Consider the following 55,816-nt stretch of genomic DNA (forward strand, 5'->3'; position numbering starts at 1 on the left):
CATCACCACCGCCATCACGCCGGCCAAAGCGGTTGAAGTCATGGCGCAGATGAACGTGGTGGAGATGATGATGGCGCTGCAAAAGATGCGCGCCCGCCGAACGCCCTCCAACCAGTGCCATGTCACCAACCTGAAGGATAATCCGGTGCAGATTGCCGCCGACGCCGCCGAGGCCGGGATCCGCGGCTTCTCCGAGCAGGAGACCACGGTCGGTATTGCGCGCTATGCCCCGTTCAACGCCCTGGCGCTGCTGGTCGGCTCGCAGTGCGGCCGCCCCGGCGTGTTGACGCAATGCTCGGTGGAAGAGGCCACCGAGCTGGAGCTGGGCATGCGTGGCTTAACCAGTTACGCCGAGACGGTGTCAGTCTACGGCACCGAGGCGGTATTTACCGACGGCGATGACACCCCATGGTCAAAGGCGTTCCTCGCCTCGGCCTACGCCTCCCGGGGGCTGAAAATGCGCTACACCTCCGGCACCGGCTCCGAAGCGCTGATGGGCTATTCGGAGAGCAAGTCGATGCTCTACCTCGAATCGCGTTGCATCTTCATTACCAAAGGCGCCGGGGTGCAGGGTCTACAGAACGGGGCGGTGAGCTGCATCGGCATGACCGGCGCCGTGCCCTCGGGCATTCGGGCGGTGCTGGCGGAAAATCTGATCGCCTCCATGCTCGACCTCGAAGTGGCCTCGGCCAACGACCAGACCTTCTCCCACTCGGATATCCGCCGCACCGCGCGCACCCTGATGCAGATGCTGCCGGGCACCGACTTTATTTTCTCCGGCTACAGCGCGGTGCCGAACTACGACAACATGTTCGCCGGCTCGAACTTCGATGCGGAAGATTTTGATGATTACAACATCCTGCAGCGCGACCTGATGGTTGACGGTGGACTGCGTCCAGTGACCGAGGCGGAAACCATCGCCATTCGCCAGAAAGCGGCGCGGGCGATCCAGGCGGTCTTTCGCGAGCTGGGGCTGCCGCCGATCGCCGACGAGGAGGTGGAGGCCGCCACCTACGCGCACGGCAGCAACGAGATGCCGCCGCGTAACGTGGTGGAGGACCTGAGCGCGGTGGAAGAGATGATGAAGCGCAATATTACCGGCCTCGATATTGTCGGCGCGCTGAGCCGCAGCGGCTTTGAGGATATCGCCAGCAATATTCTCAATATGCTGCGCCAGCGGGTCACCGGCGATTACCTGCAGACCTCGGCCATTCTCGATCGACAGTTCGAGGTGGTGAGCGCGGTCAACGACATCAATGACTATCAGGGGCCGGGCACCGGCTATCGCATCTCCGCCGAACGCTGGGCGGAGATCAAAAATATTCCGGGCGTGGTCCAGCCCGACACCATTGAATAAGGCGGTATTCCTGTGCAACAGACAACCCAAATTCAGCCCTCTTTTACCCTGAAAACCCGCGAGGGCGGGGCGGCTTCTGCCGATGAACGCGCCGATGAAGTGGTGATCGGCGTCGGCCCCGCCTTCGATAAACACCAGCATCACACCCTGATCGATATGCCCCATGGCGCGATCCTTAAAGAGCTGATTGCCGGGGTGGAGGAAGAGGGACTTCACGCCCGAGTGGTGCGCATTTTGCGCACGTCCGACGTCTCCTTTATGGCCTGGGATGCGGCGAACCTGAGCGGCTCGGGGATCGGCATCGGTATCCAGTCGAAGGGCACCACGGTCATCCATCAGCGCGATCTGCTGCCGCTCAGCAACCTGGAGCTGTTCTCCCAGGCGCCGCTGCTGACGCTGGAGACCTACCGGCAGATTGGCAAAAACGCCGCGCGCTATGCGCGCAACGAGTCACCTTCGCCGGTGCCGGTGGTGAACGACCAGATGGTGCGGCCGAAATTTATGGCCAAAGCCGCCCTGTTTCATATCAAAGAGACCAAACATGTGGTGCAGGACGCCGAGCCCGTCACCCTGCACGTCGACTTAGTAAGGGAGTGACCATGAGCGAGAAAACCATGCGCGTGCAGGATTATCCGTTAGCCACCCGCTGCCCGGAGCATATCCTGACGCCCACCGGCAAACCATTGACCGACATCACCCTCGAGAAAGTGCTCTCTGGCGAGGTGGGCCCGCAGGATGTGCGGATCTCCCGGCAAACCCTTGAGTACCAGGCGCAGATTGCCGAGCAGATGCAGCGCCATGCGGTGGCGCGCAATTTTCGCCGCGCGGCGGAGCTTATCGCCATCCCTGACGAGCGCATTCTGGCTATCTATAACGCGCTGCGCCCGTTCCGCTCCTCGCAGGCGGAGCTGCTGGCGATCGCCGACGAGCTTGAGCACACCTGGCATGCGACGGTGAATGCCGCCTTTGTCCGGGAGGCGGCGGAAGTGTATCAGCAGCGGCATAAGCTGCGTAAAGGAAGCTAAGCGGAGGTCAGCATGCCGTTAATAGCCGGGATTGATATCGGCAACGCCACCACCGAGGTGGCGCTGGCGTCCGACGACCCGCAGGCGAGGACGTTTGTTGCCAGCGGGATCGTCGCGACGACGGGCATGAAAGGGACGCGGGACAATATCGCCGGGACCCTCGCCGCGCTGGAGCAGGCTCTGGCGAAAACGCCATGGTCAATGCGCGATGTGTCTCGCATCTATCTTAACGAAGCCGCGCCGGTCATTGGCGATGTGGCGATGGAGACCATCACCGAGACCATTATCACCGAGTCAACCATGATCGGTCATAACCCGCAGACCCCGGGCGGGGTGGGCGTCGGCGTGGGGACAACCATCGCCCTCGGCCGGCTGGCGACGCTGCCGGCGGCGCAGTATGCCGAGGGGTGGATCGCGCTGATTGACGACGCCGTCGATTTCCTTGACGCCGTGTGGTGGCTCAATGAGGCGATCGACCGCGGGATCAACGTGGTGGCGGCGATCCTCAAAAAGGACGACGGCGTGCTGGTGAACAACCGCCTGCGCAAAACCCTGCCGGTGGTGGATGAAGTGACGCTCCTGGAGCACGTGCCCGAGGGGGTGATGGCGGCGGTGGAGGTGGCCGCGCCGGGTCAGGTGGTGCGGATCCTGTCGAATCCCTACGGCATCGCCACCTTCTTTGGGCTGAGCCCGGAGGAGACCCAGGCCATCGTCCCCATCGCCCGCGCGCTGATTGGCAACCGCTCAGCGGTGGTGCTCAAGACCCCCCAGGGCGACGTGCAGTCGCGGGTGATCCCGGCGGGCAAGATCTACATCAGCGGCGAAAAGCGCCGTGGAGAAGCCGATGTCGCCGAGGGCGCGGAGGCGATCATGCAGGCGATAAGCGCCTGCGCTCCGGTACGCGACATCCGCGGCGAACCGGGCACCCACGCCGGCGGCATGCTCGAGCGGGTGCGCAAGGTGATGGCGTCCCTGACCGGCCATGAGATGAGCGCGATCCACATCCAGGATCTGCTGGCGGTGGATACATTTGTTCCGCGCAAGGTGCAGGGCGGGATGGCTGGGGAGTGCGCTATGGAGAATGCCGTCGGGATAGCGGCGATGGTGAAATCGGATCGTCTGCAGATGCAGGTTATCGCCCGTGAGCTGAGCGCCCGACTCCAGACTGAGGTGGTCGTGGGCGGCGTGGAAGCCAACATGGCCATCGCCGGGGCGTTAACCACGCCGGGCTGTGCGGCGCCGCTGGCGATCCTCGACCTCGGCGCTGGTTCGACGGATGCGGCGATCGTCAGCGCGGAGGGGCAGATCGCCGCGGTGCATCTCGCCGGGGCGGGAAATATGGTCAGCCTGCTGATTAAAACCGAGCTGGGTCTCGAGGATCTTTCGCAGGCGGAAGCGATAAAAAAATACCCGCTGGCCAAAGTGGAAAGCCTGTTCAGTATCCGCCACGAGAATGGCGCAGTGGAGTTCTTCCGGGAAGCCCTCAGCCCGGCGGTGTTCGCCAAAGTGGTGTACATCAAGGAGGGCGAACTGGTGCCGATCGATAACGCCAGCCCGCTGGAAAAAATTCGTCTTGTGCGCCGCCAGGCGAAGGAGAAAGTGTTTGTTACCAACTGCCTGCGCGCGCTGCGCCAGGTCTCCCCCGGCGGTTCCATTCGCGATATCGCCTTTGTGGTGCTGGTGGGCGGCTCATCGCTGGATTTTGAGATCCCGCAGCTGATCACCGACGCCCTGTCGCACTACGGCGTGGTCGCCGGGCAGGGCAACATTCGGGGAACAGAAGGGCCGCGCAATGCGGTCGCCACCGGGCTGGTGCTGGCCGGTCATGCCGATTAAGCCGGCGCTCGCGCCAGCCTCTCTCTATAACGTGCTATTTCAGGATGCCAATGATGAACCAGACTTCTAGCTTAACCGGGCAGTGCGTGGCCGAGTTTCTTGGCACCGGACTGCTCATTTTCTTCGGCGCGGGCTGTGTCGCTGCGCTGCGGGTCGCCGGAGCCAGCTTTGGCCAGTGGGAAATCAGTATTATCTGGGGCCTCGGCGTCGCCATGGCCATCTATCTGACGGCCGGCGTCTCCGGCGCGCACCTTAATCCGGCCGTCACTATTGCCCTGTGGCTGTTCGCCTGTTTTGAACGCCGTAAAGTACTGCCGTTTATTGTCGCCCAGACGGCCGGGGCATTCTGCGCCGCCGCCCTGGTGTACGGGCTCTATCGTCAGCTGTTTCTCGATCTTGAACAGAGCCAGCATATCGTTCGCGGTACCGTCGCCAGCCTTAACCTGGCCGGGGTCTTTTCCACCTACCCGCATCCGCATATCACCTTTTGGCAGGCGTTTGCCGTAGAGACCACCATCACGGCGATCCTGATGGCGATGATCATGGCTCTGACCGACGACGGCAATGGCATCCCGCGCGGGCCGCTGGCGCCGTTGCTGATTGGCTTGCTGATCGCCGTGATCGGCGCGTCGATGGGGCCGCTAACCGGCTTTGCGCTGAATCCGGCGCGTGATTTTGGCCCTAAACTGTTTACCAGTCTGGCCGGCTGGGGCGCGATGGCCTTTACTGGCGGGCAGTCGATACCCTACTTTTGGGTGCCGCTGCTGGCGCCGGTGGTGGGGGCGATTATGGGAGCGTTTTTATACCGCAAGCTTATCGGCCACCATCTGCCGTGCGAATGCGGTAGCGATGAGTGAAACGGGGCCCGCCGTATCACGGCGGGCAACGAGGTTAACTTTCCCCGGCGAGTCGCCGGGGATCAGGGTTATTTCTTGATGACCGCATTGAGCTCGCCGAGTTTGGCGGCGGGGTTCTTGTGGCACTGCTGCAACATTTTCGGCACCGAGACGGTCTCGACTTCATGCCAGTCGACGTAGTCGCCGCCGCTGAAGTCGGTGTTGCGGTTCACCACCCAGAAGGCCACCGGGGTCATGCTTTTTGGGTTCAGATCCATAAACTCCTGACAGGTCATATTCTGCGGTGTGGTTTCCAGAATCGCGAACGCCGGGCTGGTCATCAGACAGAATGTGGTGGCCGCTACGGTCAGTACGAGTGCTTTAGGCAAATTCATTTTCTTCTCCAGTGACAAAATAGGGCTTAAGCCTGGGCGTGCTTCATTTTATTGCGCAGGACCAGCAAGCCGATGGCGCTAAATATCATTTCAACGCCGATAAAGGCGGTAATAAATATCCAGCTTTGCTGCGGATTCATGGCCAGCCACAGGCAGGCGATAAGTAAATCCAACAGGCCGATAAAAATATTCCAGCCGGCGCCGCTTTGTTTTCGGGTTTGACATCCGTTGACGATGCGGGAAATACCGCCGAGAACAAATAAAAAGCCGAATAAGAGAGCCAGGCTGCTCATGCCGTTAAGAGGATTAACGACAAAGCTCAGGCCGAGCACGATCCAGGCGATGGCGAAGATCAGCGCCACCAGGCGTGATTTCCAGTGCTGCTGGCGGAAGACGATCAGGCTGTACAGTGAGTAGAAGCCGCAGATCATCAACAACATGCCGGTCACCGTGGCGAGATACCAGCCGGCGACCAACGGCCAGGCCAGGCAACAGGCCCCGCCGATAAACAGCAGCGCGGCCATCAAGCCGGCATGCCGTTTATATCGAATGAAGACGCGTGGGTTAAACGCATTTAAGGTGTAATGGCTAAACATAAACATAATTGCTCCGCAGATCCCGGTTGCCGGCCTGACGCTGAATAAAATGCGTCATGCTTTATTCAGCGGGCCAAAAGAAAGGTCTGAGGAAAATAGTAGGCCGCGCTATCGGCAGGCGTAAATAAGAGCGCTGAGGTGACTTTATACGCCTTGTCTGACAGCTGTCAGACAAGGCCCGCAATATTCCTTCCGGGCTCTGATTCTCAATGCCCATGATATTTTTTAAGCTGGCTGCGTTTGGTGATGCTTACCGATTTTAATCAGGAGTTAACGATGAAAAAAGTCATTCTGGCGAGCCTGCTGGCAACCATGATGGGTACCTCTCCGGTGTGGGCAGCAGATAGCGCGACGGCAGCGCCAGCCGCGGCAGCCACAGCGCAGGTGCAGAAAGAAGCCGCCGATGTGCTGCAGGTGGCAGTGCAGGGCGCGAACGCGATGCGCGATGTCCAGTTCGCCCGTCTGGCGCTGTTCCATGGCCAGCCGGATAGCGCTAAAAAACTGACTGACGACGCCGCCGCGCTGCTGGCCGCCGATGACGCCAGCTGGGCGAAGTTTGTGAAAACCGATGCTAAAGCCAAAATGATCGCCGATCGCTATGTGGTCATTAACGCCTCTATCGCTCTGTCTGAAGACTATGTAGCCACGCCGGAAAAAGAGAGTGCCATTAAATCCGCCAACGAAAAACTGGCGAAAGGCGATCAGAAAGGGGCTATCGATACCCTCCGTCTGGCCGGTATTGGCGTAATTGAGAACCAGTATCTGATGCCGCTCAACCAGACCCGTAAGGCGGTGGCGCAGGCGCAAGACCTGCTGAAAGCTGGAAAATATTACGAAGCGAATCTGGTGCTGAAAGGCGCAGAAGAGGGCATCGTGGTGGACAGCGAGATGCTGGTGGCAGGCAACTGATACCTGTTCCACCCTGAGAGAGCGCAGAGGAAGAAACTGACAAGGATGTCCCCTTAACGGTCGGGCAGGCGGACTGCCCGACCGGAACGGCTAGCGGCCGATCAGGGCGTCGATTTCGCCATCGATCTCGCGCATGACGCCGGTGATGCGCTGTACCACCTCCAGACAGCTTGCCGGCGTTAGCGAGTCAGGCCGCTTCGCCTCAAAAGGGGCGCACAGCGCTTGCAGCGCAGTAATCCCCAGAATTTGCGCTGAACCGTGCAGACGGTGCAGCGCTCGCAGAAAGATCTGCGGCTCATGCCGGGCGATTGCCTGTCCGGCAGCCTGTAAATCCGCGGCCGACGCATCGCGGAACGTCTCCAGCATCTCAGTCATCAGCGCCTGGTCTCCCCCGGTATTTTCGGTCAGCACGCTGAGCCGCAGGTGTCGGGCGACGTTTGGCGATGCGTGGCCCACCGCTAAACGGCTCAGCTCGTGGCTCAGCGTCTGGACCGACACCGGCTTAAACAGACACATATTCATGCCGCTGGCCAGACAGGCCTCCCGCGACTGCGGCAGCGCGCTGGCGGTCACCCCCCAAATCATCAGGTCCGGGTAGCGCCGACGTAGCGACGCCGCCAGCGCCAGGCCATCTTTCTTCGGCATATTGAGGTCCGTGATCAGCAGATCGTAATGTTTGCCAGCGAGCTTATTCTCCGCCTCTTCACCGTCGCAGGCTTCATCGACGCTATAGCCGATAGTGCTGAGCTGGCGCTTGAGCAGCAGCCGGTTGGTGGGATGGTCGTCGGCTATCAATATCGACAGCCCGGGCAAGGCCTGCTGCCTGGCCGGCAACGCCTTCGGCGCGCGAACGGCGCAGCGACTCACCTTGACTGGCAGGATGATGGTGAAGGTGGTCCCCACGCCAGGATGGCTAACCATCTCCAGTCGGCCCTGCATGAGTGCGACCAGCTCCTGGCAAATGACCAGACCCAGGCCGGAACCGGTCTGTTTGCGCCCCTGGCGCGCCTGGGCATAACGGTGAAAGAGAGTGGTCTGCTCTTCTTCGCCGATCCCGCAGCCGCTGTCGCTAATGATGAGGGTCAGCTCCCCCTGCGTCTCATCCGCTTGCGTCAGCTGGCAGTCGACCTGAATCGCGCCCTCGGTGGTAAACTTCAGCGCATTGCCGATGAGATTATTGAGGATTTGCCGCAGCGCCTGCGGGTCGATCCACAGCATGGTCCCCTCCTGTAGCGCGTTATGGTCGTGGAGCGCGATCCCCTTTTGCTGCGCCAGCGCGCCGAAGGTGTGACACTGCTGCGACACGACCTGTGCGACATCGCTCCACTGCGGGGTGATCTGGTATTTCCCCGACTCAATCTTGTCGATATCGAGAATATTACCGATCAGCCCCAGCAGGGTTTGCGCCGTCGACCCCGCCAGCTCGATCGCCTCTTTACGCTGACCGACGTTCAGCTCCGGTTTCGCCAGCAGTTCCAGAAAGCCGACGATGGCGCTCACCGGCGTGCGCAGCTCGTGGCTCATGCTGGCCAGAAAGCGACTCTTGGCTTTTGTCGCCTGAATCGCTTTGTCTTTTTCCCGCTCCAGCGCGCAGGAGAGGGCCTCCTTCTGCGCCAGCTCCTCCTCCAGCCGCTGCTGAGAGTCTTTACGTTTGCGCACTTCCCGGCACAGGGAGAGTCCCCACCCGAGGCTGATGGCGATCAGCACCAGCGCGAAGGCGATCAGCTGGTAAAACTGGCGGCTGTACTGGCTCCAGTTCTCTATTTGCTGGCTGGAAATTTTCGACCACTTCTCGGTCATCTGCAGAATATCCCGCGGCGGAATGGCCTGCAGCGCTTTGCTGAGGATGGCGGCCAGCACCGGCTCATCGCGCGGGATCGCCAGCCGAATGGCGGCGACCGGGAGTCCGTCGATGCGGGCGTAGTGCAGACCCTGTGGATAATAGTGGTCGATCATATAGCGGGCGGAAAGCTCCGACGCTACCGCGGCATCCACCTCGCCTTCCTCCACCATCTTCATCGCGACGCCAACGTTATCCGTCTCCACCCAGTCAACCTGTGGAAAGCGCGCTTTCAGGTCGTGGGCGGCGATTGGCCCCACTGGCAGGGCGATCCGCGCCGGGCGGGCCAGCAGATGTGGGTCGGGGGCGCTGCCGCGGGCGACCAGCACAAAAGCCACGTTAATCAGCGGGTCGCTGAGGGTGACGTAGGCCTGCGGCTGTGGGGTCAGGGTCGCGGCGGGCATGATCGCCCAGTCCTCTTTTTCCATCCGCTTTGCCAGATCCTGACGGTTGCGCACCAGGATGGGGTCAAACTGCAGCCCGGTCTGTAGCGAGAAAATATTCAGCATATCGGCCATAATGCCGCGTAGCTCGTCCTCGTCATCCACCAGAGTAAAAGGCGGAAAATAGGGGTTGACCAGCAGGCGGACGCGACGATGCTTCTGTAGCCAGCGCTGCTCTTCGGCGCTAAAGGACAGCGGCGTATTGAGAAATGACAGATCGCCGCGGTTGAGCCAGTTTTGCATGATCCGCATCGCGGTATCGCTGTCGATAGCGTGGATAAAACGGTCAAGGAGCTGGTGCAGCGCCGGTCGATCCTCGCGGGTGACAAAGCGGTTGTGCTGCTCCTGCTGACGAAAATAGTGCGCGATGACCAGCGATTGCGAGAAATATTTCGAGATGCAGTGGCCGGTGGTGATGTTATTGCCGATGAAATACTGATTCTCGCCGCTGACCACCGAGGCGAGAGCCTGATAGTCGCTATCGTAAAGGGTGATTTTGGCGTTGGGAAACGCCTGCTGAATGATATCGAAAAAGGCGCAATCGCGGGTGCAGGCCAGCGTGACGCGGCGGTCGGTGGTCAGCGGCGGCAGGGGGGATTTTAGCGAGGTGACCAGCGTCGGCCAGGTTTTGATCAGCGGTGCGGTGTGCGTCAGTCCCGGGGCGAGCGCATCCCGGTGCGCCACCTGAGTGAGCAGGGTATCCACCTGGCGGTCGGCCAGGGCGGCCAGCGCCTGCTGCTCGGTGTCATATTGGCGGATAACCACCTTCAACCCGAGGCTGTGCGCCATTAGCGCCAGATAGTCGGCGTTAATTCCCTGATAGCTCTCCTCGTCGCTGTCGTAGACGATAGGCGTCATCTCAGGCAGCCAGGTGCCGACGGTCAGCGTCGGCCGGGCGGCCAGCCAGACCTTTTCCGTATCGTTAAGCGGAATGTCGATTGCCGCAATGTGGGCATGGCTTTTCAGCTCCAGTTGCTTCATGGCAAACGCGGCGGGGGAGTGGCTTAGCGCCAGTCCGACAATCAGGGATAAAATAAGACGAACAACCATGGCATCACCCTATTTTATTGCGTTGCGCAAAGTCATAAAGCTCAAGCAGGGAGCTGCAGCCTAATTTATCCATCAGACGGACCTTATAGGTGCTGACCGTCTTATTGCTGATATTCATTTTGCTGCCGATGGTGGTGTAGTCGACGCCGCTGAGGATATAGCGGAAGACTTTCATCTCCTGCGTTGACAGCGTATCCAGCCGGTCCTGATCGGTGATGCCGTGGGTGCAGAAGCGCTCCAGTGAAAAGGGGAAATAGCTGTAGCCATTATTGGCCGCCTCGATCGCGGCGAGGATATTATTCATTCCCTCTTTTTTACTCACAAAACCATTGGCCCCGCAGTCGGCGCTGCGTTTGCCGTAGAACCGTTCATTTTTGGCGGAAATGACGATAATTTTTCCCTGGTAGCGGCGTTTGCGCAGCTGCTCAAGAACGTCGATGCCGCTGAGCTCCGGAATATCGACGTCAACGATCAGCAGGTCAGGCTGCATCGTTTCGGCGGCCTGCACCGCATGAGCGCCGCTGTCGAGCTCTGCCGCGACGGTAATACCGTTGGTATCGAGTAGGTTGCGAATGGCGATACGTGCCAATGGATGATCGTCAATGATTATCGCATTCATGGGGGCGTAAATCCTGATATGAAAAAGAAGGGCGATGTCTGGTGCAGGTGCGGCGGGGGTTATTTTTATCGATGCCGTAATAAGGCGCAATTGTAACACAAATCGTTTTCGCCCGGGGAAGATATTCTGGGCGAACCCTCGCTGAATATATTTGCATATCTGGATGACAGCTGTAGGAACAGGCGTTCGCTTACTTCAGCGCTGTCTGGTATTAAAAAAAATGCAAACGATTAATCTGCTCTTTTTAAGGTGAGTTGCCGGGAATATCGTCCGGTGACAACTGGCAGGTAAAATAATAACAATGGCAAAAGTGAAGCTCGCCCTTTGGCAAAAATGGGTTTGGAAACGTCTAATGGCAGGAATAATACTCGTGGCAATGAGTAGCGCCGCGGTGGGTAAGGACGCCTCGCCCGCTGAGGCGCGGACGCGCGATATGATGCGCTGTCAGGATTATCTGCAGCTGGATCCGCGCACCTGGACGCCGATGGTGATCTGGCTGATGAACGATCCTTTTTCCCTGCAGCCGCCGGAGTGGACCGACTTCCATGAAGCCGAGCTGGTGCTGACGCCGATCCTCACCGAAATCTGCCGTCAGGAGCCAGATGCCTGGCTGACTTCGCTGCGTGAACGGCTCAATTCCTACCAGCAGGTGCGGTCGCTCAATTAAGCGACCGCGATAAAGCGGCAGAAAAAGTGACTAAATGTGCAGTTAGCAGCCCATTCCTGCGCCGGGGATCGGCAGCGGTCCGCTTTTTGCGACAGGGCGTCGCAGGCCTTGCTCGCTGGCGTCGGGTTGGCGCCGGCGCAGATGGCATCCAGAGGCGCTGTCATCTGCGCGCTTTCACATTTATTTCCCGGCGGCAGAAAAATTCAGCGTTAATCCAACGCCGACCTCGTTAATTTTGATAAAACGCGCCAGGCTAACCTTCGCCGCAAGATCGGTACAATGGCATGGATAGACAGAGCCCGGGGACAATGCTTTAAGGTAATCCCCTGTCTGTGTGAGGCGATCTTCATCAGCATTTTGCAAATGGAACCCGCCAATGACCGAAACAACGTGATGTTCTCCGGTAACCTGTTTCGCATATTCAATAATGTTAGCTATTCCCGCGTGAGAACAGCCTGTGACTACCACCAGTCCATCTTCTGTCTTTATTGCCAGCGCAGAATCATCCATAACGTAATCATCAGTGATTTCGCCTGTCTCATCCACCGTTTGGCCTACCGGTGTCAGCATCTCGAATTTATTGTCCCTTGGTATTTGACCAAGGAAGATGATGTTTTCAGTGAGTGGATAAGGTTTTTGGCTGCAAACTTTGTTGAAGAAGAGATCATTTTTATCGAATCTGTAGTTTATCCCTATAGATTTTTCATCAAAATACTTTGGGCTTAATGCATCTGGATGGCAGATTAAGTTTATCTTTTTCTCGGGAGTGAAGTTGAGTCGATCATAATATTGGGTTAAATGATTGAGGCCCCAGGTATGATCGTTATGGCCATGGGATAACACGATACTATCGATACTGGTCAAATCTATTTTCAACGTTTGCGCATTTTGCAGGAAAATATCTGAATATCCCGTATCGAAAAGGATTTTTTGACTATCATACTCAATCAGATAAGACACACCAGGTTCACCGATAAGGTACCTGTCAATGAATGTATTATTATCAACCAGAACCGTTAATTGCATCAATAAATCCTCGATGTGGCGCCAACAATATAAAAAACGACATCTTTCTATTCTGGACTGGTGTTATGCCACACTCATTGCGGATAAGCAATTCACCAACATTTGTCATGCATGCCAGGGTTGACCAGATGTCGCCGGGAAAAAGGATGAGCTTAACTAAAAAATTTGCATAGTGCCGTTTCTCGCTTGCGTTAGCCATGTATGCAATCGCGGCCATGCTCATCGCAAGGGAGACGGTAGTTATGCAATCGCTGTTTTTTATCCCTGACAACACAACCGGTCTATGGGGATACCGATATCGCGCCACGCCCTGATGGTCGACCAATCGAACGCTACCGTAAAGTCGGGCCGTTCGACATGAACGATCCTGAGGGCTGCAGGGATAGGAATGCGCAGTTGCCCACATCGCTGACCTGACTTGAGAAACGTCGGATCCAGTAGTGTTGCTAATATTGATATATCTTATTTCTATTTGTTATTAATGAATCATTGACAGCGTTTAGCTGAACTGATTCAGCTAATGGCTCGCAGGATAATATTTTGTAAAAATTATGTGATTAAAATTTAAAGGTTTGTAGTCAGCGCTAAAGATAGAAAGATCGTCTGGATTTTATCCGCTACCTTGAAGGGATTAATAAATCTGCGTTATAAATTAACCGCACTATTTAGAATGAAATGGAAATATCTGAATGAACAATTCAGAGAAATAGTGAAATAAATCTTATTATACTGGTAGCTTCAGGACAGGGTATGTTTATGAAGAATGGAATTATTCTATCAATCGCCGACCGTATCAAAGACGCGCTTCCCATACCAACAGACGAATTCAGGAAAAGGCTTGAAGAGGACTGTTATGTAATATGGAAATTGCCACACTTTGATGCACAAGAAATCACTCAAACCCCCGTTGTTCCCTCTTATGCTGATTATGTCGAGTCAAAAAATGCAGCGTTACATGGCGCTTATCTTTCTGCACATTTTCAGGCCGGCCTATGGCCCGTCGTCTATCAGGGCGAAAATAACGGACATCTTATAAGGCATGTCTGCCCGATGCTTCAGGCAGAAGAGAAAATAAGTTCTCAGGGGGCTAAGTATGACTTTTACCCGCATGTCGATAATCCCGATCTGTACATTACCGGCGAGACGCCGTCTAACAGACTTGGCGGCTGTCCTGACACTCTGAGTTTGTTGTGTCTCAGGAAAGAGGAAGGTGTTCACACCAGTCTGTTAAAACTGGATCAGATTCTGAAGAGGCTTTCTGATAAGGATATCGCTATTCTTGCCAGCCCCGCCTTCAGGATTAAACGGCCAGCCAGCTTTACAGAGGGATCCAGTATTGAGAAGGTGCCGATTATTGTGAGCGACAACGGTGTCTGGTATTCACGATTTGACTGGCACAATACACAAGGTATGACTCTCGAAGCCGAAGCCGCGCTGGAAAAAATGCGATTTATCACCCTGGAACATGACCTGTGGTTCAATGTTCCGCTGGAGCCAGGCTATGCAGTGACTTTTTTAAACCAAAGAACAATGCATACCAGAAATGCTTTTGAACCTCGTTTTGATGGCACGGACAGGTGGTTATTGCGGGTTTTTGCTATGAAACACAGACCAACTGATACGCAGCTTGTCGATTCTTCACTTTGTCTCCACCACCTGCGCACACTATAACGGAACAAAAAATGTCAGATTTAGTTAATCACTCAATGTTCATTGAGGGAAGCGTTATTGCTCATTACCTTGTTCTCGGGGTGATCCTGCTGGTTATTGCATCATTTATCGCGGGCTATATTGATGCGATTGCGGGCGGTGCTGGACTCGTGTTAATTCCAGCCTTTATCCTGACAGGGCTACCACCTCAGCTTGCGCTGGGACAGGAAAAACTGGTCAGTACTATAGGCACCATCGCTGCCATTAAGAACTTTGTTAAAAATAAGTCTGTTATCTGGCGCGTTATCCCTGCGGGATTAATTTCTGCCCTGGCGGGAGCCTATGTGGGCGCGAAGGTGATATTACTTTTGCCTGTGGAGACCTTATCGATCGTCATTGTGGTGCTATTACCCGTTGGTTTACTCGCAGCAACGATTAAGGGAAAAATTAAAGAGTCCGCAGACGACTCTGCCAGGACTAACTTTCTGGCAATCTTTGTAGTGTGTTTTATCGTGGGTTTTTATGATGGTTTTTTTGGCCCTGGGACCGGTAGCCTTTTCATCATTGCCTTAACGGTTATTAATAAGTTTGGACTGCTGCAGGCATCCGCGACCAGCAAAATCTTTAATTTTGCATCCAATATAGGGGCGTTTGTTGCCTTTGCGATTGCCGGTAAGATGGCCTATTTAATCGGCATTCCGATGATTATTGCCAGCCTGGCTGGTAATCACATTGGCAGTCTGCATGCCATTAAAACCAATGGTGAAATTATCCGTAAAGTTCTCTTTGTCACCGTGGGTGCGATGATGGTGACGCTTTCAGTAAAATATTTTACAGGAGTATGAAATGGCAATGGGCAATGAAAATATCGTCGTGCGGCTGGCGCAAGACTCTGACATTCCAGAGGTGAAACAACTGCTGGAGCGCTATCACGCAAAAAATCTTGCGGGAGAGCAACGGGCGAATGGATTTGTCACCACCGATATGACGGAGCAGCAGTTAAATGAACTGCGTTCAGCCGAAAGTGGTGTGGTGATTGCGGTTGATAGTACATACGACAAGGTCATTGGCCTGTTGCTTGGTGGATCGTGGGAATTTCTCAGCCCCTGGCCCATGTTTAAATACATGGCAAGTATTCTCAATGAATATCACTACCAGGGAAAGAATCTGGATGCGGTTAGCTCATACCAGTATGGCCCCATCTGTGTCGCAGAAGAGTATCGTGGCCAGGGCGTAGGCGAGATGCTGCTTGAGTATCAACGCAAGGTGTTTGCACCGCGTTATCCCGTCATCGTTACCTTTGTCAATGTGCTGAACCCGCGCTCGTATGCATTTCATACCCGCAACCAGTTTGAGGACGTCGGTTTCTTTCACTTCAATGGCAATAAGTACCACATGATGGCGTTACCGACCTCCTGAGAGGTGGGCTGATACATTGCGGCAGACCCGGCGGGCGTCTTCGGCGCCTGCCGGCATAAGCGAAGGTCCGGGTTTGGCCGGTGGCTAACCGATCTTTGCTCTTTTCAGGGGCGTCTGGAAAAGGAAAAGGGCCTACGTTTTCACGTAAGCCCTTGATATCTGGTGGCCCCTGTTGGGTTTGAACCAACGACCAAGCGATTATGAGTTCCTACCTGAACAACCGAAAATCAATGGTTTGCGTTATTTATCATTGACATAGATTGCCATCATTTGCCAATGATTACCCATTATCAGCCATTTCTACCGCCACTTTATCGCCACTAAAATGCGCTATGTTTGTGAATGCAGTTACATACATATGGGTTAAAAAATAGTAAATTGGACATATCTTTTTTTCCACCCGAGGACATAAAGTGAACGAAAATAGCCATGATAAAAATGTTACTGAAGATGAGTACGCTGAATTTTGGAAGCATTTTAATGCGAGATATGACGATCCACTCGTGAAAGATGTAAAGAAAACATATCGATGGTTTGTTGAGGTTATGGGGGAAGAAAAATGGTTTGAGCGAAGAGATAATGTTCTGCGGTATTTTCGTACCCTCACTGAAAGGTTATATAGCAGTCAAACAGATGTTTCTTTACATGAAAAAGATTCGCGTATGGCCTTTTATGATGATTGGATCGCTTGGTATTTGTACCTTGCAGAATCACTTGCCGATCGCCCAACAGTTGATGAACCTGCACAATCCTCTAGAATTTTGCCGTTCTTTGCCACCATCGGAGAATTTAGCGAAGAGTTAAAGCGTACAAAAGGTATTGAAAATAAACTTAAAGATTTACTTATTAAACCTGAGAATCAACCAGACTCTGTCTTATTTGAATTAGTAGTTGCTGCCTGTTATATAAAAAATGGTTGGGAAGTAGAGTTTATACCTGAGTCAGGTGCAGGTAAAACACCAGACCTTCTGGTGAAGAAAGGAAATGATAAACTATATGTAGAATGTAAAAGGCTTGCAAAGGTAACTCAATATTCAGAAAATGAACGTATGGAATGGGTTAAAAGATGGCAGAAAGCTCTACCTTACATAATTTCTTACCCATATCCTGTTTTTTTTAATGTAAAGTTCAAATGTGAGGTCAATAGCACCAATCCTGATATTTTTTTGAATATTGTTAGGCAATTATACGCCTCAAGAGATTTGATGCAATGCGGTGTTGTATCTTGTGAAAATGATGAAATATCAGTAGTTGCAAATTTAATTGATATGGACCGAGTAAATGAACACTTTGCCAAATGGATAGTAAAGTATCCTTCGCCACAACTTAACTATCTTTTAGATGATAACTATGAACCCCATGGTAGTTATACGATGGCATTACAGGCTAAACTTTGCACTTATAGCGAAGATGAATATAGTACAATTAATGTTTTTGCCGATGAGATAAGGAGACCTTTCTGTGCTAAATGGGAATGTATAGCAGATGAATCGATTTCCAAAAAAGCTAAAGATGTTAAGGGGTTACTTGTGAAAGCTGTAAAGCAAGCCCCAAGTGATGGTAAAACAGTTATCCATATTGGATATGAAACATTACATGGCCCTCATGTCGAGGTGCTTCGTGATAAAAAAATTACTAATATGTTAGCTAATTTTGATTGCGAGGGTAAGGATATTGGGATTATATATTGCCACTCGTTCCAACCAAGGCTATTTTCAGATAACAATTGGGATTTTGCCGAAACTGTTAGGTATTATACAAGAGGTGTTAGCAAAAAGTATCTTTTGAAGAGAATGATGCTTTTGGAAAGAGAGGGTATTGTTGAGTCCAACGATACCCATTGGGAGCAAGATCTACGAGAAATGAATAATAAATAAGCCTAACTAAATGTATTTAATGGATTAAGCTTAACAGCGTCTTCTAAGTGGTCTGGAGCAAAATGTGCATACCGCATTGTCATTTTGATATCGGTATGCCCCAAAACGCGTTGTAAAACTAAAATATTACCACCATTCATCATAAAGTGACTGGCGAAGGTGTGGCGCAAAACGTGGGTAAGCTGCCCTGCCGGTAGTTCGATGCCTGTTCTTTCCAGAGCTGAGCGGAATGCGCCATAACAATCACTAAACAACCGGCCTTTTTTATCATCAGGCAGAGATTCATAGAGTTCTTTGCTGATTGGGACGGTGCGGTTTTTTCTGCCTTTCGTGTTGGTGTATGTGATTTTGTATTTCGCGAGTTGGCTTTTTCTCAGACTCTCGGCCTCTGACCACCGTGCGCCAGTGGCGAGACAAATTCTTACCACTGTTTCTAAATCAGGGTGGTCGTGCCGTTTACACTCTCCAAGTAGTTGCGAAATTTGGTCGTGAGTTAGTCAGGCCATTTCCATTTCTTCAAAGCGGAATGGGCGCATATTTTTCAGTGGGTTTTCACCTTTCCATTCTCCGAGGCGGTTTAGCTCATTGAACACTGCCCGGAAGTAGGCCAGCTCAAGATTAAGCGTGCGAGGCGATACCTCTTTCACTCTGTTTGAACGGGCATGCTCACCTTTCAACCGTTTTTCTCGGTAGCGGGAAAACATCTGTGCATCGAAATCGCGTGCGAGTGGCTCGCCCATACACTCAAAAGCATGGTGCATGGCTAACTGACGTTTCAAGCCATCTTTCAGTGTAATGCCATGAGCGCTATACCATGAGTCAACCAGCTCTTTTAACGTGCGCCTGTCTTCCTTTTCTTCCTGCCACGGGTTTTGAACGGTGTACTGTTCAAACGCCAGAGCCTCGCCTTTAGTAGCGAATTTCTTTCTGATGCGTTTGCCTTTTGCACCGTTTGGGTAGAGCTCACAAATCCAACCGCCAGTTGGATTTTTACGCACGGTCATTAGTTAACCTCGCTGTATACACCCATCACGCGACCTAATGCTTTAATGTCATCAAATCCACATTCGAAGGGAACCTTGCCCCCTGCTACATGTAGTCTTCTGCCTGGCAATTTTGTTAATTCTCGAATGCTAATAGCACCTTCAATATCGACGAGCCATTCTCCATCTGATAGGGATGCGTCTCGCTCGATGAAATGGAGTTTTCCATCAGCGTAGACGGCAATTGGATTCGTAAGCGGCTTGCTAAAGAACTTGCCAGCAATACTCAAATCGCCATCACTAACCAGAGACTCTTCACTTAATGTGAATTTCTCCACATTTTGGGTATCGGTATTCATATTGCCGGTTGTAGGTGACCCTTTGCCGGTGAGTAGCCAAGCGAGATTTGCGCCAGTTTCTAGGGCGCAATGCACAATAAAGTCATAAGAAATGGAATCGCGACTGTACCTGTTAGCAAGAGAGCTTGATGCAATTTCGAAGTGTCTAGCTAATTGAATTTTCTGAGAAAATCCGTAAGCCTCGCAAATCCTGTCCAGCACTTCTTCATTGTTTAAACCAAGACCTTCTATTCTCATGTAGCTTTAACCTATTTACAAACTCCACTTTGGGAGTTATGTTAAGCCTAAACCTAGGCAATTAATGGCGAACGTTGGCAAACAGATGGCTATTAATTGCAATCTTTAGTAAAAGGGGAATCATGCAACATGGCTTCTGAAATCGCAATCATCAAAGTTCCCGCACCAATCGTTACTTTGCAACAATTCGCAGAGCTTGAGGGTGTTTCTGAACGCACCGCCTACCGCTGGACAACCGGCGATAACCCTTGTGTACCAATCGAACCACGCACCATCCGTAAAGGCTGCAAGAAAGCAGGTGGCCCGATTCGCATTTATTACGCACGCTGGAAAGAAGAGCAGTTGCGTAAGGCATTGGGTCATTCCCGTTTTCAACTCGTCATCGGCGCTTAATTCACTTTATGTGAATTGTAAGGATGCAACATGTTTGATTTTCAGGTTTCCAAACATCCCCACTATGACGAAGCATGCCGGGCTTTTGCGCAACGTCACAACATGGCGAAGCTGGCCGAGCGTGCGGGTATGAATGTTCAGACGTTACGCAACAAGCTCAACCCGGAACAGCCTCACCAGTTCACGCCGCCTGAATTGTGGCTGCTGACTGACCTGACAGAAGACTCAACCCTCGTAGATGGCTTTCTTGCGCAGATTCACTGTCTACCGTGCGTGCCGGTAAATGAGCTGGCTAAAGACAAATTGCAGTCTTATGTCATGCGAGCAATGAGTGAACTCGGCGAGCTGGCAAGCGGTGCGGTCTCTAATGAGCGCCTGACCTCTGCACGTAAGCACAACATGATTGAAAGCGTAAATGCTGGCATTCGCATGTTGTCATTGTCGGCTCTGGCGCTGCATGCGCGGATTCAGGCTAACCCGGCAATGACAAGCGTTGTAGACACCATGAGCGGCCTCGGTGCCTCATTCGGTCTGATGTGAGGTGCTTATGTTGAATAATGAACCGTCATTCGCGTCTCTGCTTAAAAAGCAAAGTCCCGGCATGCACTACGGCCACGGCTGGATCGCAGGTAAGGACGGCAAGCGCTGGCACCCGAGCAACTCACAGGCTGATTTACTGGCTGGTCTCTCTACTCAAAAGCAGGGGGAATCATGGCTATCGAAGCTGTTTCCGCGACTGTTCCGCTAAAAGCGGGTGAACGTCTGGCCGGTCTCAATCATGTGGCTGAATTGCGCGCAAGATATTGGGGCGATAGCTGGAAAGAGGTTGAACGTTTTGTCGATGATATGCGTGATAAACGTGACCCACAATTTGAAGAAAATAATCGGGCGCTGGCCGCTATTTTCTTTCTGGCAAAAATCCCTGCGGCTCGTCATGAGCTCCAATTAAGTGAGCTGACTACTGACGAGAAAAAAGCGCTTATTACAGCGATGAATCATTTTCGCGCAGTGGTGAGCTTATTTCCAAAACGGCTAACAATGCCGAATTAATCCAAACAGAAATTTAATGGCGTAAATCCGCCGGGCTTCTTATTGTCCGAAATCAGGAGAATAAATTATGCGTAATACCGTAACCCGTAGTTTTAATACAGATAGCGATGCGCTGGCCATATTGCTGACTGATGCCAAAAAAGAAGAGCGTAAAGACCGCGCGCTCGCTGTTTCAATCCGTCTTGAGGCACTGGCGATACATATCATCAAAGAGGGGATGAGCTGTACCGAAGCCGCCGAACTGCTGCGCCGTGAAGCCACTCGCTTTGAGAATGAATCACAGGAGCTGCACTAATGGCCGACGCAATGGATTTAGCACAACTGCGCGAGCAGGAAGACCGCGAACGCCACATCAGCAACGCGCGTAGCCGTATCGCCTCACCTTCCCGTTTTCTCTGCGAAGAATGTGACGAACCAATCCCGGAAGCTCGCCGCATTGCGATTCCGGGTGTGGCCTTTTGCGTGACCTGTCAGGAGGTCACCGAATTGAAATCTAAACATTTTCGGGGGGTATGACTTGGCGGTTCAATTCGCTTATCCGTGGAATGCTCCACGGTCGGCAATAGCCAGCCCATATCTTACCTATGACCAACAGTATCGCCGCGACCGTATGTTCGCGGCTTTGCTGCATGCAAAAAAGGTACTTTCTCTCCAGCCAGAGTGCGTACGTTTTGACGTTTATCGCACTGCGGCGGTGCTGGAGCAAAATCAGAGCAGTCAACGAGCCAATGCTTTTTTAATCAGTTTCTGCAAAAAGGCATTGCCGCGTCTTGAGCTGGTCGCAAAAAAATATGAGAGCGCGGGTATCAACACTAATGTATCAACCGCCGTTTTCGGTGGACATTTTGACACCCGACTCATGCAATATCTGGCATCTCGCATGGTTAATCTTGTCGCCAGATATAACCGCCTCCCTGATTTGTCGCGCGCCGATGTTGACTTGCTGGCATGTGACATCGCTAATTTCATTCGTTCTGAGCTGGCAAATATTGATGATTCAGGTTTTGGTGAGCTCAAAACGCTATACACCTGGTACATGCACGCTGGTTTTATTTCTCTGCAATTCAATGTCACCCCTCCCCATTGGGAGCGCGTAGCAAATAAATACTTCAACAAAGATGATATTGCCCCTGCAATAATCCGTATGTTCACTGAGTCATGGTGGCGTAATCGTCTGCGTCGTGTCGCGTCGGCATGGCGCGAACACCTACAAATTGCAGTCGGCAACGTCAGCAAGAAAAAGCACGCCTACGCGAGTAAAAACTGCGTAACAGACTGGCGCGAACAGAAGCGCCGAACGCGTGAGTTTCTCAAGGGACTGGATCTCGAAGACGAAGACGGCAACCGCATCAGCCTGATTGAAAAATACGACGGTTCGGTCGCTAATCCTGCGATACGCCGCTGCGAACTGATGACCCGCATCCGTGGGTTTGAAAATATCTGCAATGAACTCGGTTATGTCGGGGAGTTTTACACCCTGACTGCACCGTCTAAATATCACGCCACGACTAAAGCGGGATACCGTAACAGCAAATGGAATGGTGCCAGCCCATCGGACACGCAGAGCTATCTAACTGGCCTTTGGGCGCGCATACGCGCCAAGCTGCATCGGGAAGAAATACGCATTTTCGGCATCCGTGTTGCCGAACCTCATCACGACGGAACGCCGCACTGGCACATGCTTATGTTCATGTTGCCGGAGGACGTCGAGCGCGTGCGCCTTATCATCCGTGATTATGCATGGGAGGAAGACCGCCACGAACTGAGAAGTGATAAAGCCAAAAAAGCGCGCTTTCATGCCGAGGCCATTGACCCAGAAAAGGGCAGCGCTACCGGCTATGTTGCTAAATACATTTCGAAAAATATCGACGGTTATGCTCTCGATGGTGAAACCGATGACGAAAGCGGTGAGCTGCTGAAAGAGACAGCCCCCGCCGTTTCAGCATGGGCGGCGCGCTGGCACATCCGTCAGTTTCAGTTTATTGGTGGTGCGCCGGTGACGGTCTACCGTGAGTTGCGTCGTCTCGCTGATACCGAGACCGCGCACGGTTTAAGCGTTGAGTTTGCCGCCGTTCATGATGCCGCTGACGTCGGTGACTGGGCTGGTTACGTTAATGCGCAGGGTGGCCCGTTTGTCCGTCGTGACGATTTGCAGGTGCGCACGCTGTATGAGCCTCGCGCCGAGTTTAACCAGTATGGTGAGGAAACTATCTGCATTCGCGGCGTGTACGATTCCGCCGTCGGCGCTGACACCCCGATTTTAACCCGGCTAACGCAGTGGAAAATTGTGCCGAAGCGTGCCGTTGATTTGGCCGTTGACGTTAAGGGCGCTCCTGCGCCCTCTCGGAGTTCTGTCAATAACTGTACGGGAAGCGAAAGCGATCCACCGGAGCTGGATTTATCCAAACCGTTGAGTCGAAGTGAAAGGCGGAAGCTAACGGCCAGACTTAGGGACAAAAGAAGGGTCACCAGGCAGGAGTTTATCCACGGAACGGATAAACAAAGCGCAACCATTGACAGAACAATAGACGAGATTCAGATAGTGACCGGCGAAACCATTAGCCGGGGTGAGGCGCTGCACCTGATGTCCGGTGGCAAAAGCTGCATAAATGGCAAGTGGTGCCGTGGTTCAGCAACCGGTGAAATTTTTCCAGCAGCACCATCACACGGGGCGCAGGCCAGACAAATCCTAAATCGAGTCGCGGGGTTAGCGTCAGTTACTAAGTTGAGACTGTAACTAATTCATATCCATATCATGCACATACGTTATCTTTGTGTGTAACTTTTTTCTTTCATCTTTTTATCGATACATGATACTGTATATTTATACAGTATCCCGTATTGGAGGTTGTGTGGATAGAGATTTAAACGAGCAAGTCATGATTGAACGGGTCGAGATGATTGCGCGTCTGACAGCTGAAGGTACTTGTCATGAAAGAGATCGTGAAATTGCACTCAACTTAATAGCTGAGATTACCAGAGGGAATCTATTTGAAAATCATAATGTTGCTGCCTTTATGTCAAGTTTAGATATGGCTGACATCAAATGAGTTGCTATCCGCAACATTTTAATTAACTTATTGATTTTCATATCTGTTTTTTTTATTCAAGTAAGCATCGATGACGCGATAGAACAATGTTACAATCATCGCAGCATTAGAAGGAGGTTTATCTTGATTAAGGTTGTTGATTTGTTTTGTGGAGCGGGCGGCCTCACTCATGGCCTTCAGAAGTCTGGATTGAATGTAGTTGCAGGCTATGATATAGACGCGGCTTGTCGATTCGCCTATGAAAAAAATAACAAATCTCTCTTTGTCCAGAAAAGTGTGACGGACATTGAAGATGGTGAGCTACAAAAATATTTCGATGGAGCGAAGGTTAAGGTCTTGGCTGGCTGTGCTCCATGCCAACCTTTTTCAAGTTATACAAATAGCGCTAAGCTAGGTGTTGTACGTTCTAAAGATAAAAGATGGTCTTTACTTTACAGTTTTGCTAAACAGATTAAGATGGTAAAGCCAGATATTATAACGATGGAGAATGTTCCAAGAGTGGTAAATCATAAAGTCTTTAAGGATTTTATAAAATCACTTAAGAAAGATGGATATTTTGTCTGGTATGATGTTGTTTTCTGTCCTGACTATGGAATGGCTCAAAGTCGATCAAGATTAGTATTGTTAGCCTCAAAGTTTGGTGAAATAAAATTAATTCCGCCAACCCATGAGAAGGATAATTATAAAACTGTTAAAGATATTATAGGCGGTTTGCCTGAGATTGAGGCTGGTTCTGGTCATGTTGAAGATAAATTGCATCGTTCTGCATCATTATCTGAAATAAATTTCAAAAGGATAATGGCTTCAAAACCTGGTGGTACATGGCATGATTGGCCTGAAAATCTTAGGGCGAAATGCCATACTAAAGAAAGTGGCTCTACATATACTGCGGTATATGGACGGATGAGTTGGGATAAACTTGGGCCAACAATTACAACCCAATGTATAGGTTTCGGAAATGGACGTTTTGGCCATCCGGAGCAGAACCGGGCACTAAGTTTAAGAGAGGCTGCACTTCTACAATCATTTCCTGAAAAATATGAGTTTTGGCCTGAAGATGTTAAAATGGAAATGAGAACCGTTGCACGTTTAATCGGTAACGCGGTGCCTGTTAGGCTCGGCGAGATTGTTGGAAAAACCATTCTGGAACACATCTCGAAGCTTGACGTTTAAAGCCCTAATGCCCCTATTACTTTTGGTAGTAGGGGCTTTTGTTTTAGATACCTTCCACAATTTTCATTATTCTAGCTGCATCATTTTTCTTATCTTGATATTCAGCATATGCTTGCTTTGATTGAGTGATTAAATCACTGTATGTCAATACCTTACCGTTAATTGATAATAATTGCATATTTACAAAATGTTGATCTGCTGCATGATATCCTGTACCCAGCAAAAAGATAACCTCAATATGAGGGATATTTCCGCCAGGACAGCTTTTGGGGTTATTATTAAACCATTGGGTTGTTGCTTGTACATACTTATGTCCTTGAGCAACAAGCGCCATTATATCAGGCTGAACTTTAGGCCGTTTCATCTCGATAATCACATGTTTTCCAGATACAGTTTTAAATGCAATATCGATTCGCGCTCCACTTGTTGCATCAGGATTAACCTGCTTCAGTTCCTTAGTTAAAGTTTGCTCCATTACTGAAGACCCGGTTACTCGTTCCCATGATGGATCCAGCAACCAAAGGTGATCGTAAAGATACATCTGAACAGCTCTTTCCAGTTCATTATCGTCTGTAATCTTCTGAAATTTTTCAATGACTTTTAATCTCTGAGAGGTAATTTCATAAAACATACTAGCTTCAATATCATTAACAGATGCAAAGACATCCTTAAAGTTTTCAGATTGAAGATTACTTATTTTGTCCAGTGCATCAAGATTATCTTGAATTCTTAAACGTTCAAATGCTAGGACAGTATTTTTCAAAACTGTTTTTCTTGCACTTTTTTGTTCATCCTCATCCCCAGAGAAACGAAACGTATTTACTTTCCCCAATAATTTTTCAGCGCTGTCTCTCTCATGTTTTTTTAGCGAGTTCAACCAATCACTTACAGCTGGTGTATTTTGTTTTACTTCATCAATACCCTTTTCTCGTCTCCACTTATCCCAATCCTTATCGATTTGTTGAAGTGAGCGTTCCAAAAAAGACTTCAATACTGGATATCTTGGATCATTCTGTTGTAGCTTCTGTCGAGAAGATGTAGCCATATCCGGTTTTTCATTATCATCTAAAAAATCTGCTACGATTTCACCGACGAGATAATTCGTAAATACTTTAGCACTGCCAAATTCAAGAAGAATATCCTCTTCAAACACACGGCCATTTGATATTACAGTTATTGTGTTGTTAGAGATTTCAGGGTCTTTTTTAAGCTGAGATGGACGACCAACACTACCGATGTAACCACTTACCTGAACCTCAACACCTTCAAAAATAATAACATTTGGAAGTGTGTTTTTCTGAGTTAAGTTAACACATGATTTAACTCGCTCAGGATCTGATGGTCCAAATTCCCATAAAAACTCTAGATCAGACAGAAAGTCTCTATCGGAAGGGTTAATGTCTGTGCCGTTAATTTTAACAGTAAAGTTATGATTTGGCCCAATAATACTGAACCGCCGAGCTATCCTTTTCCTTAAATAACTTTGTGTTCTATCGATCGCTTTTTTAAGCTCAAATAATTTAATTGTTGTACCATAGGGTAAGCCTTCTGGGATTGGAATGGAATTAGCAATATAATTTCTCGTGCCTTTTATACATTCCTGAAGTTCTTTAACATCAACCTCGAATGCTTGAGGTTCTTCTCCCTTCTTATAAGAGTAGACTTGAATCTTATTGGCAAGTGAAAACATCGCTAATTTTCCAATTCCTTTTCTACCCATAACCTGACGTTTCAAGTTATCGCTTTTAGCGCGGCCATGTTCCCTACGGGCATAACCCACCTTGAGAAACCTATTAATTATTTCATCTTTTGACATACCATGGCCATCATCCTTGATAATAACCTCTCCTTTATCAACGTCTAAGGTAATATCAACATTTTTAGCATCAGCATCCCAAGCGTTAGAGATTATTTCCGTCAATACTGCTGGGGTGTTCGAATAAAGACTCATTCCAAGATGATTAAGCACATTTAAATCAATCTTTATCTCAAATTCTGACATACATTAGTTCCTTGTTAAGTTAGTATGTGTTTAGCTACTAACTATCAATAAGTTAGAACGAAGATAAGTCCTGACAAGTCTCAAATCAAGTACTCATCTCCGCCTACTTACAACGACATGATATTGGTTGCATTTTTCTGCATTAAATCGCATGTGTTTTACTCACATGCTACTTATCAACACAGCCAGTACCGGAGCGCCTCCGGCGCATTCGTGCACCTGCATTAAAATCGCCCCATGAAGCGGGCAGGCGTGGCGGGGAAAGCACTGCGCGCCAGCGTACTTTTGCGCATTTATTTTCGCAACCTGAGCGCGTCGCTGCGCCGCGCGGATTCGCGAGGGTGTCGGTGGGCGATGCGGAGGCGTTCGAGGGCGTGGCGGGCTTTTGAGGCGATCAGGCGTGGGGGTAAGAAAAAGCCGCCCGGAGGCGGCGGAAATCAGTCACTTTCGGTGTCGAGGGTGTAACTTTTGAACCGGATCACCTCCTGACCGACCCACTCGTTGACCTCTCGCATTCTGTCCTGTAACGGGATGAGCTCGTTACGAACAAACACTTTTGCCACCTTTTCGATGTCACCGAGCGAGCCGACGTTTTCCGGCTTGCCGCCCATCAGCTGGAACGGGATGCGGTGAGCGTCGAGCAGGTCGGCGGCGCTGACTTTTTTGATATTGAAGAAATCGTCTTTCGTTGCCACCTCACTAAGCGGCACAATTTTTATGCCGTCCGGTTTTCCGTGCGGTGCGTAGAAAAACAGATTTTTGAAGTTGCCGAGCCCCTTCGAACTGCGCATCGCATCGCGCAACGCCTCAACATCGGTACCGCTTTGCGCGGCGTCCGTCACATACATGATGTAACCTGCATGAGCTCCATTCTGGTAATACTTGCGACGGAACAGCGTCGCCGCTTCATTCAGCCAGGCGGAGTTTAGCGCGCTGAGATATTCCGGCATGCCGTACAGCTCCTGGTTGATGTCTGGCTCCAGCAGGTGGAATACGGATCCCGGCGCGAACGGGTGCGGCTGGTCAAATGACGGCACCCACCAGTAGACATCATCCTCAATACCACGCCGCGTGTATTTCGCCGGTGACGCTTCCAGCTTCAGCGGGTGACCGGTGACACTCTTTCGGAGCTCTAAAAACGCGTTGCCAAACACCAGAAAATCAAGCGCGAAGCGGCTGAAGTCCTGTTGTGACAGTAGCGGGTGCGGAATAAACGTTGAGGCCAGAATGTTGCGCTTAACGTAAATCGGCGAGCTGTGATGAACGGCGGCACGCAGGCTTTTTGCCAGCCCGTTAAAGCTGACCGGTGGCTCGAACCAGCGGCCATTATTGACGCATTCCACGTAATCCAGAATATCGCGGCGGTCGAGCACGGCGCTCGGTTCACCAAAGGTAAACGCCTCCGCTTTCTGGGGCGCGCTGTCTTTCATGTTGCGCGGGCGCTGTTGTGGCTGCGGCTTGCGGCCTTTGTATTTACTCATCAGTTGAACTCCAGAATGGACGATGTGGCCTGGCCGCTGCCAGCGGTCAGCGGTTCGTTTAACAGCGCGTGCATGGTCGCCCAGGCGACGTCCGCGTGACTGGCTTCCTCGGTGCGGCTGGCCTCATAGGTGGCGCTGCGCCCGCTGCTGGTCATGGTCTTGCGGATAGCCATAAACGAGGTGGTGATGTCGGTGGCGCTGACGTCATATTCGAGACAGCCACGGCGGATAACGTCCTTTGCTTTCAGCACCATTGCGGTTTTCATTTCCGGCGTGTAGCGGATATCGCGGGCGGCGGGATAAAACGAGCGAACCAGCTGGAAGACGCCAATACCGAGGCCGGTCGCATCGATACCGATGTACTCGACGTTGTATTTCTCGGTGAGCTGGCGGATGGATTCGGCCTGCGTCGCAAAGTCCATGCCTTTCCACTGATGGCGCTCCAGAATGCGAAACTTGCCCCCGGCGACAACCGGCGGTGCGAGCACCACACACCCGGCGCTGTCGCCGCTGTGCGAAGGGTCGTATCCCACCCAGACCGGGCGGGAGCCGAACGGGTTGTCGGCGAACGGCGCAAAGTCTTCCCACTCTTCCAGACTGTCGACCATGCAGCGTTGCAAATCCTCGAACGGGAACACCGACGCCTTGTCGTCAACGAACTCGCACATAAACAGATTGCGGAAGTCGTCGACGCTGTTTTCGCGCTTGAGTTGCTCCAGATTGAACAGCGTACACCCCCCGGCGAGCGCATCCTCAATGGTGACAATCTGCCGCCACTGACCGTCAGGACACGCTACGCCAGCGGCGAGCGCGTCATGACTGATATCGATGTCAACCCGCTCGCTGGCGCTGGCGCGGCCCCGGTTGAATAATTCCCCCGACCAGAACGGGTAAGCGCCGTGTGCCAGGGTGGAAGGTGTCGAAAAGTAGGTGCTGCGCAGGTGGCTTTGTGAGGCCATGCCCGACGACACTTTGCGTAGTTTCTGGAAGTTGGGGATCCAGAAAATTTCGTCGACATACAGGTCGCCGTTGTGGCTCTGCGCGGTGTTTGAGTTGGTGCCGAGAAAAATCAGCTTTGCGCCGTTGTTGCCTATGACAATCGGGTCACCGGTCAGGTCGACATCGACCCGGCGGGCAAACTGAATGATGTACTCGCGGAATACATACGCCTGCGTCTTACTCGCTGACAGGAAAATCTGGTTATGGCCGGTTTTCAGCGCATGCAGCAGCGCCTCGCGGGAAAAGTAGAACGTCGCCCCAATCTGGCGCGATTTCAGAATGTCGCGAATACGGTGCTCAAGCCCGGCGCGGTGCCAGCGGAGCTGATACTCGAAAGACTCCGCGAAAAAAATCTCTTCCAGTTTCTCGATAGCCTCGTCGCTGAAAAAGTTCTTTATCGGCTTTTTGCGGTCGCCTTTGTTGCGGTTGGCCACATTGGGATTAAGGTCAACCTCATTTCCGGTCTGGCCATAGCGATTAATGCGCGCAAAGCGCTCCATCTGTCGGGCCAGAAAATCCGCCACCTTGAAATCGTGGGGTGTCAGGTTGGGCTTTGCGTAGAGCTGAATCAGCCGGGCCTCTAAGGTGCTTTCAACCCGGTTCAGCGGTGCGGTTTCCTCCCACTGGTCGCGCTGTTTCCAGCTCTGCACCGTCGGGCGTTTGGTCTGCAACATTTCGGCAATCTGCGGCACGGAAAACCCCTGCCAGTACAGTAAAGCCGCCTGGCGTCGCGGGTCGTTTAATAAAGTGGTGTCGGTGGTGATGGTCATGGATGCCTCGCCGTGATTGATACAGGGCAAGGCTAAATAAACGGGTGATGCGAATCGCTAAGGTGCTGTTGTGTGAGGGATAAGCCATCCGGGATTGATAGCGGGTGGGCGGCGACGTCGGGAAACTAACCCCGACCCGTTAACCCGATATCAGGACTCCTGACAATGGCAAAAAAAGTTTCAAAATGGTTTCGCATCGGCGTCGAAGGCGATACCTGTGACGGCCGCGTTATCAGCGCGACGGATATTCAGGAAATGGCCGAGACCTTTGACCCCCGCGTCTATGGTTGCCGCATTAACCTCGAACACCTGAAAGGCATCCTGCCGGATGGCCCGTTCAGCCGTTACGGCGATGTGGTTGAGCTGAAGTCTGAAAAGATTGACGATGATTCGGTACTGAAAGGCAAGCTGGCGCTGTTCGCCAAAATCACCCCGACCGATGACCTTATCGCAATGAATAAAAAATTGCAGAAGGTCTACACCTCAATGGAAATTCAGCCGAATTTCGCCAATAGCGGTAAATGCTACCTGGTCGGCCTCGCCGTGACCGATGACCCGGCCAGCCTCGGCACCGAATACCTCGAATTTTGCCGGGGTGCCAAATTTAACCCCCTCAACCGCTTCAAAGCCGAGCCGGGCAACCTGATTTCCGTCGCCACCCTCGCCGAGCTGGAGTTTGAAGACCAGGCGGAAAATGTCTTTACCGCCCTGAGCGACAAAGTGAAAGCGATCTTCAGCCGCAAACAGGCCAGCGATGACGCCCGTTTTCAGGATGTGCATGAAGCCGTGACTACCGTCAGTGAACATGTGCAGGAAAACCTCACCGCCACTGAGCTGCGTCTTGCCACGCTGGAAAATGCCTTTGCGACGCTGAAACAGGACGTCACCACGAAGGCCGACCAGACCAGCCAGGCATTCAGCAAGTTAAAAACGTCGCTGGATAAAACCGAAAGCACCGCGCAGCCACGCCGCAAGCTCTCCACCGGTGGCGGTGGCGATGAGCTGCTGACCGACTGCTAAACGGTCATGAATTTATCGCCGGGCGACAGGCTTGCCCGGTCAGACAACCCGATTTAACCAAACAGGAAAGACTATGCGTCAGGAAACCCGTTTTAAATTCAATGCCTACATGTCCCGCGTTGCTGAGCTGAACGGCATCGACCCGGACGACGTGAGTAAAAAATTCTCCGTCGAGCCGTCCGTCACGCAAACCATGATGAACACCGTGCAGATGTCCTCGGCCTTTTTGCAGAAAATTAATATCGTGCCGGTGGATGAGCTGAAGGGGGAAAAAATTGGCGTCGGCGTCAATGGCACCATCGCCAGTACTACGGACACCAACAGCGGCAAGGAGCGTAAAACCGCCGACTTTACCGCGCTGGAGTCCAACAAGTACGAATGCGATCAGGTCAACTTTGACTTTCACTTCAAATATAAAAAGCTGGATTTGTGGGCGCGCTTCCAGGACTTCCAGCGCCGTATTCGTGATGCCATCATCCAGCGGCAGGCGCTCGATTTCATCATGGCCGGGTTCAACGGCGTTGAGCGTGCCGAAACCTCTGACCGTGCCACTCATCCGATGTTGCAGGACGTCGCAGTCGGCTGGCTGCAGAAATACCGTAATGAAGCGCCGTCCCGCGTGATGAGCAAAATTGTCGACGAAGAAGGGAATGTTGTTTCCGCTGTGATCCGTGTGGGTAAAAACGGCGATTACGTTAACCTCGATGCGCTGGTCATGGATGCAACCGACAACCTGATTGACGAGATTTATCAGGAAGATGCCGAACTTGTAGCGATTGTGGGTCGTAAGCTGCTGGCCGATAAATATTTCCCGATCGTCAACAAAGACCAGCCGAACAGCGAAGCGCTCGCGGCTGACATCATCATCAGCCAGAAACGCATCGGCAACCTGCCCGCCGTCCGTGTGCCGTACTTCCCGGCGAACGCGATTATGGTGACGCGTCTCGATAACCTGTCCATCTATTTCATGGACGAAAGCCACCGCCGATCCATCATCGAAAACCCGAAACTTGACCAGGTGGAAAACTACGAATCGATGAACATCGATTATGTGGTCGAAACCTACGCCGCCGGGTGCTTCATTGAAAATATCAAGCTGGGCGATTTCTCTGCCGCGCAACCGGAGGGCTAACCAATGACGAGCCCCGCACAGCGTCACATGATGCGGGTCTCGGCCATTGAAACCGCGCAGCGGGAAAACAACCCGCTGCGGCATGCCACTGCCTACGAGCAGATGCTGGTTAAGCTGGCCGCAGACCAACGCACGTTAAAAGCCATCTTTGGTAAAGAGCTGAAAGCCACGAAAAAGCGCGAGCTGCTGCCGTTCTATCTGCCGTGGGTTAGTGGCGTGCTGGAACAGGGCAAAGGCGCGCAGGATGACATCGTGATGACCGTCATGCTGTGGCGTCTTGATGTCGGCGATATCAGCGGCGCGATGGATATTGCCCGCTACGCGTTTAAGTACGGTCTGACCATGCCTGGTAAACACCGCCGCCCGCCGCAGTACATGTTTACCGAAGAGGTGGCACTCGCCGCCATGCGCGCCCATGCCTCCGGTGAACCGGTCGTCGTCAGCCAGCTACTCGACACGCTGGCGCTGACCGCCGCCGCCGATATGCCTGATGAGGTACGCGCAAAACTGCACAAAATAACCGGCCAGGTGCTGCGGGACAACAAACAGCCCGCCGACGCGCTGGCCCACCTCAAGCGAGCGATGCAGCTCGATTGTCAGGCAGGCGTCAAAAAAGACATTGAACGGCTTGAGCGAGAGCTCAAGCCCAAACCGGCAACAGTCGTTAAAGCCCCGGTAAGAGCGCCGCGCGCCGTGAAAACCACGGCACCGGCTAAACGTGGCCGACCGAAAAAGACCGCCGGTTAACAGAATGCGCCCCGCGCCAGGGCGGCACGCCGGTCGATGAGGGGGTTTTACCCGACCTGAGACCGGCGTCCACCGCCCACCTATTCAGAGGTAGTCATGACGACGCTGATTATTAAAAAGAACGATGAGCCGCAGCCGGGTGGCGTGGTGGTCATCCCGCCGCCTGCCAGCGATGAGCCGGTGATAAAAAATACGTTTTTCTTTCCTGACATCGACCCGAAACGCGTGCGTGAAGGGATGCGCCTTGAGCAGACCGTCGCCCCGGCCCGGCTGCGTGAGGCCATCAAAACCGGCATCGCCGAAACCAATGCCGAGCTGTTTTTGTGGCGGGAACAGCAGATTGCCGGGGGTTTTAGCAAGCTGGCCGACGTACCGGCTGACGATCTCGACGGCGAAAGCGTGCGCGTTTTCTATTACCTGCGCGCCGTCACCTCAATGGCGACCGCCACGCTCTACGAGCGTTATCGCGGTGTGGATACCAGCGCCAAAGGCGACAAAAAAGCCGACAGTATCGATACCACTGTCGACGAGTTATGGCGGGACATGCGCTGGGCGGTATCACGCGTCCAGGACAAACCCCGCTGCATCGTGAGCCAAATCTGATGCAGGCCATCGCGCAACAGGGCGACACGCTCGACATGATTTGCGCCCGGTATTACGGGCGTACTGAGGGGGTATTCGAGTCGGTGCTCGCCGCAAATCCGGGGCTGGCTGAGCTCGGCGCAGTGCTGCCACATGGCACGGTGGTCGAACTGCCCGACGTCCAGTCATCCCCCGTAACTGAAACAATTAATCTGTGGGAGTAAACACATGACGGAAGGTGAAAAAAGCGTCCTGTCACTCTTTGTGATCGGCGTGCTGATTGTCGTCGGGAAAGTGCTGGCCGGTGGCGAACCCATCACTGCTCGCCTTTTTATTGGTCGCATGCTGCTGGGCGGCTTTGTCTCGATGGTGGCCGGGGTGGCGCTGGTGCAGTTTCCCGACCTGCCGCCCGCCGCCGTGTGCGGATTTGGCTCGATGCTGGGTATCGCCGGTTATCAGGCGGTGGAAATTGCGATTCAGCGCAGGATTAAAAAAGGTGAAAGCGATGGCGGTCATTAAGACACACCCCAACGTCGCGGCATTCCTCGACACGCTGGCGTTTTCAGAGGGTACAGCGACGCACCCGCTGACCCGAAACAACGGTTACGACGTTATCGTCACGGGTATCGATGGCAAGCCGGAGATTTTTACCGATTATCGCGATCACCCGTTCGCCGGTGGACGCCCGGCGAAGGTCTTCAATCGTCGCGGGGAAAAATCCACGGCATCCGGGCGTTACCAGCAGCTTTATCTGTTCTGGCCGCATTATCAGAAACAGCTCGCTTTGCCGGATTTCAGCCCGGTATCACAGGACAGGCTCGCCATTCAGCTTATTCGGGAGCGTGGTGCGCTGGAAGATTTGCAGCAGGGGCGCATCGAGCGCGCGATTTCCCGTTGTCGCAATATCTGGGCTTCATTGCCGGGTGCAGGATACGGTCAGCGTGAGCATAGCCTCGACAGGCTGGTCGCAGTGTGGCGCAAGGCTGGAGGCGTATCCGCATGAAAATAGTCATTATCCTGCTGGCGCTGGCCGGTGCGGGGCTGCTGTGGATGCGACACGATAACAGCAATTTGCGGGCCTCATTTGAACGTGCGAACCGGGTCGCCGGTACGCAGAAAACCACCATCATCATGCTGAAAAATCAGCTCAACGTTGCCGCAGAGCAGTCGCAGCGCAAAGAGCTGGCGCAGGTTGCCATGTGGGACAAACTCACCACGGCTAACCTGCTGGCCTTCCGGCGTGAACAAACTATCACGAGGTTACTCAATGAAAATGACGCGTTTCGCCGCTGGTATCGCGATGATTTACCTGATGCTGTGCGCCGGTTGCACCAGCGCGCCGCCTGCACCAACGCCGCCGCCGGTGATTGTTTACAACGCCTGCCCGAAGGTCAGCCCCTGCCCGATGCCGGGAAGCGATCCGCTGACTAATGGCGACCTGAGTGCGGATATACGCCAGCTCGAAAACGCCCTGAAAAGCTGCGCAATCCAGGTTGATACGGTGAAACAATGCCAGGATGAAATCGATGCAAAAGCCCAACAGTCTTCGAAAAGCCTTAACTGATGCGGTGCCGGTACTGCGTACCAACCCCGATATGCTTCACCTTCGCCTGGACGATGGCAACAATACGGCGACGCTGGCGCGCTCCCTGTCGTTTGAAAAGCGGTACACGCTTAACATCGTGGTCACGGATTTTACCGATGATATTGACCTGCTGTTTGTGCCGATTATGGCCTGGTTGCGCGTCAATCAGCCGGACATCATGACAACCGACGAGGGGCGAAAAAAAGGATTTGCCTGGTTCGCTGACATTAATAACGACAGCAGCCTCGATGTCAGCATCAGCCTGTTGCTGACCGAGCGCACGCTGGTCAACGAGGTCGACGGTGCAATGTACGTTGAGAACATCCCGGAGCCGCCACCGCCGGAGCCGGTGACGAGCCCTGTCGAAATGTGGAGTAATGGCGAACTGGTGAGTAAATGGGATGAATGACTTCAAACCCTTTGAGGACAAGCTTGCCGGGTTGATAGCGGCCCTTTCCCCCGCCGGGCGGCGTCGGATGACCGGCGACATTGCGAAGAAACTGCGCCAGCGGCAACAGCAGCGCATTAAATCTCAGAAAGCGCCGGACGGTTCACCCTTTACCCCGCGTAAGCGCCAGCCCGTCAGAGCTAAGAAAGGCCGGATTAAGCGCGAGATGTTCGCGAAACTGCGTACCAACCGCTATATGAAAGCGAGCGGCGGCGATAGCGCGGCGGTGGTGGAGTTTACCGGGAAAGTGCAGCGTATCGCCCGTATTCACCAGTTAGGACTTAAGGATAAATCAAAGTACCAAAGGGTTGCTGTCAAATATCCAGAGCGTATATTAGTAGGGTTGTCAGATGACGATAAAAGGTATGTGGAACAGTGTTTTTTAATATCATTTGAAATGGTGAGGTGACAACATGGCTACGCCTAGTATGCTATATAAATACATGACCAGTGAGACCTTAATAAAAATCATAGAAAACAGCAGTCTAAGGATATCAAAGCCGAGTGATTTTAATGATCCATTTGATAGTAATTTCCCTGGGTTTTCGGGTAAGGTAAAAGTAAAGCTTATGCTCGAAAGGATGTTCTCAAAACATTCAAAAGACAATGAGGTGTATAAAGAAAAGTTAAAGGAGTTTATTCGTAGGGAGGTGGATACAGAAAAGTTTGAGAGTATTATTAAAGATGCCATTGAAGATTTGAGGCTAGGGTGGGATAGGTATATTGATAATTATAGAATATTATGCTTAACACCTAATAAAGATCACATACTAATGTGGTCTCACTATGCGCAGTATCATCAAGGGGCGGTTCTAGGTTTTGATTTTAGAAGTGAGTTTTTCTTCAAGGAAATAAACGAGGTCCATTATAATAAAAAGGATAGCTTGATAGACGATATTGTAAGTGAAGGTATGAAGGCAATTTCTGATTATGTTTTACATCACCCTTCAAGTTTTGACGTGGCCATTGAACAATTAGACTCCATTTTGAGTGAAGATAGTGCAATAGAAAAAATTGTACGGTACGCAGTTGAAAGGTTGAATCCAAGTTTTTTTAAAAAGAAATACGCTTGGAATTATGAGGATGAGTGGAGGATTGTCAGGTTAAGTAGTGATGGGGAAGTTAATTTCCTCCCCTTCGAAAAAGCCTCACTCAAAGAAGTCATTTTTGGTATAGGCATGAACGAATATAAAAAAGAAAACACCATTAATCTCTTATCCTCCCTTAATTATCAAGCTAAAGTTTTTCAAGCAAGAAAAGCAAACTCGGAAATGACTTTTGATGACATCACTCATCAGGTTTATAAATAAAAGATCTTTTGTGTAAGACTTCATACACCGCTCTTTGATTGCCGCCAATTCTCTTTGGCGGCATCCTTTCTCCCATGAATACACTCGCATCTATCCAGGAACTCGCCCGCGCGATACGCAACATGATCCGCACCGGCATTGTCGTCGAAACTGACCTCGACGCCGGGCGCTGTCGCGTGCAGACCGGTGGCATTTATACCGACTGGCTCCAGTGGCTGACGCACCGGGCCGGGCGCTCGCGCACCTGGTGGGCTCCCTCTGTTGGTGAGCAGGTGATGATTCTGGCCGTGGGCGGTGAGCTCGATACCGCTTTTGTACTGCCGGGTATTTATTCCGACGACAACCCCGCGCCGTCGGCCTCGGAGGACGCCTGGCACGTTGAGTTTCCCGACGGTGCCGTTATGAGTTATGAGCCGGAAACCGGCGCGCTGACCGTCACCGGCATTAAAACTGCCGACGTGACCGCATCCGATACGATTGCCGTCAGCGTGCCGGTGGTGCTGGTCAAGGCCTCGACCCGCGTCACCCTCGATACACCGGAGGTGGTCTGCACCAACAAGCTGACGACCGGTACGCTGGAGGTGAAAAAAGGCGGGAAGATGTCCGGCGACATCGATCACAGCGGCGGCGCTTTCACATCCAACGGTGTCCATGTGGATAAACATGGGCACGGTGGCATCAAACGCGGCGATGAATGGACGGAGGGCACCCAATGACAGCCAGTTATCTCGGCATGAACCGCGCGACCGGTGAGCGCATTTCAGACGTTGACCATATCAGCCAGAGCATCGGGGATATTCTGCGCACGCCCGTCGCCTCCCGCGTCATGCGTCGTGAATACGGCTCGCTGTTGTCGCAGATGATAGACCAGCCTCAGACCCCGGCGCTTGAGCTGCAAATTATGGCGGCGTGCTACATGGCGATCCTGAAGTGGGAGCCGCGCGTCAGGCTGACCAGTATCACCACAGCGCGGCAGTTTAACGGGCAAATGGTCGTCGACGTGACCGGCCAAATCACCGATACCGGCGAGAGCCTTTCCTTAACCATTCCTGTGAGTTGAATCTATGGCAGTTATCGACCTGAGCCAGCTCCCCGCGCCTGATGTGGTGGAAACACTGGATTTTGAAACCATCCTCGCCGAGCGCAAAGCGACGCTGATTTCACTGTACCCGGAAGATGAGCAGGAAGCAGTCGCCAGGACATTAACGCTGGAGTCAGAGCCACTGGTGAAATATCTGGAAGAGAACGCCTATCGCGAGGTGATTTTACGCCAGCGCATTAACGAGGCGGCGAAAGCCGGGATGGTGGCCTATGCCATCAAAAACGACCTCGACCAGCTCGCGGCAAATAATAACGTTGAACGCCTGGTCATCACTCCGGGTGACGATACGCAAATACCGCCAGTGGCTGCGGTATTGGAATCCGACAGCGATTTACGTCAGCGCATCCCGGCGGCATTTGAGGGCATGAGTGTTGCCGGGCCGACCGGTGCCTATGAGTTTCACGCTCTGAGCGCAGATGGTCGTGTGGCGGATGCCTCGGCGAACAGTCCGGCCCCGGCTGAGGTGACTATCGCGGTCCTGTCGCGGGAAGGTGACGGCACGGCATCGGATGATTTATTGCTGGCCGTCAGTACCGCGCTGAATGATGAGAGCGTGCGCCCGGTCGCTGACCGCCTGACAGTCGTCTCGGCCGAAATTGTCAGTTATGCGGTCAATGCGGTGTTGTACGTCTACCCCGGCCCGGCGACAGAGCCCATTCTTGCCGCCGCGAAAGCGCAGTTAACCGCCTATATCACCGAGCAGCGCCGCCTCGGCCGGGACATTCGACTATCTGCCATCTATGCCGCGCTGCATGTGCAGGGGGTCCAGCGCGTCGAACTGCGCGAGCCGCTGGCCGACGTCGTGCTCGACAAAACCCAGGCCGCATACTGCACCGAAACCAGTGTCGTGATCGGGGGATCTGATGAGTAACTCGCTGATGGCGACCGGGTCGTCGGTGCTGGAACAAAGAGCCGCCGAAGCGTGCGCCGTCATCAGCGATTTATCTGTTCCGCTGCGTGATTTATGGAACCCCTGGCGATGCCCGGTAAAGTTTCTGCCCTACCTTGCGTGGGCGTTTTCTGTCGACCGCTGGGAAGAGAGCTGGTCAGCAGTCGAAAAGCGTCAGGCGGTCAATGATGCTTTCTGGATCCACCAACGCAAAGGCACCGTTGCCGCCGTTCGCCGGGTGATTGAAACGTTGGGCTACAGCATGACCCTCCAGGAATGGTGGGAGGTGGCAGACCCCGCCGGGACATTCCGCCTTGAGATTGACCTCAATGATATCGGCGTCTCTGAACCGATGATTAAAGAGCTGGAGCGGATTATCGGTGATGCAAAGCCGGTCAGTCGCCATATATCACAGTTGACACTCTCGGCCAGTGCCTACGGTACGGCGCATATAGGCGCGGCAATAGTTGACGGGGAAGTAATAACGGTTTATCCGCCGGGGTATGAACCGGACGACAGTATTTATTATGACGCAGCCGTGAATTATGACGGTAATTATCACTACTCCGGGAAATAATATGACAAATATTATCGAAACTCCTAAATGGGGAGAGGTTCCACAAATTGCCCGTACCGATAAGGTTGAAGGGGGGCGAGGTGGCGCGGCAAATATTCAGGCTCAGGAACTCGCCAACCGCACGTTACTGTTAATGCAAATGCTGGAAGGTTATTCCGTAGGTGAAAAGCCTTACGATAACGAATCAGAGGCGCAGGCGGATATTGATAGCGGTTTAATTAAACCGGATGCCATCTTTACCGTGCGCACTGATGATGCTGATTACTGGCTGGATGAATATAAAAATATTAATGGGGTTGCCACATCTACCGGGAAGAAGTTACCCAGCGATAAAATGGTGCAGGAAATTAAAAACAACTTTTTCCAGGCGCGTCATGATGGCGATGTGATGCTGGATTTTGTTGATGATGACTGGTTTTCTTTTTTCCGTGTAATGGCAAGCGGCGCGTTCGGGGCCATTAATTGCATGGTCGCCCCGGATGGTCTGTATGTAAAGGACATGGAAATCTCGCACGAAGAGGGTGAGCCGGGACTGATTTACCGTGACCCGGACGGGTTCACCGTGACGATTATCGGGCCGGAAGGCATCGGGCAACGCCCGGGGACGCTGAACGGCGGCGGCAAATTCCACACCGAAACCACGGATGGGGCCTGGCTGCGTCTGGAGGATGTGGACGGATTTTATTCTGATGTGGCTGACCAGTCCGGGAAGCCGGCCCCGCACGCGCTGAGTGGTGACGGTAAATTTACGACGAAAGCCGGCGGAACAGGCTGGCTGAACCTTGAGGATGAGGAAGGTTTTTTCAAAGCATTGACGGATGAGAAAGGCGAACTCATCGGGGTGAAAAAAAGCCCGGATGAAGGCTTCGACCTCACCGCCGCCGACGCGCAAAACAAGGCGTATTCGCAAAACGTCCGCGCTCGCTATAACGCGGCTGTGCAGCGTCTGGTTAGTGGACTGAATCACCTGATTATTTACAGTCAAAGTCTTGGTACGCAGCAGGAGGGGTGGCCCGCTCTGAGTAAGGAGGTGATCGAGGAATACGATAACCTGATGCTGGGTAATTCTATTCGCCCGGCCAGCCGGACTAATGCGGCATTTTCCCCTCTGGGTGGTGCTGCGCTTAAACCGCTGCGGGCTGTTGTGCAGTCTGATACCGGCAACAATCTGCTGACGGATGAGCAGGTTGCAGCCCTGTCTCCTGGGGCCGGAAATGAAGGCGAAGGCGGCGTGGCAATGGCTAACGCCCTGCGTCGTCTCTGGTTGCAACGTAATTGCATGGAGCGTGACCCGACCCGGCGCTTTGTCCTGTCCAGCACCGGCGTTAACGGCCGCAGCATTGAACAGTTATCAAAAGGGGCATCCCCTGAGATTTACCAGCGCCCGCTACAGGTCGTGCAGCAGGTGAAAGCGCTGGCTGACCAGCTCGGCGTTTCGTATTCCATCGCGGCCATTCTCTGGATCCAGGGCGAGTGGAATTATCTGAAGATGAACGGCTCAAATGACAAGGCGACTTATAAGCTCAATCTCGGAAAGCTGTACAACGACATGATTGCGGATATGGCTGTCGGTATTGCCGGACAAAAAGCGCCGCCAGCGTTGTTTATGTATCAGACGGGTGCGGGATATACCCGCGACGATGCCGAATTGTCTATCGGGATGGCGCAGTGGGAGTTTTGCCAGGAAAACGATAACGCCTATATGGTCGGGCCGGTCTACCACTACCCGGACAAAGGCGGTCACCTGGGGCCGAACGGCTACCGCTGGTTTGATATGAAAGTCGCCCAGGTTAAGCACCTGGTATTAAACGAGGGGCAAGGATGGGAGCCGCTGGGGCCGATTAAAATCAAAATTATCGGGCGCGAGGTTTTCGTGTTTTATCACGTGCCATCTCCGCCGCTGATGTTCAGGCCGACCTATGTCAAATACACCGCGACCATGTACGCCGATAAAGGGTTTCGGGTGACTGACAGCGCCGGGACGGTGGCAATAACCGGGGTTGAGATTGTGGCCGACACCATTATCAAAATTACCCTGGGCCGCGATATCGGCGGGGACGCGAAACTCTGGTATGCCGACCAGACCGCGCACACTGGAAACGGCAACGTTTTTGACAGCGATAAGTTTAACGCGTTGGATGATTTTATTTTTGAAGCAGGAACGGGCCAGTACGAAACGGAAAATATTCCGGAGCTGGTTGGCAAACCATACCCGTTAAATAACGCCTCAGTGCAGTTTTGTCTGAATATTCCTTACGGAGAGTAAACAATATGGTTATGGTTATTAAATCTAACGTCCCGTCGAATACTATCGCAAACCCGGACGGATGGAATCCCCCGTTTAATACGGATGGTATGTTATATGTGGGTATCTACGGGCGTGGCATTGCTAAGAATTTCGCAAAAAATGGGGTTGATGTTGTCGTTAGTGGTTCGCCTGTTGTGAATAATCATTTTGCAAAATTTACCGCAAATGATTTTATTGATACTGGGATTGAAAATACCAAACAGGCAACCTTAATCACGATCACAAAAAGGAAGGTCGAGGCACGTCGTCAGTTTTTAATTTCGAGTTATAAGGGTGATAAAGCGTTTGGCCGCTCGGTGCTGTTCGGGTCGGGGGCCGGGGCATTAACGATGTACTCGCATTACACCGGGCAGAACGCCAGCGGAGAAGAGTCAAATATTTCTTTTTCGACGTATTTTGTGCCATCACTTCTGGACGGAAGCCCTGCATTTATTTATGCAAGGGATACCGGTAAAACCCTGAGCCTCGGCGATGTAACCGGCAATAAAAATAACAGCAATACGGCGCCGGGCACGATGGAATCCTTTGTCACACCGGGGCTGACGTACATGATTGGGCGGAGTCATAACAACGCCGAGGTACCGGCAGATAATGAAATCGCGGCCGCGATGATTTTTGACCGTGCGCTATCTGATGCCGAAATCACGGCGATTTATGCCTATTTCCAGGGCTATTTTGCCCGTCGCGGTATCAGCATTTAAGGCGGTGGCGCAATGGCAGGAAAAAAATATATTGCGATTCTGACGCCTGCCGGAGAAGCGAAACTGGCAGCGGCAGCGCTGACGGGGGAGCCAGTAGGCTTCTCCCATATGGGCGTCGGAGATGGCGGCGGGACGCTGACGCAACCCTACGCCACGCAGACGGGGTTGATTAATGAACTGTACCGCGCCCCGCTTAACAGGCTGGTTATCGCTGACAGTGGCGCAAATATCATCCGGGCCGAAATGGTGATGTTCCCCCAAGTCGGCGGATTCTGGCTGCGCGAAGCGGCGCTCTATGACGATGAGGGCGTGTGTCTGGCACTGGCAAACCTACCGCCGTCGTATAAGCCGCTCCTCGCTGAAGGTTCTGGCAGGCAGCAGGCGCTAAATCTGTGGATAGCGGTTAACAATACCGCCGATGTACAGCTGATGACCGACCCGGCCGTTATTGTTGCCTCAGTCGCTGAGGTTGAGCGGGCAAAGAATGAGGCAAAGGATTATGCCGATAATGTCGCAGGGCAGCTCGACACGGATATTCAGCAGGTGATTGCTGATGCGATAACGGCGGCTAAGCGTGATTTTTGGGAGGATGAAAACCCGGTTGGAACCACACGCTTTTTTAATCGGAACGTCAACCCGAATGAAAAGTGGCCCTGGTCTGAATGGGTGTACACCGGCGAAAACAAAACGATACGCGTCTGCAAGGCTGACGGTTCAAACGTCGGGCAGACTGGCGGCAGCGATAGCGTTACGCTCCAACGCGCAAACCTGCCTGCGGTACAGATTGACGTGAGCGGCGAAACCAGTGAACAGGAGGAGCAGAAGATAAGAACATCTGAAGACGGCGAGCACAATCATGGTGGTGTCGCTGGTAAGGATAACCCGTGGGAAATAGGCGGGGATGTTCGGCAGCTCTTTAACCCGAAAGAGCTGGGTGTCACGGATATGGGCGGGAAGCATGACCATGAAGTCATTGTGCCCCCACATAAGCACTCGACCAGCGGCAAAACGGCAAACCTAGGCGAAGGTAAATCGTTCAGTGTGGTGGAAGCCCACACCCTGCTGATGTGCTGGAGCCGCATCGCCTGACCCGTGACGGTCATTCCTGTTGTACTATCCCTGTTACAGCGGGGATGACTCGTCACCCTTTCCACCACGATTGAAAATAATGCTCACCCTTAACCACGGAGTTAAACGGATGAGCGATTTTCATCACGGCGTCCAGGTTGTCGAGATTAACGACGGCACCCGCGTCATTTCCACCGTATCAACGGCGATTATCGGCATGGTCTGCACGGCCAGCGATGCCGATGCCTCCACCTTCCCACTCAATAAGCCCGTACTGATTACCAGCGTGCAAAGCGCCATCGCCAAAGCGGGTACAAAAGGCACCCTGGCCGCATCCCTCCAGGCGATCGCCGACCAGTCGAAGCCGGTCATTGTCGTTGTGCGCGTAGCCGAAGGTACCGGTGACGATGCCGAAGCGCAGACTATCTCTAATATCATCGGCGGCACCGACGAAAACGGCAATTACACCGGGCTGAAAGCGCTGCTCACGGCGGAGGCCGTCACCGGCGTTAAACCGCGCATCCTTGGCGTGCCGGGCCTCGATTCCCTTGAGGTGGCGACCGCCCTCGCGCCGATTTGCCAGAAGCTGCGCGCCTTTGGCTATATCAGCGCATGGGATTGTAAGAACATTTCCGAGGCGATGCTCTATCGCGAGAATTTCAGCCAGCGTGAGCTGATGGTTATCTGGCCGGATTTTCTGGCATGGGATACCACGGCGAACGCGACAGAGACCGCCTGGGCGACCGCCCGCGCGCTGGGCCTGCGCGCCAAAATCGACCAGGACACCGGCTGGCACAAAACTCTGTCAAACGTTGGCGTGAATGGCGTCACCGGCATCAGCGCGTCGATCTTCTGGGATTTGCAGGAACTCGGCACCGATGCCGACCTGCTTAACGAGGCTGGCGTCACCACGCTCATTCGCAAAGACGGTTTCCGCTTCTGGGGCAACCGCTGCTGCTCCGATGACCCGCTGTTTCTGTTCGAGAACTACACCCGCACCGCGCAGGTTATCGCCGACACAATGGCTGCGGGTCACATGTGGGCGGTCGATAAGCCCATCACCGCCACCCTGATTCGGGACATCGTTGCGGGTATCAATGCGAAATTCCGCGAGATGAAAACGGCGGGCTATATCGTCGATGCGACCTGCTGGTTTGATGAATCGGCTAACGACGCGGAGACCCTCAAAGCCGGGAAACTGTATATCGATTACGACTATACGCCGGTTCCCCCTCTCGAAAACATGACGCTACGCCAGCGCATTACCGACAAATACCTGGCGAATCTGGTGTCATCGGTTAACAGCAATTAAGGAGCCCTGACCAATGGCAATGCCGCGCAAGCTCAAATACCTGAACACGTTTCTGGATGGCGTCAGCTATCTCGGCGTTATCGAGTCCGTCACCCTGCCAAAGCTGACCCGTAAGCTGGAAAATTACCGGGGCGGCGGGATGTCAGGCTCGGCCCCTGTCGATTTCGGCCTCGACGATGACGCGCTGGCGATGGAGATTTCCCTCGGCGGCTTCCCTGATGATGCGATCTGGTCACTTTATGGTGCCGTCGGTACCGGGACGCTACTGCGCTATGCAGGCTCTTACCAGCGGGACGATACCGGCGAAACCGTGGCGGTGGAAGTTGAGACCCGTTTCAAGGTGAAGGAAGTCGATAACGGCGAGAGCAAACAGGGCGAGGATACCAGCAGCAAATTATCGCTGGTTTGCACTTACTACAAGCTGACCATGAACGGTAAAGAGCTGGTAGAAATCGACGTCCTCAACATGATTGAGAAGGTGAACGGCGTCGACCGACTCGACCAGCACCGCCGCAATATCGGCCTGTAATTTTTCCCCGGCCAGCATGTCTGGCCGGTTAACCCGGAATCCGTAAATAGTGAGAAACTCATGAGCAAAGAAAGCATAGTCACCCTGGAAAACCCGATCAAACGCGGCGAGCAGGTCATAGAAAAAATCACCCTGATGAAACCCAACGCCGGAACCCTGCGCGGCGTTAGCCTGGCGGACGTCGCTCGCTCTGAAGTGGATGCCCTGATTAAAGTGCTGCCGCGTATGACCAGTCCTTCTCTTACCGAATCGGATGTCGTCATGATGGATTTACCCGACCTGATGGCGCTGGCAACAAAGGTGATCGGTTTTTTGTCGCCGAATTTGGCGGATTAATTTTCCCGAAAGACATGTCGGTCGATGACCTGATGGCGGATATCGCGGTGATTTTTCACTGGCCGCCATCAGAATTATATCCCATGAGCCTGACCGAGCTCACCACCTGGCGCGAAAAGGCGCTACAGCGAAGCGGAAACACGAATGAGTAACGACGTTAAATTGCAGGTTTTACTCAAGGCTGTTGACCAGGCGACCCGCCCGTTTAAAACCATCCAGACAGCGAGTAAAACGCTGTCTGGTGATATCCGGGACACTCAAAAATCACTGCGTGAGCTTAACGGTCAGGCATCCCGTATTGACGGATTTCGCAAGGCCAGCGCGCAACTCGCCGTTACCGGTCAGGAGCTGAAGAAAGCTAAACAGGAAGCCGCCGCGCTGGCGATCCAGTTCAAAAATACGGAGCAGCCTACCCGTGCACAGGCGCAGGCGATGGACGCTGCACGAAAAAGCGCCGCCGCGCTACAGCTTAAACACAACAGCTTACGGCAGGCTGTACAGCGCCAGCGGCAGGAACTCAGCCAGGCGGGAATTAATACCCGTACCCTGGCCGCGGATGAACGCCGGTTAAAAACCAACATTAGCGAAACGACAGCACAGCTCAATCGTCAGCGTGAAGCGCTGGCGCGGGTCAGCGCGCAACAGGCAAAGCTCAATGCGGTTAAGCAGAGATATCAGGCCGGTAAAGAGCTGGCCGGAAATGCGGCCGCAATGGGTGCCGCCGGTGTCGGTATGGCGACGACAGGCACGCTGGCCGGTGTTGCACTAATGAAACCGGGTTATGATTTTGCGCAGAAAAACTCCGAGTTACAGGCTGTACTCGGCGTGGCGAAAGACTCCGCAGAAATGACTGCGTTGCGAAAGCAGGCCCGACTGCTGGGCGACAATACTGCCGCCTCTGCCGATGATGCGGCCGGTGCTCAGATTATCATTGCGAAAGCAGGCGGAGACGCGGCAGCGATTCAGGCGGCGACGCCCGTCACACTTAATATGGCGCTTGCTAACCGTCGAACAATGGAAGAGAACGCCGGTTTGCTGATGGGGATGAAATCAGCTTTCCAGCTTACTAACGAGCAGGTCTCTCACATCGGTGATGTCCTGTCGATGACAATGAATAAAACCGCCGCAGATTTTGACGGGCTTAGTGATGCGCTGACATATGCTGCGCCGGTGGCGAAAAATGCCGGTGTCAGCATTGAGGAAGCCGCTGCAATGGTTGGCGCCCTACATGATGCGAAAATTACGGGGTCAATGGCTGGTACGGGTAGTCGCGCTATTTTAAGTCGACTCCAGGCACCGACCGGGCAAGCCTACGCGGCGATTAAAGAGCTTGGGGTTAAAACGTCAGACAGTAAAGGGAATACCCGCCCGATATTTACCATCCTGAAGGAAATGCAGGCCAGTTTTGATAAAAATAAACTGGGTACCGGTCAGCGCGCTGAATACATGAAAACGATATTTGGCGAAGAGGCCAGTTCTGCCGCCGCTGTTTTGATGAACGCGGCTAAATCAGGAAAGCTGGATAAGCTCACGGCTGCATTTAAAGCCTCTGACGGTAAGACGGAGGAACTAGTTAAGGTTATGCAGGAAAACCTCGGCGGCGACTTTAAAGAGTTTCAGTCGGCATATGAGGCTGTAGGTACTGACCTTTTTGACCAGCAGGAGTCCTCTTTACGTAAACTGGTGCAAACCGCTACCGGCTACGTGCTCAAACTTGATAAGTGGATCCAGCGAAATAAAGAGCTCGCGCAGACGCTGGGGGTGATTACCGCTGTGGCGATCGGGGTCGTGGGGATGATTGGGGCTATTGGACTGATTGCCTGGCCGGTGATAACCAGTGTAAATGCCATCATCGCCGCTGCGACGGCACTCGGTACCGTATTTACTACGGTGGCCGGTGGCGTTGTGACTGCAATTGGCGCGATCTCCTGGCCGGTTGTTGCTGTCGTGGCCGCAATAGTGGCCGGGGCATTGCTCATCCGTAAATATTGGGAACCCATCAGCGCGTTTTTTGGCGGTGTGATGGAAGGATTGCGCACGGCCTTCGCGCCAGTAGCAGAACTATTTGCACCGCTTAAACCGATGTTTGACTGGCTAGGCGGAAAACTTAAAGCCGCATGGGACTGGTTTAACAATCTGATTGCGCCGGTTAAATCATCACAGGAAACGTTAAACAGTTTCCGAGATGCCGGTGTGTTGTTTGGTCAGCGCCTTGCCGACGCTCTTACTTTACCGCTTACAGCATTCAATAAGCTGCGCAGCGGTATTGATTGGGTACTTGAGAAGCTCGGCATAATCAACAAAGAGTCCAGTACGCTTGACCAGACTGCCGCAAAAGCAAACGCAGCCACGCAGGGTAACTCTTATATCCCGGCTACCAGTACTTATAGCGGCTATCAGGCATACCAACCTGTCACCGCACCCGCCGGGCGTTCTTACATCGACCAGAGCAAAAGCGAGTATCACATTTCCGTTGATGGTAGCGGGAACGGCACGCAACTCGATCGGCAACTACAGGATGCGCTCGAAAAGTTTGAGCGTGACAAGCGTGCTCGTCAGCGGGCCAGCATGAACCACGACTGACAGGAGGTAACGAGAAGTGATGCTTGCACTCGGTATGTTTGTTTTTATGCGCCAGACGTTGCCACACCAGACGATGCAACGCGATGCCGAATATCTGTGGCCGTCAAACTCACGCGTAGGTAAACGGGATTCTTTCCAGTATCTGGGGCCGGGGGAAGAAAGAATTACCCTGGCCGGTGTGTTATATCCGGAGCTCACCGGCGGAAAGTTGACGATGACAGCTATTCGTTTAATGGCTGACGAAGGGCGCGCCTGGCCGTTGCTGGATGGCACCGGTACTATTTACGGTATGTACGTCATCAATAATATCAGCGAGACAGGGAGCCTGTTTTTTGCTGACGGCACGGCGAGAAAAATTGATTTCACGCTGACACTCACCCGCGTGGATGAATCACTCGCGGCTCTGTATGGCGATATAGGCGAACAGGCTTATGCACTTATCGGCAAGGCGGGAAATATGGCCTCGTCAGTGTCTGGCATGGTGGGAATTAGCTGATGCTGGATATGATGAATCTCAATGCGGGCGGCGTCCTGACGCCAGATTTTATGTTGATGCTCGAAAGCAAAGATATTACCGGCAATATCAGTAACCGCTTAATGAGTCTGACGATGACCGATAATCGGGGATTTGAGGCCGACCAGCTTGATATCGAGCTCGATGACGCCGACGGGCTTGTCGAGTTGCCGTTACGTGGTGCCGTGCTGACGCTTTATCTGGGATGGAAAGGGTTTGCGTTAATTAACAAGGGCTCTTTCACTGTCGATGAAGTTGAACATCATGGAGCGCCGGATAGTGTGACAATCCGCGCCCGTAGCGCCGATTTTCGGGGGACGCTTAACTCACGTAGGGAAGAGTCTTGGCATGACAAGACGCTCGGCGAGATCGTGGCAGCGATAGCGACACGTAACAAACTGACGTCGAGCGTTATACCGGAGCTGGCCGGAATAAAAATTCCGCATATCGACCAGTCACAGGAATCGGATGCCAAATTTTTGACACGGCTCGCCGAGCGAAACGGCGGTGAGGTTTCGGTAAAAGCGGGAAAGTTACTTTTCCTCAAAGCCGGTCGTGGGGTTACAGCCAGCGGAAAAGCCATTCCGCAGGTCACGATCACCCGCAGCGATGGCGACCGCCATCAGTTTTCCATTGCTGACCGTGGGGCATATACCGGCGTTACGGCAAAGTGGTTGCACACCAAAGACCCGAAGCCACAAAAACAAAAGGTTGCGTTAAAACGCAAACCCAAAGAGCAGCATTTACGCGCGCTACAGCACCCCAAAGCCAAGCCGGTAACGAAGAAAAAAACGGTGAAGACGCCGGAAGCTAGGGAGGGTGAATACATGGTCGGCGAGGATGACAACGTGTTTGCCCTGACTACAATTTTTTCAACCAAAGCGCAGGCCATGCGAGCCGCCCAGGCTAAATGGGACAAACTGCAACGTGGTGTTGCTGAGTTTTCTATCAGGCTTGCGACAGGGCGCGCCGACCTCTACCCGGAGACACCCGTGCAGGTTTCAGGCTTTAAGCGCGTCATAGACGAGCAATCATGGACAATCACTAAGGTGATGCACTCTCTGAGTAATAGTGGCTTTACGACGAGTTTAGAGCTTGAGGTTAGATTGTTGGATGTCGAGTACGGGACTGAAGGGGAGGAAGAATAAAGTTATTCTCAAATTGTGAAAAAATGAGTATCATTAATTCACTTTATGTGAATTGTTGGGGTGTGAAATGTTCCATTGTCCAAAATGCCAGCACGCGGCACATGCGCGCACCAGTCGCTATCTAAGTGAGAATACCAAAGAGCGTTACCATCAATGCACTAATATAAATTGCAGCTGTACGTTTGTAACGATGGAATCGGTGGAACGTTTTATTGTTACGCCAGGAACGATAATCCCGGCCCCGCCTCATCCGACAGTTGGTGGTCAGCGCCCGCTATGGCTCTGAAAAAATTTCATAAAATGCCCGCCGCGAGCGGGTTTTTTTATATGATCTGAAAAGTGGCGGTAAAAAATGCACCGCCATTTTATCGCCACTCAATAACGATATAAGAAAAAAGCCACTCGCGTGAGTGGCTTAATTATATGATTTTAAAGCTAAAATTTGGTGGCCCCTGTTGGGTTTGAACCAACGACCAAGCGATTATGAGTCGCCTGCTCTAACCACTGAGCTAAGGGGCCGTGGCGAGGGATTATAAAGTAACTGACGGTTGCAATCCAGCGTAAAGCGCGCAGCTGCTGTTTTTATAAACAATGCATTTTCAATCCTTTATAATCATGTTTTAGCCATACAGCCGGAGAAAACATGATTAGCGATATCCTTGCGCCGGGCCTGCGCGTTGTCTTTTGCGGTATCAACCCGGGGAAGTCCTCCGCCCATACCGGCTTTCATTTTGCCCATCCTGGCAATCGCTTCTGGAAGGTTATCCATCAGGCCGGGTTTACCGACCGACAGCTCAGGCCGGAAGAGGAGCTGCAGCTGCTGGATACGCGCTGCGGCATCACCATGCTGGTTGAGCGTCCGACGGTGCAGGCCAGCGAGGTCGCCCTGCAGGAGCTGCGCAGCGGCGGCCGTGAGCTGGTGAGGAAGATTGAGGAGTATCAGCCGCAGGCGCTGGCGGTGCTCGGCAAGCAGGCCTTCGAGCTGGCCTTTAACCAGCGCGGCGCGAAGTGGGGGAAACAGGCCATGACCATCGGCACGACCCAGGTGTGGGTGCTGCCCAATCCCAGCGGCTTAAACCGGGCGACGCTCGATAAGCTGGTGGCGGCCTATCGTGAACTGGATGATGCCCTGGCGACCCGCGGCCAGTAGCGGAGAGGGGCGACTTTCCCCGAGCGACCAGCGAAACGCCATAAAAAAAGCTCCCCGCAGGGAGCTTTTTAACAGGCTGTAGACGATGCCCCGCGACGATTAATCGTCGAGGAAGCTACGCAGCACTTCAGAACGGCTCGGGTGGCGCAGTTTACGCAGCGCCTTCGCTTCGATCTGACGGATACGTTCGCGAGTAACGTCGAACTGTTTACCCACTTCTTCCAGCGTGTGGTCGGTGTTCATGTCGATACCGAAACGCATACGCAGGACTTTCGCTTCACGAGCGGTGAGGCCGGCCAGCACGTCGTGCGTTGCCGCGCGCAGGCTCTCGGTGGTCGCGGAATCCAGCGGCAGCTCGAGGGTGGTATCCTCGATGAAATCCCCCAGATGCGAATCTTCATCGTCGCCGATCGGCGTTTCCATGGAGATAGGCTCTTTGGCGATCTTCAGCACTTTACGGATCTTGTCTTCCGGCATCAGCATGCGCTCAGCCAGCTCTTCCGGGGTCGGTTCACGGCCCATCTCCTGCAGCATCTGGCGGGAGATACGGTTGAGCTTGTTGATGGTCTCAATCATATGCACCGGAATACGGATAGTGCGCGCCTGATCCGCGATAGAGCGGGTAATGGCCTGACGGATCCACCAGGTGGCGTAGGTCGAGAACTTATAGCCGCGACGGTATTCGAACTTATCAACCGCTTTCATCAGACCGATGTTGCCTTCCTGAATCAGGTCGAGGAACTGCAGACCGCGGTTGGTGTATTTCTTGGCGATCGAGATAACCAGACGCAGGTTCGCTTCCACCATCTCTTTCTTCGCCCGGCGGGCTTTCGCTTCACCGATGGACATGCGACGGTTGATATCCTTCACCTGCTCGATGGTCAGGCCGGTCTCTTCTTCGATCTGCTGCAGCTTCTGCAGGCCGCGCTGCACGTCTTCTTTCACTTCCAGCAGCTTCTCGGACCACGGCTTGTTCATCGCCACCGCGGCGTTGAACCAGGTTTCGCTGGTTTCGTTGCCGGTGAACAGGGTGATGAAGTTTTTCTTCGGCATTTTGCACTGCTCAACGCACAGCTTCATGATGATACGTTCCTGAGTACGAACGCGATCCATCATGCTGCGCATGCTGTTGACCAGGTAATCGAACTGCTTCGGCACCAGGCGGAACTGCTTGAAGACTTCGGACAGCTTCAGGATCTCTTCCTGGGCGGCGGCATGGCTACGACCTTTGGCTTTGATGGTGTCGCGCGTCAGCTCGTACTGGGTACGCAGCTCGGCGAACTTCTCACGGGCCAGCTCAGGGTCGATGCTGTTGTCGTCATCGCTGTTGTCGTCGGCGTCTTCATCTTCGTCTTCGTCTTCGTCGTCATCCATCTCTTCCTGAGACAGCTCGGAGCCAACGTGGGTGGCGGTCGGCGCCATATCTTCTTCGGCGTTCGGATCGACAAAACCGGTGATCAGATCGGACAGACGGGCTTCTTCCGCTTCAACGCGGTCGTACTGCTCAAGCAGGTAGGTGATCGCTTCCGGATATTCGGCAACGGAGCACTGCACCTGGTTGATGCCGTCTTCGATGCGTTTGGCGATGTCGATTTCGCCTTCACGGGTCAGCAGCTCTACGGTACCCATTTCACGCATGTACATGCGCACCGGGTCGGTCGTGCGCCCGATTTCGGATTCCACGCTGGAGAGCACCTGCGCGGCGGCTTCGGCAGCATCTTCATCCGCGGTGTTTTCGGCAAGCATCAGATCATCGGCATCCGGTGCTTCTTCCATCACCTGAATGCCCATGTCGTTGATCATTTGGATGATGTCTTCGATCTGATCGGAATCGACGATATCTTCCGGCAGATGGTCATTGACCTCGGCATAGGTCAGATAGCCTTGCTCCTTACCACGTTGGACAAGAAGCTTCAGCTGTGACTGCGGGTTTTGCTCCATAAGACGGTATCCACACTTAATTCGTTTGATTGGTGTCGGCAGGCGGGCTGTCGACATTTAAAGCGAGGGCGTACTTATATTATTGCCGCTGCGCCTCTGCGCGGCTGTCGGGGGCTTCCCGATCGATACTCGGCACTTAAGCCGTTAAATACGGTGTCCTTCACGTTGCTCTGCGTTCTGCTGCTGCATCAATGCAACGTGAATGACTGAGTCTGTCATTTATTTCTTCGCCAGCTCCTGGCTGATGGTCCAGAGCTCCCGGCGTTCCTCACTGCTTAAACCGTGTGTGCGATCGCGAGCTATCAACTCTTCCTGTCGCAGTTCCAGCAGTGAATCAAACATATGGTTGAGCGAGTCGGTGAAGGTTTGTTCAGCGATATCTTTATCTGCTATATCGTCCCACATCGACAGTTTTTCAAGGGTTGCGGCTTCTTTTGTGCCGCGATATTGCTCTAAAAGTTGCCCGGTTGTCAGACCAGGCTGCGCCAGACAGCTTTTCACCAGCTCACCGAACAGGCTCAGCCCCGGCATTTTGCGCGAGTCCAGCCCCTCCAGCGGTGGGACTAACGGCGCCAGATCCGGGTTTTGCACCAGCAGTCCTATCAGTATACGCATGGTCGTGCGTTTTAGCTGTGGTGCGGGGCGCGGCGCGCCATTTTCCGCCTGTTTTGGCATTAAACGTTCAAGCTGGGCGTCATCTAAAATGCCCAGCTTGTTGCCCAGCTCCTGACGCAAATAGATGCGCAAGGTTTCGCCCGGCACCTGGGTTATCAGCGGCAGCGCCAGCGTGCTCAGCTGCGCGCGCCCGTCCGGCGTGCTGAGGTCGACCTGCGGCAGCAGGCTGTTAAACAAGAACGTGGAGAGCGGCTGAGCCTGCTCCATCCGCGCCTCGAACGCTGCTTTGCCCTCTTTACGCACCAGCGTATCCGGGTCTTCGCCGTCAGGCAGAAACATAAAGCGCAGCTGGCGACCATCGGTCATGTACGGCAGCGCCGTCTCCAGCGCGCGCCAGGCGGCATCGCGGCCGGCCCGGTCGCCGTCGTAGCAGCAGATGACGTTATTGGTCACCCGGAACAGCAGCTGGATATGGTCGGCTGTGGTCGAGGTACCCAGCGAGGCGACAGCATAGTTGATGTCGTACTGCGCCAGCGCCACGACGTCCATATAGCCTTCGACAACCAGCAACCGCGGTGGTTCGGGGTTGTCCTGCTGCGCTTCATACAGGCCATACAGCTGACGGCCTTTATGGAATATGTCGGTTTCCGGGGAGTTGAGATACTTCGGCAGGGCATCGCCCAGCACCCGTCCGCCAAACCCAATCACCCGGCCTCGCTTATCGCGGATGGGAAACATTACCCGTTCGCGGAAGCGATCGTAACTGCGTCCCTGATCGTTGGTGACCAGCATGCCGGCATCAATAAGCGACTGGCGGTTTTCCTGATTGCCGCCAAAACGTTTTAAAACGTTATCCCAACCTGGGGGAGCATAGCCGATGGCAAAGCGCGTAATCACCTCGCTGCTTAACCCCCGTTTTGCCAGGTACTGGCGCGCAGGGTCGGCGGCGGGCTGCATCAGAGACTGTTGATAAAACGTATTCAGACCATCCAGTAACTGGTAGAGGTTCTGCCGTTGATGGCGCTCTATCTGGCTGGGTCCGTTGCCTGCTTCATAAGGCACTTCGAGGTTGTGCATGGCGGCCAGCTCTTCGACCGTTTCCACGAACTCGAGCTTGTCGTAGTTCATCAGGAAATCGATAGCATTGCCGTGCGCCCCGCAGCCGAAGCAGTGGTAAAACTGTTTTTCACCGTTGACGGTGAAAGAGGGGGTTTTTTCGTTATGGAACGGACAGCACGCGTGAAAATTTTTGCCCTGCTTTTTCAGCTTTACCCGCGCATCGATCAGATCGACGATGTCGGTTCTGGCAAGCAGATCGCTAATAAATACACGTGGAATTCGTCCAGCCATAAGCCCCGTTATTTCTGATGACTATAAACGAAAATAAGCCGCGCATTCCTTTCGGAAGCACGGCCTTACAACTACAACTCGGTCTGAATTGAGAGCGTCGCTCTCAACAGATTAGTACAGACGAGTACGGCGTGCGTTTTCGCGAGCCAGTTTCTTCGCGTGACGTTTCACTGCAGAAGCTTTAGCGCGCTTACGTTCGGTAGTCGGTTTTTCATAGAACTCACGACGACGAACTTCCGCCAGAACACCTGCTTTTTCGCAGGAACGCTTGAAGCGACGCAGAGCTACGTCGAACGGCTCGTTTTCACGTACTTTAATTACCGGCATGTGCCTCTCACCTTTGATTAATTCGGTTTGCCGCTGGCCGCAATGCCAGCTTATTTCAAAATGGTGCGGAATTTTACTGCAACTACTGCTGCTTTGTAAAGCACCGGCGCCTTTTTTGAAAGGGACTTTTATAAGGGTGAGGAGTATACACGAAGAGAGCACCAGGGGTGAGCAAAGTTTTACATCGCCGGTCATTGGACCTACACTGCGCGGTATTGAAGCGAGGTAAAACAACTCATGCGTGTACTGGGCATTGAAACATCCTGCGATGAAACCGGCATCGCGATTTATGACGACCAGCAAGGTCTGTTAGCCAACCAACTGTATAGTCAGGTGAAACTGCATGCGGACTACGGCGGCGTGGTGCCGGAGCTGGCATCGCGCGACCACGTGCGCAAAACGGTGCCGCTTATCCAGGCGGCGCTGAAAGAGGCCGGTCTGACGGCGAAAGATATCGATGCCGTCGCCTATACGGCGGGTCCTGGCCTGGTGGGGGCGCT

The 55,816-nt window shown here is 53.1% G+C and carries 60 protein-coding genes, 1 tRNA gene and 2 pseudogenes (2 of these 63 only partly in view); 49 read left to right on the forward strand and 14 right to left on the reverse strand.

Features of this window, described 5'->3' with window-relative positions:
* The 5 genes in view from ACLH1U_RS06460 to ACLH1U_RS06480 are tightly spaced (at most 53 nt apart) and all read left to right on the forward strand, a layout consistent with a single transcriptional unit that may run on beyond the window.
* On the forward strand, positions 1-1,357 hold the 3' portion of the coding sequence (locus ACLH1U_RS06460; RefSeq protein ID WP_023291059.1) for a propanediol/glycerol family dehydratase large subunit. Its footprint begins 311 nt before the window's first position; only the last 1,357 of its 1,668 coding nucleotides appear in the window; its start codon lies beyond the left edge, outside the window; it ends in the stop codon at positions 1,355-1,357.
* 12 nt (positions 1,358-1,369) lie between these two features.
* A complete protein-coding gene (locus ACLH1U_RS06465; protein ID WP_023291058.1) occupies positions 1,370-1,954 on the forward strand; it encodes a propanediol/glycerol family dehydratase medium subunit in 585 nt (194 codons plus the stop codon).
* A 2-nt stretch (positions 1,955-1,956) separates the two neighbouring features.
* Entirely contained in the window at positions 1,957-2,382 is a 426-nt protein-coding gene (locus ACLH1U_RS06470; RefSeq protein ID WP_023291057.1) for a glycerol dehydratase small subunit DhaB3, read from the forward strand.
* A gap of 12 nt (positions 2,383-2,394) precedes the next feature.
* On the forward strand, positions 2,395-4,218 hold the full coding sequence (locus ACLH1U_RS06475) for a diol dehydratase reactivase subunit alpha (protein WP_023291056.1): 1,824 nt from the start codon (positions 2,395-2,397) through the stop codon (positions 4,216-4,218).
* Positions 4,219-4,271: 53 nt separating this feature from the next.
* Positions 4,272-5,075 carry an MIP/aquaporin family protein gene (locus ACLH1U_RS06480; RefSeq protein WP_101862524.1) on the forward strand — a complete coding sequence of 268 codons (804 nt, stop codon included), beginning with the start codon at positions 4,272-4,274 and terminating at the stop codon, positions 5,073-5,075.
* 68 nt (positions 5,076-5,143) lie between these two features.
* Here ACLH1U_RS06480 and hdeB read toward each other — a convergent pair whose 3' ends face one another.
* Together hdeB and ACLH1U_RS06490 are read right to left on the reverse strand one after the other, a co-directional pair.
* The gene (gene hdeB / locus ACLH1U_RS06485) at positions 5,144-5,449 is read right to left on the reverse strand and encodes an acid-activated periplasmic chaperone HdeB (protein WP_032454129.1); all 306 of its coding nucleotides are present in this window, start codon (positions 5,447-5,449) and stop codon (positions 5,144-5,146) included.
* Positions 5,450-5,475: 26 nt separating this feature from the next.
* Positions 5,476-6,051, reverse strand: a complete 576-nt coding sequence (locus ACLH1U_RS06490; RefSeq protein WP_411299139.1) for an HdeD family acid-resistance protein — start codon at positions 6,049-6,051, stop codon at positions 5,476-5,478.
* 240 nt (positions 6,052-6,291) lie between these two features.
* Between ACLH1U_RS06490 and ACLH1U_RS06495 the strand changes: the two genes are divergently transcribed.
* Positions 6,292-6,954, forward strand: a complete 663-nt coding sequence (locus ACLH1U_RS06495; RefSeq protein ID WP_072096602.1) for a YfdX family protein — start codon at positions 6,292-6,294, stop codon at positions 6,952-6,954.
* Positions 6,955-7,044: 90 nt separating this feature from the next.
* Here ACLH1U_RS06495 and ACLH1U_RS06500 read toward each other — a convergent pair whose 3' ends face one another.
* Both ACLH1U_RS06500 and evgA read right to left on the reverse strand, forming a co-directional pair.
* The gene (locus ACLH1U_RS06500; RefSeq protein WP_032454126.1) at positions 7,045-10,287 is read right to left on the reverse strand and encodes an ATP-binding protein; all 3,243 of its coding nucleotides are present in this window, start codon (positions 10,285-10,287) and stop codon (positions 7,045-7,047) included.
* A 4-nt stretch (positions 10,288-10,291) separates the two neighbouring features.
* Positions 10,292-10,906 (reverse strand): acid-sensing system DNA-binding response regulator EvgA, encoded by a 615-nt coding sequence (evgA, locus tag ACLH1U_RS06505; protein ID WP_023291050.1) that lies wholly within the window; start codon positions 10,904-10,906, stop codon positions 10,292-10,294.
* 301 nt (positions 10,907-11,207) lie between these two features.
* On the opposite strand from evgA, the gene ACLH1U_RS06510 reads away from it, so the two are divergent.
* Positions 11,208-11,573: an HdeA/HdeB family chaperone gene (locus ACLH1U_RS06510; RefSeq protein WP_072096603.1), complete on the forward strand. Its 366-nt coding sequence runs from the start codon at positions 11,208-11,210 to the stop codon at positions 11,571-11,573.
* 180 nt (positions 11,574-11,753) lie between these two features.
* Here ACLH1U_RS06510 and ACLH1U_RS06515 read toward each other — a convergent pair whose 3' ends face one another.
* Positions 11,754-12,599 (reverse strand): MBL fold metallo-hydrolase, encoded by an 846-nt coding sequence (locus tag ACLH1U_RS06515; protein WP_085551360.1) that lies wholly within the window; start codon positions 12,597-12,599, stop codon positions 11,754-11,756.
* 750 nt (positions 12,600-13,349) lie between these two features.
* On the opposite strand from ACLH1U_RS06515, the gene ACLH1U_RS06520 reads away from it, so the two are divergent.
* The 4 genes from ACLH1U_RS06520 (at position 13,350) to ACLH1U_RS06535 (ending at position 17,545) form a co-directional block, all read left to right on the forward strand.
* On the forward strand, positions 13,350-14,270 hold the full coding sequence (locus ACLH1U_RS06520) for a TauD/TfdA family dioxygenase (RefSeq protein WP_050533727.1): 921 nt from the start codon (positions 13,350-13,352) through the stop codon (positions 14,268-14,270).
* Positions 14,271-14,281: 11 nt separating this feature from the next.
* The gene (locus tag ACLH1U_RS06525) at positions 14,282-15,094 is read left to right on the forward strand and encodes a sulfite exporter TauE/SafE family protein (protein ID WP_223825684.1); all 813 of its coding nucleotides are present in this window, start codon (positions 14,282-14,284) and stop codon (positions 15,092-15,094) included.
* A gap of 1 nt (position 15,095) precedes the next feature.
* The gene (locus ACLH1U_RS06530) at positions 15,096-15,668 is read left to right on the forward strand and encodes a GNAT family N-acetyltransferase (protein WP_062914456.1); all 573 of its coding nucleotides are present in this window, start codon (positions 15,096-15,098) and stop codon (positions 15,666-15,668) included.
* 413 nt (positions 15,669-16,081) lie between these two features.
* The gene (locus ACLH1U_RS06535) at positions 16,082-17,545 is read left to right on the forward strand and encodes a hypothetical protein (protein WP_301696143.1); all 1,464 of its coding nucleotides are present in this window, start codon (positions 16,082-16,084) and stop codon (positions 17,543-17,545) included.
* A gap of 2 nt (positions 17,546-17,547) precedes the next feature.
* Here ACLH1U_RS06535 and ACLH1U_RS06540 read toward each other — a convergent pair.
* Positions 17,548-18,549: pseudogene (locus ACLH1U_RS06540) on the reverse strand (tyrosine-type recombinase/integrase).
* Entirely contained in the window at positions 18,549-19,124 is a 576-nt protein-coding gene (locus tag ACLH1U_RS06545) for a phage repressor protein CI (protein ID WP_015959031.1), read from the reverse strand. The pseudogene ACLH1U_RS06540 and the gene ACLH1U_RS06545 overlap by 1 nt, the downstream one beginning before the upstream one ends.
* A gap of 129 nt (positions 19,125-19,253) precedes the next feature.
* On the opposite strand from ACLH1U_RS06545, the gene ACLH1U_RS06550 reads away from it, so the two are divergent.
* From ACLH1U_RS06550 to ACLH1U_RS06590, 9 genes and pseudogenes are all read left to right on the forward strand, one after another.
* Positions 19,254-19,517 (forward strand): hypothetical protein, encoded by a 264-nt coding sequence (locus ACLH1U_RS06550; protein WP_001630878.1) that lies wholly within the window; start codon positions 19,254-19,256, stop codon positions 19,515-19,517.
* A gap of 30 nt (positions 19,518-19,547) precedes the next feature.
* Positions 19,548-20,057 carry a phage regulatory CII family protein gene (locus tag ACLH1U_RS06555; RefSeq protein WP_047669828.1) on the forward strand — a complete coding sequence of 170 codons (510 nt, stop codon included), beginning with the start codon at positions 19,548-19,550 and terminating at the stop codon, positions 20,055-20,057.
* A 7-nt stretch (positions 20,058-20,064) separates the two neighbouring features.
* Entirely contained in the window at positions 20,065-20,265 is a 201-nt protein-coding gene (locus tag ACLH1U_RS06560) for a phage filamentation protein Fil family protein (protein ID WP_032433679.1), read from the forward strand.
* Positions 20,229-20,567, forward strand: coding sequence for a DUF5347 domain-containing protein (locus ACLH1U_RS06565; protein ID WP_015959029.1), 339 nt, complete (start codon positions 20,229-20,231; stop codon positions 20,565-20,567). Before ACLH1U_RS06560 ends, ACLH1U_RS06565 begins: the two co-directional genes overlap by 37 nt.
* Positions 20,568-20,634: 67 nt before the next feature.
* Positions 20,635-20,862 carry a DUF2732 domain-containing protein gene (locus ACLH1U_RS06570; protein ID WP_032433641.1) on the forward strand — a complete coding sequence of 76 codons (228 nt, stop codon included), beginning with the start codon at positions 20,635-20,637 and terminating at the stop codon, positions 20,860-20,862.
* Complete coding sequence (locus tag ACLH1U_RS06575; RefSeq protein ID WP_015959027.1) at positions 20,862-21,083, forward strand: TraR/DksA family transcriptional regulator; 222 nt, start codon at positions 20,862-20,864, stop codon at positions 21,081-21,083. The genes ACLH1U_RS06570 and ACLH1U_RS06575 overlap by 1 nt, the downstream gene beginning before the upstream one ends.
* 94 nt (positions 21,084-21,177) lie before the next feature.
* Positions 21,178-23,304, forward strand: coding sequence for a replication endonuclease (locus ACLH1U_RS06580; protein ID WP_411299193.1), 2,127 nt, complete (start codon positions 21,178-21,180; stop codon positions 23,302-23,304).
* Positions 23,305-23,419: 115 nt separating this feature from the next.
* A pseudogene (locus tag ACLH1U_RS06585) lies at positions 23,420-23,593 on the forward strand (DinI family protein); the annotation flags it as partial.
* 147 nt (positions 23,594-23,740) lie between these two features.
* On the forward strand, positions 23,741-24,790 hold the full coding sequence (locus ACLH1U_RS06590; protein WP_094284753.1) for a DNA cytosine methyltransferase: 1,050 nt from the start codon (positions 23,741-23,743) through the stop codon (positions 24,788-24,790).
* A 43-nt stretch (positions 24,791-24,833) separates the two neighbouring features.
* Here ACLH1U_RS06590 and ACLH1U_RS06595 read toward each other — a convergent pair whose 3' ends face one another.
* The 3 genes from ACLH1U_RS06595 to ACLH1U_RS06605 form a co-directional block, all read right to left on the reverse strand.
* Positions 24,834-26,792, reverse strand: coding sequence for an ATP-binding protein (locus tag ACLH1U_RS06595; RefSeq protein WP_222920578.1), 1,959 nt, complete (start codon positions 26,790-26,792; stop codon positions 24,834-24,836).
* A gap of 437 nt (positions 26,793-27,229) precedes the next feature.
* Positions 27,230-28,273, reverse strand: coding sequence for a phage portal protein (locus tag ACLH1U_RS06600; RefSeq protein ID WP_411299140.1), 1,044 nt, complete (start codon positions 28,271-28,273; stop codon positions 27,230-27,232).
* Complete coding sequence (locus tag ACLH1U_RS06605; RefSeq protein ID WP_411299141.1) at positions 28,273-30,042, reverse strand: terminase ATPase subunit family protein; 1,770 nt, start codon at positions 30,040-30,042, stop codon at positions 28,273-28,275. The genes ACLH1U_RS06600 and ACLH1U_RS06605 overlap by 1 nt, the downstream gene beginning before the upstream one ends.
* Positions 30,043-30,207: 165 nt before the next feature.
* Between ACLH1U_RS06605 and ACLH1U_RS06610 the strand changes: the two genes are divergently transcribed.
* The 27 genes from ACLH1U_RS06610 (at position 30,208) to ACLH1U_RS06740 (ending at position 50,219) form a co-directional block, all read left to right on the forward strand.
* Complete coding sequence (locus tag ACLH1U_RS06610; protein ID WP_064149090.1) at positions 30,208-31,062, forward strand: GPO family capsid scaffolding protein; 855 nt, start codon at positions 30,208-30,210, stop codon at positions 31,060-31,062.
* Between the two features lie 73 nt (positions 31,063-31,135).
* Complete coding sequence (locus tag ACLH1U_RS06615) at positions 31,136-32,194, forward strand: phage major capsid protein, P2 family (protein WP_411299142.1); 1,059 nt, start codon at positions 31,136-31,138, stop codon at positions 32,192-32,194.
* Positions 32,195-32,197: 3 nt separating this feature from the next.
* On the forward strand, positions 32,198-32,941 hold the full coding sequence (locus tag ACLH1U_RS06620) for a terminase endonuclease subunit (RefSeq protein WP_064149091.1): 744 nt from the start codon (positions 32,198-32,200) through the stop codon (positions 32,939-32,941).
* 96 nt (positions 32,942-33,037) lie between these two features.
* Complete coding sequence (locus ACLH1U_RS06625) at positions 33,038-33,544, forward strand: head completion/stabilization protein (RefSeq protein ID WP_411299143.1); 507 nt, start codon at positions 33,038-33,040, stop codon at positions 33,542-33,544.
* On the forward strand, positions 33,544-33,747 hold the full coding sequence (locus ACLH1U_RS06630) for a tail protein X (RefSeq protein ID WP_004175163.1): 204 nt from the start codon (positions 33,544-33,546) through the stop codon (positions 33,745-33,747). Before ACLH1U_RS06625 ends, ACLH1U_RS06630 begins: the two co-directional genes overlap by 1 nt.
* A 4-nt stretch (positions 33,748-33,751) precedes the next feature.
* A complete protein-coding gene (locus tag ACLH1U_RS06635; RefSeq protein WP_004195910.1) occupies positions 33,752-34,042 on the forward strand; it encodes a phage holin family protein in 291 nt (96 codons plus the stop codon).
* Entirely contained in the window at positions 34,029-34,526 is a 498-nt protein-coding gene (locus tag ACLH1U_RS06640) for a glycoside hydrolase family protein (protein ID WP_064149092.1), read from the forward strand. The genes ACLH1U_RS06635 and ACLH1U_RS06640 overlap by 14 nt, the downstream gene beginning before the upstream one ends.
* Entirely contained in the window at positions 34,523-34,954 is a 432-nt protein-coding gene (gene lysB, locus ACLH1U_RS06645; RefSeq protein WP_411299144.1) for an Rz-like lysis system protein LysB, read from the forward strand. Before ACLH1U_RS06640 ends, lysB begins: the two co-directional genes overlap by 4 nt.
* Complete coding sequence (gene lysC / locus ACLH1U_RS06650; protein ID WP_142744847.1) at positions 34,836-35,087, forward strand: Rz1-like lysis system protein LysC; 252 nt, start codon at positions 34,836-34,838, stop codon at positions 35,085-35,087. Before lysB ends, lysC begins: the two co-directional genes overlap by 119 nt.
* The gene (locus ACLH1U_RS06655) at positions 35,050-35,517 is read left to right on the forward strand and encodes a phage tail protein (protein WP_040227505.1); all 468 of its coding nucleotides are present in this window, start codon (positions 35,050-35,052) and stop codon (positions 35,515-35,517) included. The genes lysC and ACLH1U_RS06655 overlap by 38 nt, the downstream gene beginning before the upstream one ends.
* Positions 35,510-35,965: a phage virion morphogenesis protein gene (locus ACLH1U_RS06660; RefSeq protein WP_411299145.1), complete on the forward strand. Its 456-nt coding sequence runs from the start codon at positions 35,510-35,512 to the stop codon at positions 35,963-35,965. The genes ACLH1U_RS06655 and ACLH1U_RS06660 overlap by 8 nt, the downstream gene beginning before the upstream one ends.
* 4 nt (positions 35,966-35,969) lie before the next feature.
* Positions 35,970-36,866, forward strand: coding sequence for a DUF2971 domain-containing protein (locus tag ACLH1U_RS06665; protein WP_411299146.1), 897 nt, complete (start codon positions 35,970-35,972; stop codon positions 36,864-36,866).
* A gap of 74 nt (positions 36,867-36,940) precedes the next feature.
* Positions 36,941-37,582, forward strand: coding sequence for a phage baseplate assembly protein V (locus ACLH1U_RS06670; protein ID WP_411299147.1), 642 nt, complete (start codon positions 36,941-36,943; stop codon positions 37,580-37,582).
* Positions 37,579-37,926, forward strand: a complete 348-nt coding sequence (locus tag ACLH1U_RS06675) for a GPW/gp25 family protein (RefSeq protein WP_411299148.1) — start codon at positions 37,579-37,581, stop codon at positions 37,924-37,926. Before ACLH1U_RS06670 ends, ACLH1U_RS06675 begins: the two co-directional genes overlap by 4 nt.
* A 4-nt stretch (positions 37,927-37,930) precedes the next feature.
* The gene (locus ACLH1U_RS06680; protein WP_411299149.1) at positions 37,931-38,839 is read left to right on the forward strand and encodes a baseplate assembly protein; all 909 of its coding nucleotides are present in this window, start codon (positions 37,931-37,933) and stop codon (positions 38,837-38,839) included.
* 7 nt (positions 38,840-38,846) lie between these two features.
* Positions 38,847-39,434 carry a phage tail protein I gene (locus tag ACLH1U_RS06685; RefSeq protein WP_411299194.1) on the forward strand — a complete coding sequence of 196 codons (588 nt, stop codon included), beginning with the start codon at positions 38,847-38,849 and terminating at the stop codon, positions 39,432-39,434.
* Position 39,435: 1 nt separating this feature from the next.
* A complete protein-coding gene (locus tag ACLH1U_RS06690) occupies positions 39,436-41,700 on the forward strand; it encodes a hypothetical protein (RefSeq protein WP_411299150.1) in 2,265 nt (754 codons plus the stop codon).
* A 5-nt stretch (positions 41,701-41,705) separates the two neighbouring features.
* Positions 41,706-42,443, forward strand: a complete 738-nt coding sequence (locus ACLH1U_RS06695; RefSeq protein ID WP_411299151.1) for a hypothetical protein — start codon at positions 41,706-41,708, stop codon at positions 42,441-42,443.
* A 12-nt stretch (positions 42,444-42,455) separates the two neighbouring features.
* Positions 42,456-43,532: a phage tail protein gene (locus tag ACLH1U_RS06700; RefSeq protein WP_064163664.1), complete on the forward strand. Its 1,077-nt coding sequence runs from the start codon at positions 42,456-42,458 to the stop codon at positions 43,530-43,532.
* Positions 43,533-43,641: 109 nt separating this feature from the next.
* Positions 43,642-44,823 (forward strand): phage tail sheath protein, encoded by a 1,182-nt coding sequence (locus ACLH1U_RS06705; RefSeq protein ID WP_411299152.1) that lies wholly within the window; start codon positions 43,642-43,644, stop codon positions 44,821-44,823.
* Between the two features lie 13 nt (positions 44,824-44,836).
* Positions 44,837-45,352, forward strand: coding sequence for a phage major tail tube protein (locus ACLH1U_RS06710; RefSeq protein WP_014343412.1), 516 nt, complete (start codon positions 44,837-44,839; stop codon positions 45,350-45,352).
* A 60-nt stretch (positions 45,353-45,412) separates the two neighbouring features.
* Positions 45,413-45,688: a phage tail assembly protein gene (locus tag ACLH1U_RS06715; protein ID WP_135720618.1), complete on the forward strand. Its 276-nt coding sequence runs from the start codon at positions 45,413-45,415 to the stop codon at positions 45,686-45,688.
* 32 nt (positions 45,689-45,720) lie between these two features.
* Positions 45,721-45,840 carry a GpE family phage tail protein gene (locus tag ACLH1U_RS06720; RefSeq protein ID WP_014343413.1) on the forward strand — a complete coding sequence of 40 codons (120 nt, stop codon included), beginning with the start codon at positions 45,721-45,723 and terminating at the stop codon, positions 45,838-45,840.
* A complete protein-coding gene (locus ACLH1U_RS06725) occupies positions 45,833-48,271 on the forward strand; it encodes a phage tail tape measure protein (protein WP_411299153.1) in 2,439 nt (812 codons plus the stop codon). Before ACLH1U_RS06720 ends, ACLH1U_RS06725 begins: the two co-directional genes overlap by 8 nt.
* 16 nt (positions 48,272-48,287) lie before the next feature.
* Positions 48,288-48,767: a phage tail protein gene (locus ACLH1U_RS06730; protein WP_023317737.1), complete on the forward strand. Its 480-nt coding sequence runs from the start codon at positions 48,288-48,290 to the stop codon at positions 48,765-48,767.
* Entirely contained in the window at positions 48,767-49,933 is a 1,167-nt protein-coding gene (locus ACLH1U_RS06735) for a phage late control D family protein (RefSeq protein ID WP_264980046.1), read from the forward strand. The genes ACLH1U_RS06730 and ACLH1U_RS06735 overlap by 1 nt, the downstream gene beginning before the upstream one ends.
* A gap of 67 nt (positions 49,934-50,000) precedes the next feature.
* Positions 50,001-50,219 carry a DNA-binding transcriptional regulator gene (locus tag ACLH1U_RS06740; RefSeq protein WP_023343301.1) on the forward strand — a complete coding sequence of 73 codons (219 nt, stop codon included), beginning with the start codon at positions 50,001-50,003 and terminating at the stop codon, positions 50,217-50,219.
* Between the two features lie 157 nt (positions 50,220-50,376).
* Here the strand turns inward: ACLH1U_RS06740 and ACLH1U_RS06745 are convergent.
* Positions 50,377-50,452 (reverse strand) — tRNA-Ile (locus tag ACLH1U_RS06745).
* A 124-nt stretch (positions 50,453-50,576) separates the two neighbouring features.
* On the opposite strand from ACLH1U_RS06745, the gene mug reads away from it, so the two are divergent.
* Positions 50,577-51,083: a G/U mismatch-specific DNA glycosylase gene (gene mug, locus ACLH1U_RS06750; RefSeq protein WP_002917636.1), complete on the forward strand. Its 507-nt coding sequence runs from the start codon at positions 50,577-50,579 to the stop codon at positions 51,081-51,083.
* Positions 51,084-51,182: 99 nt separating this feature from the next.
* On the opposite strand, the gene rpoD is transcribed toward mug, so the two are convergent.
* From rpoD to rpsU, 3 genes are all read right to left on the reverse strand, one after another.
* Entirely contained in the window at positions 51,183-53,024 is a 1,842-nt protein-coding gene (gene rpoD, locus ACLH1U_RS06755) for an RNA polymerase sigma factor RpoD (protein ID WP_004174339.1), read from the reverse strand.
* 219 nt (positions 53,025-53,243) lie between these two features.
* Complete coding sequence (dnaG, locus tag ACLH1U_RS06760; RefSeq protein ID WP_017899733.1) at positions 53,244-54,989, reverse strand: DNA primase; 1,746 nt, start codon at positions 54,987-54,989, stop codon at positions 53,244-53,246.
* Positions 54,990-55,100: 111 nt separating this feature from the next.
* On the reverse strand, positions 55,101-55,316 hold the full coding sequence (rpsU, locus tag ACLH1U_RS06765; protein WP_001144069.1) for a 30S ribosomal protein S21: 216 nt from the start codon (positions 55,314-55,316) through the stop codon (positions 55,101-55,103).
* 237 nt (positions 55,317-55,553) lie between these two features.
* Here rpsU and tsaD point away from each other — a divergent pair, with 237 nt between their 5' ends.
* Positions 55,554-55,816, forward strand: the start of a protein-coding gene (tsaD, locus tag ACLH1U_RS06770) for a tRNA (adenosine(37)-N6)-threonylcarbamoyltransferase complex transferase subunit TsaD (RefSeq protein WP_002916879.1). The gene runs 751 nt beyond the window's last position; 263 of the gene's 1,014 nt are visible here — the first part of the coding sequence; its start codon is at positions 55,554-55,556; its stop codon lies beyond the right edge, outside the window.

This window comes from Klebsiella sp. 1SOBk5mer (genome assembly GCF_046603115.1).
GTDB lineage: Bacteria > Pseudomonadota > Gammaproteobacteria > Enterobacterales > Enterobacteriaceae > Klebsiella > Klebsiella quasipneumoniae.

Bases quoted from the DNA above. Each gene is read 5' to 3' on its own strand.
- ACLH1U_RS06670 (WP_411299147.1), top strand. From the start codon at position 36,941: ATGAATACACTCGCATCTATCCAGGAACTCGCCCGCGCGATACGCAAC.
- ACLH1U_RS06635 (WP_004195910.1), top strand. From the start codon at position 33,752: ATGACGGAAGGTGAAAAAAGCGTCCTGTCACTCTTTGTGATCGGCGTG.
- ACLH1U_RS06655 (WP_040227505.1), top strand. From the start codon at position 35,050: ATGCAAAAGCCCAACAGTCTTCGAAAAGCCTTAACTGATGCGGTGCCG.
- ACLH1U_RS06630 (WP_004175163.1), top strand. From the start codon at position 33,544: ATGCAGGCCATCGCGCAACAGGGCGACACGCTCGACATGATTTGCGCC.
- ACLH1U_RS06680 (WP_411299149.1), top strand. From the start codon at position 37,931: ATGGCAGTTATCGACCTGAGCCAGCTCCCCGCGCCTGATGTGGTGGAA.
- ACLH1U_RS06490 (WP_411299139.1), bottom strand. From the start codon at position 6,051: ATGTTTATGTTTAGCCATTACACCTTAAATGCGTTTAACCCACGCGTC.
- ACLH1U_RS06565 (WP_015959029.1), top strand. From the start codon at position 20,229: ATGGCTATCGAAGCTGTTTCCGCGACTGTTCCGCTAAAAGCGGGTGAA.
- ACLH1U_RS06515 (WP_085551360.1), bottom strand. From the start codon at position 12,599: ATGCAATTAACGGTTCTGGTTGATAATAATACATTCATTGACAGGTAC.
- ACLH1U_RS06510 (WP_072096603.1), top strand. From the start codon at position 11,208: ATGGCAAAAGTGAAGCTCGCCCTTTGGCAAAAATGGGTTTGGAAACGT.
- ACLH1U_RS06605 (WP_411299141.1), bottom strand. From the start codon at position 30,042: ATGACCATCACCACCGACACCACTTTATTAAACGACCCGCGACGCCAG.
- ACLH1U_RS06675 (WP_411299148.1), top strand. From the start codon at position 37,579: ATGACAGCCAGTTATCTCGGCATGAACCGCGCGACCGGTGAGCGCATT.
- ACLH1U_RS06660 (WP_411299145.1), top strand. From the start codon at position 35,510: ATGAATGACTTCAAACCCTTTGAGGACAAGCTTGCCGGGTTGATAGCG.
- ACLH1U_RS06700 (WP_064163664.1), top strand. From the start codon at position 42,456: ATGGCAGGAAAAAAATATATTGCGATTCTGACGCCTGCCGGAGAAGCG.
- ACLH1U_RS06575 (WP_015959027.1), top strand. From the start codon at position 20,862: ATGGCCGACGCAATGGATTTAGCACAACTGCGCGAGCAGGAAGACCGC.
- ACLH1U_RS06495 (WP_072096602.1), top strand. From the start codon at position 6,292: ATGCTTACCGATTTTAATCAGGAGTTAACGATGAAAAAAGTCATTCTG.
- rpsU (WP_001144069.1), bottom strand. From the start codon at position 55,316: ATGCCGGTAATTAAAGTACGTGAAAACGAGCCGTTCGACGTAGCTCTG.
- lysC (WP_142744847.1), top strand. From the start codon at position 34,836: ATGCTGTGCGCCGGTTGCACCAGCGCGCCGCCTGCACCAACGCCGCCG.
- ACLH1U_RS06720 (WP_014343413.1), top strand. From the start codon at position 45,721: ATGGCGGATATCGCGGTGATTTTTCACTGGCCGCCATCAGAATTATAT.
- lysB (WP_411299144.1), top strand. From the start codon at position 34,523: ATGAAAATAGTCATTATCCTGCTGGCGCTGGCCGGTGCGGGGCTGCTG.
- ACLH1U_RS06525 (WP_223825684.1), top strand. From the start codon at position 14,282: ATGTCAGATTTAGTTAATCACTCAATGTTCATTGAGGGAAGCGTTATT.
- ACLH1U_RS06600 (WP_411299140.1), bottom strand. From the start codon at position 28,273: ATGAGTAAATACAAAGGCCGCAAGCCGCAGCCACAACAGCGCCCGCGC.
- ACLH1U_RS06560 (WP_032433679.1), top strand. From the start codon at position 20,065: ATGTTGAATAATGAACCGTCATTCGCGTCTCTGCTTAAAAAGCAAAGT.
- ACLH1U_RS06530 (WP_062914456.1), top strand. From the start codon at position 15,096: ATGGCAATGGGCAATGAAAATATCGTCGTGCGGCTGGCGCAAGACTCT.
- dnaG (WP_017899733.1), bottom strand. From the start codon at position 54,989: ATGGCTGGACGAATTCCACGTGTATTTATTAGCGATCTGCTTGCCAGA.
- ACLH1U_RS06685 (WP_411299194.1), top strand. From the start codon at position 38,847: ATGGCGACCGGGTCGTCGGTGCTGGAACAAAGAGCCGCCGAAGCGTGC.
- ACLH1U_RS06595 (WP_222920578.1), bottom strand. From the start codon at position 26,792: ATGTCAGAATTTGAGATAAAGATTGATTTAAATGTGCTTAATCATCTT.
- evgA (WP_023291050.1), bottom strand. From the start codon at position 10,906: ATGAATGCGATAATCATTGACGATCATCCATTGGCACGTATCGCCATT.
- ACLH1U_RS06705 (WP_411299152.1), top strand. From the start codon at position 43,642: ATGAGCGATTTTCATCACGGCGTCCAGGTTGTCGAGATTAACGACGGC.
- ACLH1U_RS06625 (WP_411299143.1), top strand. From the start codon at position 33,038: ATGACGACGCTGATTATTAAAAAGAACGATGAGCCGCAGCCGGGTGGC.
- rpoD (WP_004174339.1), bottom strand. From the start codon at position 53,024: ATGGAGCAAAACCCGCAGTCACAGCTGAAGCTTCTTGTCCAACGTGGT.
- ACLH1U_RS06725 (WP_411299153.1), top strand. From the start codon at position 45,833: ATGAGTAACGACGTTAAATTGCAGGTTTTACTCAAGGCTGTTGACCAG.
- ACLH1U_RS06480 (WP_101862524.1), top strand. From the start codon at position 4,272: ATGAACCAGACTTCTAGCTTAACCGGGCAGTGCGTGGCCGAGTTTCTT.
- ACLH1U_RS06570 (WP_032433641.1), top strand. From the start codon at position 20,635: ATGCGTAATACCGTAACCCGTAGTTTTAATACAGATAGCGATGCGCTG.
- ACLH1U_RS06520 (WP_050533727.1), top strand. From the start codon at position 13,350: ATGTTTATGAAGAATGGAATTATTCTATCAATCGCCGACCGTATCAAA.
- ACLH1U_RS06615 (WP_411299142.1), top strand. From the start codon at position 31,136: ATGCGTCAGGAAACCCGTTTTAAATTCAATGCCTACATGTCCCGCGTT.
- ACLH1U_RS06555 (WP_047669828.1), top strand. From the start codon at position 19,548: ATGTTTGATTTTCAGGTTTCCAAACATCCCCACTATGACGAAGCATGC.
- ACLH1U_RS06710 (WP_014343412.1), top strand. From the start codon at position 44,837: ATGGCAATGCCGCGCAAGCTCAAATACCTGAACACGTTTCTGGATGGC.
- ACLH1U_RS06475 (WP_023291056.1), top strand. From the start codon at position 2,395: ATGCCGTTAATAGCCGGGATTGATATCGGCAACGCCACCACCGAGGTG.
- ACLH1U_RS06620 (WP_064149091.1), top strand. From the start codon at position 32,198: ATGACGAGCCCCGCACAGCGTCACATGATGCGGGTCTCGGCCATTGAA.
- ACLH1U_RS06690 (WP_411299150.1), top strand. From the start codon at position 39,436: ATGACAAATATTATCGAAACTCCTAAATGGGGAGAGGTTCCACAAATT.
- ACLH1U_RS06740 (WP_023343301.1), top strand. From the start codon at position 50,001: ATGTTCCATTGTCCAAAATGCCAGCACGCGGCACATGCGCGCACCAGT.
- hdeB (WP_032454129.1), bottom strand. From the start codon at position 5,449: ATGAATTTGCCTAAAGCACTCGTACTGACCGTAGCGGCCACCACATTC.
- ACLH1U_RS06470 (WP_023291057.1), top strand. From the start codon at position 1,957: ATGAGCGAGAAAACCATGCGCGTGCAGGATTATCCGTTAGCCACCCGC.
- ACLH1U_RS06545 (WP_015959031.1), bottom strand. From the start codon at position 19,124: ATGAGAATAGAAGGTCTTGGTTTAAACAATGAAGAAGTGCTGGACAGG.
- ACLH1U_RS06500 (WP_032454126.1), bottom strand. From the start codon at position 10,287: ATGGTTGTTCGTCTTATTTTATCCCTGATTGTCGGACTGGCGCTAAGC.
- mug (WP_002917636.1), top strand. From the start codon at position 50,577: ATGATTAGCGATATCCTTGCGCCGGGCCTGCGCGTTGTCTTTTGCGGT.
- ACLH1U_RS06550 (WP_001630878.1), top strand. From the start codon at position 19,254: ATGGCTTCTGAAATCGCAATCATCAAAGTTCCCGCACCAATCGTTACT.
- ACLH1U_RS06735 (WP_264980046.1), top strand. From the start codon at position 48,767: ATGCTGGATATGATGAATCTCAATGCGGGCGGCGTCCTGACGCCAGAT.
- ACLH1U_RS06715 (WP_135720618.1), top strand. From the start codon at position 45,413: ATGAGCAAAGAAAGCATAGTCACCCTGGAAAACCCGATCAAACGCGGC.
- ACLH1U_RS06640 (WP_064149092.1), top strand. From the start codon at position 34,029: ATGGCGGTCATTAAGACACACCCCAACGTCGCGGCATTCCTCGACACG.
- ACLH1U_RS06695 (WP_411299151.1), top strand. From the start codon at position 41,706: ATGGTTATGGTTATTAAATCTAACGTCCCGTCGAATACTATCGCAAAC.
- ACLH1U_RS06580 (WP_411299193.1), top strand. From the start codon at position 21,178: ATGTTCGCGGCTTTGCTGCATGCAAAAAAGGTACTTTCTCTCCAGCCA.
- ACLH1U_RS06665 (WP_411299146.1), top strand. From the start codon at position 35,970: ATGGCTACGCCTAGTATGCTATATAAATACATGACCAGTGAGACCTTA.
- ACLH1U_RS06610 (WP_064149090.1), top strand. From the start codon at position 30,208: ATGGCAAAAAAAGTTTCAAAATGGTTTCGCATCGGCGTCGAAGGCGAT.